The 57,091-nt window shown below is 72.3% G+C and carries 51 protein-coding genes and 1 tRNA gene (1 of these 52 cut by a window edge); 27 read left to right on the plus strand and 25 right to left on the minus strand.

Annotation, left to right across the window (positions count from 1 at the left end):
- Window positions 1–91 precede the first annotated feature (91 nt).
- The 3 genes from BM236_RS03895 to BM236_RS03905 all read left to right on the plus strand — a co-directional run bounded on the left by BM236_RS03895 (window position 92) and on the right by BM236_RS03905 (window position 3,540).
- The gene (locus tag BM236_RS03895) at window positions 92–1,402 is read left to right on the plus strand and encodes a glycoside hydrolase domain-containing protein (protein ID WP_139230020.1); all 1,311 of its coding nucleotides are present in this window, start codon (window positions 92–94) and stop codon (window positions 1,400–1,402) included.
- 152 nt (window positions 1,403–1,554) lie between these two features.
- Window positions 1,555–2,637 carry an HpcH/HpaI aldolase/citrate lyase family protein gene (locus BM236_RS03900; RefSeq protein WP_091120442.1) on the plus strand — a complete coding sequence of 361 codons (1,083 nt, stop codon included), beginning with the start codon at window positions 1,555–1,557 and terminating at the stop codon, window positions 2,635–2,637.
- A complete protein-coding gene (locus BM236_RS03905) occupies window positions 2,638–3,540 on the plus strand; it encodes an HpcH/HpaI aldolase/citrate lyase family protein (protein ID WP_091120445.1) in 903 nt (300 codons plus the stop codon).
- A 10-nt stretch (window positions 3,541–3,550) separates the two neighbouring features.
- On the opposite strand, the gene BM236_RS03910 is transcribed toward BM236_RS03905, so the two are convergent.
- Window positions 3,551–4,564 carry a M48 family metallopeptidase gene (locus BM236_RS03910; RefSeq protein ID WP_091120448.1) on the minus strand — a complete coding sequence of 338 codons (1,014 nt, stop codon included), beginning with the start codon at window positions 4,562–4,564 and terminating at the stop codon, window positions 3,551–3,553.
- A 192-nt stretch (window positions 4,565–4,756) separates the two neighbouring features.
- Here BM236_RS03910 and BM236_RS03915 point away from each other — a divergent pair, with 192 nt between their 5' ends.
- The 3 genes from BM236_RS03915 (at window position 4,757) to BM236_RS03925 (ending at window position 7,360) form a co-directional block, all read left to right on the plus strand.
- Entirely contained in the window at window positions 4,757–5,350 is a 594-nt protein-coding gene (locus BM236_RS03915; RefSeq protein ID WP_091120451.1) for an Ig-like domain repeat protein, read from the plus strand.
- A gap of 65 nt (window positions 5,351–5,415) precedes the next feature.
- Window positions 5,416–6,618 (plus strand): MFS transporter, encoded by a 1,203-nt coding sequence (locus BM236_RS03920; protein ID WP_245750115.1) that lies wholly within the window; start codon window positions 5,416–5,418, stop codon window positions 6,616–6,618.
- 271 nt (window positions 6,619–6,889) lie between these two features.
- Window positions 6,890–7,360 carry a hypothetical protein gene (locus BM236_RS03925; protein ID WP_091120453.1) on the plus strand — a complete coding sequence of 157 codons (471 nt, stop codon included), beginning with the start codon at window positions 6,890–6,892 and terminating at the stop codon, window positions 7,358–7,360.
- Window positions 7,361–7,489: 129 nt separating this feature from the next.
- Here the strand turns inward: BM236_RS03925 and BM236_RS03930 are convergent, their stop codons facing one another.
- Both BM236_RS03930 and BM236_RS03935 read right to left on the minus strand, forming a co-directional pair.
- Window positions 7,490–8,836, minus strand: coding sequence for an NAD-dependent succinate-semialdehyde dehydrogenase (locus BM236_RS03930; protein WP_091120455.1), 1,347 nt, complete (start codon window positions 8,834–8,836; stop codon window positions 7,490–7,492).
- Window positions 8,837–8,882: 46 nt separating this feature from the next.
- Entirely contained in the window at window positions 8,883–10,124 is a 1,242-nt protein-coding gene (locus tag BM236_RS03935) for a Glu/Leu/Phe/Val family dehydrogenase (protein WP_091120457.1), read from the minus strand.
- A 287-nt stretch (window positions 10,125–10,411) separates the two neighbouring features.
- Between BM236_RS03935 and BM236_RS03940 the strand changes: the two genes are divergently transcribed.
- Both BM236_RS03940 and BM236_RS19205 read left to right on the plus strand, forming a co-directional pair.
- Window positions 10,412–13,726 carry a (Fe-S)-binding protein gene (locus BM236_RS03940; protein WP_091120460.1) on the plus strand — a complete coding sequence of 1,105 codons (3,315 nt, stop codon included), beginning with the start codon at window positions 10,412–10,414 and terminating at the stop codon, window positions 13,724–13,726.
- Between the two features lie 645 nt (window positions 13,727–14,371).
- A complete protein-coding gene (locus tag BM236_RS19205; protein ID WP_217645222.1) occupies window positions 14,372–14,641 on the plus strand; it encodes a hypothetical protein in 270 nt (89 codons plus the stop codon).
- Window positions 14,642–14,722: 81 nt separating this feature from the next.
- On the opposite strand, the gene BM236_RS03950 is transcribed toward BM236_RS19205, so the two are convergent.
- Genes BM236_RS03950 through BM236_RS03960 form a run of 3 tightly spaced genes read right to left on the minus strand, consistent with a single transcriptional unit; the run spans window position 14,723 to window position 16,959 of the window.
- Window positions 14,723–14,926: a hypothetical protein gene (locus tag BM236_RS03950; protein ID WP_091120461.1), complete on the minus strand. Its 204-nt coding sequence runs from the start codon at window positions 14,924–14,926 to the stop codon at window positions 14,723–14,725.
- On the minus strand, window positions 14,923–15,192 hold the full coding sequence (locus tag BM236_RS03955) for a hypothetical protein (protein WP_091120464.1): 270 nt from the start codon (window positions 15,190–15,192) through the stop codon (window positions 14,923–14,925). The genes BM236_RS03950 and BM236_RS03955 overlap by 4 nt, the downstream gene beginning before the upstream one ends.
- A gap of 12 nt (window positions 15,193–15,204) precedes the next feature.
- Window positions 15,205–16,959 carry a sodium:solute symporter family protein gene (locus BM236_RS03960; RefSeq protein WP_091120467.1) on the minus strand — a complete coding sequence of 585 codons (1,755 nt, stop codon included), beginning with the start codon at window positions 16,957–16,959 and terminating at the stop codon, window positions 15,205–15,207.
- Window positions 16,960–17,111: 152 nt separating this feature from the next.
- Between BM236_RS03960 and BM236_RS03965 the strand changes: the two genes are divergently transcribed.
- Window positions 17,112–17,639, plus strand: a complete 528-nt coding sequence (locus BM236_RS03965; RefSeq protein ID WP_091120469.1) for a toxin-antitoxin system HicB family antitoxin — start codon at window positions 17,112–17,114, stop codon at window positions 17,637–17,639.
- A 23-nt stretch (window positions 17,640–17,662) separates the two neighbouring features.
- Window positions 17,663–18,496: a DUF4097 family beta strand repeat-containing protein gene (locus tag BM236_RS03970; protein WP_091120471.1), complete on the plus strand. Its 834-nt coding sequence runs from the start codon at window positions 17,663–17,665 to the stop codon at window positions 18,494–18,496.
- 122 nt (window positions 18,497–18,618) lie between these two features.
- Here BM236_RS03970 and BM236_RS03975 read toward each other — a convergent pair whose 3' ends face one another.
- The 5 genes from BM236_RS03975 to BM236_RS03995 are packed head-to-tail and all read right to left on the minus strand — an operon-like array spanning window position 18,619 to window position 23,456.
- The gene (locus BM236_RS03975) at window positions 18,619–19,509 is read right to left on the minus strand and encodes a siderophore-interacting protein (RefSeq protein ID WP_091120473.1); all 891 of its coding nucleotides are present in this window, start codon (window positions 19,507–19,509) and stop codon (window positions 18,619–18,621) included.
- Window positions 19,506–20,324, minus strand: coding sequence for an ABC transporter ATP-binding protein (locus tag BM236_RS03980; protein WP_091120805.1), 819 nt, complete (start codon window positions 20,322–20,324; stop codon window positions 19,506–19,508). The genes BM236_RS03975 and BM236_RS03980 overlap by 4 nt, the downstream gene beginning before the upstream one ends.
- 29 nt (window positions 20,325–20,353) lie before the next feature.
- The gene (locus BM236_RS03985) at window positions 20,354–21,385 is read right to left on the minus strand and encodes a FecCD family ABC transporter permease (RefSeq protein ID WP_091120476.1); all 1,032 of its coding nucleotides are present in this window, start codon (window positions 21,383–21,385) and stop codon (window positions 20,354–20,356) included.
- Window positions 21,382–22,425, minus strand: a complete 1,044-nt coding sequence (locus BM236_RS03990; RefSeq protein ID WP_091120478.1) for a FecCD family ABC transporter permease — start codon at window positions 22,423–22,425, stop codon at window positions 21,382–21,384. Before BM236_RS03990 ends, BM236_RS03985 begins: the two co-directional genes overlap by 4 nt.
- Window positions 22,422–23,456 carry an iron-siderophore ABC transporter substrate-binding protein gene (locus BM236_RS03995; protein ID WP_091120481.1) on the minus strand — a complete coding sequence of 345 codons (1,035 nt, stop codon included), beginning with the start codon at window positions 23,454–23,456 and terminating at the stop codon, window positions 22,422–22,424. Before BM236_RS03995 ends, BM236_RS03990 begins: the two co-directional genes overlap by 4 nt.
- Window positions 23,457–23,586: 130 nt before the next feature.
- Between BM236_RS03995 and BM236_RS04000 the strand changes: the two genes are divergently transcribed.
- Entirely contained in the window at window positions 23,587–24,429 is an 843-nt protein-coding gene (locus BM236_RS04000) for a phosphatase PAP2 family protein (RefSeq protein ID WP_245750116.1), read from the plus strand.
- Window positions 24,430–24,439: 10 nt separating this feature from the next.
- On the opposite strand, the gene dcd is transcribed toward BM236_RS04000, so the two are convergent.
- Entirely contained in the window at window positions 24,440–25,015 is a 576-nt protein-coding gene (gene dcd, locus BM236_RS04005) for a dCTP deaminase (RefSeq protein ID WP_091120485.1), read from the minus strand.
- A 50-nt stretch (window positions 25,016–25,065) separates the two neighbouring features.
- Here dcd and BM236_RS04010 point away from each other — a divergent pair, with 50 nt between their 5' ends.
- The 11 genes from BM236_RS04010 (at window position 25,066) to BM236_RS04060 (ending at window position 36,442) form a co-directional block, all read left to right on the plus strand.
- Window positions 25,066–25,839, plus strand: a complete 774-nt coding sequence (locus tag BM236_RS04010; protein WP_245750117.1) for an SGNH/GDSL hydrolase family protein — start codon at window positions 25,066–25,068, stop codon at window positions 25,837–25,839.
- A gap of 319 nt (window positions 25,840–26,158) precedes the next feature.
- Entirely contained in the window at window positions 26,159–28,099 is a 1,941-nt protein-coding gene (locus BM236_RS04015) for a sialidase family protein (RefSeq protein ID WP_139230021.1), read from the plus strand.
- Between the two features lie 106 nt (window positions 28,100–28,205).
- A tRNA-Gly gene (locus tag BM236_RS04020) sits at window positions 28,206–28,281 on the plus strand.
- A gap of 121 nt (window positions 28,282–28,402) precedes the next feature.
- Window positions 28,403–29,131 carry a hypothetical protein gene (locus BM236_RS04025; protein WP_091120491.1) on the plus strand — a complete coding sequence of 243 codons (729 nt, stop codon included), beginning with the start codon at window positions 28,403–28,405 and terminating at the stop codon, window positions 29,129–29,131.
- Entirely contained in the window at window positions 29,128–29,568 is a 441-nt protein-coding gene (locus BM236_RS04030) for a phage holin family protein (protein ID WP_217645223.1), read from the plus strand. Before BM236_RS04025 ends, BM236_RS04030 begins: the two co-directional genes overlap by 4 nt.
- The gene (locus BM236_RS04035) at window positions 29,544–30,158 is read left to right on the plus strand and encodes a DUF3618 domain-containing protein (protein WP_091120495.1); all 615 of its coding nucleotides are present in this window, start codon (window positions 29,544–29,546) and stop codon (window positions 30,156–30,158) included. Before BM236_RS04030 ends, BM236_RS04035 begins: the two co-directional genes overlap by 25 nt.
- Before the next feature lie 76 nt (window positions 30,159–30,234).
- On the plus strand, window positions 30,235–30,885 hold the full coding sequence (locus tag BM236_RS04040) for a DUF2461 domain-containing protein (RefSeq protein WP_091120497.1): 651 nt from the start codon (window positions 30,235–30,237) through the stop codon (window positions 30,883–30,885).
- A gap of 128 nt (window positions 30,886–31,013) precedes the next feature.
- On the plus strand, window positions 31,014–32,882 hold the full coding sequence (locus BM236_RS04045) for an acyl-CoA dehydrogenase (RefSeq protein WP_091120499.1): 1,869 nt from the start codon (window positions 31,014–31,016) through the stop codon (window positions 32,880–32,882).
- A 191-nt stretch (window positions 32,883–33,073) separates the two neighbouring features.
- The gene (locus BM236_RS04050) at window positions 33,074–34,282 is read left to right on the plus strand and encodes a family 43 glycosylhydrolase (protein ID WP_175507541.1); all 1,209 of its coding nucleotides are present in this window, start codon (window positions 33,074–33,076) and stop codon (window positions 34,280–34,282) included.
- A gap of 80 nt (window positions 34,283–34,362) precedes the next feature.
- Entirely contained in the window at window positions 34,363–35,478 is a 1,116-nt protein-coding gene (locus tag BM236_RS04055; RefSeq protein WP_175507542.1) for a family 43 glycosylhydrolase, read from the plus strand.
- Window positions 35,479–35,512: 34 nt separating this feature from the next.
- A complete protein-coding gene (locus BM236_RS04060; protein ID WP_245750118.1) occupies window positions 35,513–36,442 on the plus strand; it encodes an oxidoreductase in 930 nt (309 codons plus the stop codon).
- A 93-nt stretch (window positions 36,443–36,535) separates the two neighbouring features.
- Here BM236_RS04060 and BM236_RS04065 read toward each other — a convergent pair whose 3' ends face one another.
- Together BM236_RS04065 and BM236_RS04070 are read right to left on the minus strand one after the other, a co-directional pair.
- Window positions 36,536–37,000 carry an MSMEG_6728 family protein gene (locus BM236_RS04065; RefSeq protein ID WP_091120504.1) on the minus strand — a complete coding sequence of 155 codons (465 nt, stop codon included), beginning with the start codon at window positions 36,998–37,000 and terminating at the stop codon, window positions 36,536–36,538.
- A 10-nt stretch (window positions 37,001–37,010) separates the two neighbouring features.
- On the minus strand, window positions 37,011–37,805 hold the full coding sequence (locus BM236_RS04070) for a crotonase/enoyl-CoA hydratase family protein (RefSeq protein WP_091120506.1): 795 nt from the start codon (window positions 37,803–37,805) through the stop codon (window positions 37,011–37,013).
- 95 nt (window positions 37,806–37,900) lie between these two features.
- Between BM236_RS04070 and pgm the strand changes: the two genes are divergently transcribed.
- Entirely contained in the window at window positions 37,901–39,550 is a 1,650-nt protein-coding gene (pgm, locus tag BM236_RS04075) for a phosphoglucomutase (alpha-D-glucose-1,6-bisphosphate-dependent) (protein WP_091120509.1), read from the plus strand.
- A 34-nt stretch (window positions 39,551–39,584) separates the two neighbouring features.
- Here the strand turns inward: pgm and BM236_RS04080 are convergent, their stop codons facing one another.
- Window positions 39,585–40,148: a TetR/AcrR family transcriptional regulator gene (locus BM236_RS04080; protein ID WP_091120511.1), complete on the minus strand. Its 564-nt coding sequence runs from the start codon at window positions 40,146–40,148 to the stop codon at window positions 39,585–39,587.
- 81 nt (window positions 40,149–40,229) lie between these two features.
- Between BM236_RS04080 and BM236_RS04085 the strand changes: the two genes are divergently transcribed.
- A complete protein-coding gene (locus BM236_RS04085; RefSeq protein WP_091120512.1) occupies window positions 40,230–41,126 on the plus strand; it encodes an SDR family oxidoreductase in 897 nt (298 codons plus the stop codon).
- Window positions 41,127–41,234: 108 nt separating this feature from the next.
- On the opposite strand, the gene BM236_RS04090 is transcribed toward BM236_RS04085, so the two are convergent.
- Window positions 41,235–42,467 (minus strand): fatty acid desaturase family protein, encoded by a 1,233-nt coding sequence (locus BM236_RS04090; protein ID WP_091120515.1) that lies wholly within the window; start codon window positions 42,465–42,467, stop codon window positions 41,235–41,237.
- Window positions 42,468–42,478: 11 nt separating this feature from the next.
- Complete coding sequence (locus BM236_RS04095; protein ID WP_091120517.1) at window positions 42,479–43,630, minus strand: ferredoxin reductase; 1,152 nt, start codon at window positions 43,628–43,630, stop codon at window positions 42,479–42,481.
- Window positions 43,631–43,716: 86 nt separating this feature from the next.
- Here BM236_RS04095 and BM236_RS04100 point away from each other — a divergent pair, with 86 nt between their 5' ends.
- Window positions 43,717–44,883: a PucR family transcriptional regulator gene (locus BM236_RS04100; protein WP_091120519.1), complete on the plus strand. Its 1,167-nt coding sequence runs from the start codon at window positions 43,717–43,719 to the stop codon at window positions 44,881–44,883.
- Between the two features lie 21 nt (window positions 44,884–44,904).
- Here BM236_RS04100 and BM236_RS04105 read toward each other — a convergent pair whose 3' ends face one another.
- The 6 genes from BM236_RS04105 to BM236_RS04130 form a co-directional block, all read right to left on the minus strand.
- Complete coding sequence (locus BM236_RS04105; protein WP_091120522.1) at window positions 44,905–46,320, minus strand: DHA2 family efflux MFS transporter permease subunit; 1,416 nt, start codon at window positions 46,318–46,320, stop codon at window positions 44,905–44,907.
- 93 nt (window positions 46,321–46,413) lie between these two features.
- Window positions 46,414–47,199: a glucosamine-6-phosphate deaminase gene (locus BM236_RS04110; RefSeq protein WP_091120525.1), complete on the minus strand. Its 786-nt coding sequence runs from the start codon at window positions 47,197–47,199 to the stop codon at window positions 46,414–46,416.
- Window positions 47,199–48,344 carry an N-acetylglucosamine-6-phosphate deacetylase gene (gene nagA / locus BM236_RS04115; protein WP_091120527.1) on the minus strand — a complete coding sequence of 382 codons (1,146 nt, stop codon included), beginning with the start codon at window positions 48,342–48,344 and terminating at the stop codon, window positions 47,199–47,201. Before nagA ends, BM236_RS04110 begins: the two co-directional genes overlap by 1 nt.
- Window positions 48,341–49,255 (minus strand): ROK family protein, encoded by a 915-nt coding sequence (locus tag BM236_RS04120; RefSeq protein ID WP_091120529.1) that lies wholly within the window; start codon window positions 49,253–49,255, stop codon window positions 48,341–48,343. The genes nagA and BM236_RS04120 overlap by 4 nt, the downstream gene beginning before the upstream one ends.
- The gene (locus BM236_RS04125; protein WP_091120531.1) at window positions 49,243–50,697 is read right to left on the minus strand and encodes a glycoside hydrolase family 3 protein; all 1,455 of its coding nucleotides are present in this window, start codon (window positions 50,695–50,697) and stop codon (window positions 49,243–49,245) included. The genes BM236_RS04120 and BM236_RS04125 overlap by 13 nt, the downstream gene beginning before the upstream one ends.
- A 95-nt stretch (window positions 50,698–50,792) precedes the next feature.
- Window positions 50,793–51,743, minus strand: a complete 951-nt coding sequence (locus BM236_RS04130; protein WP_245750119.1) for a cation diffusion facilitator family transporter — start codon at window positions 51,741–51,743, stop codon at window positions 50,793–50,795.
- A 57-nt stretch (window positions 51,744–51,800) separates the two neighbouring features.
- On the opposite strand from BM236_RS04130, the gene BM236_RS04135 reads away from it, so the two are divergent.
- The gene (locus BM236_RS04135) at window positions 51,801–52,796 is read left to right on the plus strand and encodes an SGNH/GDSL hydrolase family protein (RefSeq protein WP_091120533.1); all 996 of its coding nucleotides are present in this window, start codon (window positions 51,801–51,803) and stop codon (window positions 52,794–52,796) included.
- On the opposite strand, the gene BM236_RS04140 is transcribed toward BM236_RS04135, so the two are convergent.
- Both BM236_RS04140 and BM236_RS04145 read right to left on the minus strand, forming a co-directional pair.
- On the minus strand, window positions 52,789–54,243 hold the full coding sequence (locus tag BM236_RS04140) for an amidohydrolase (RefSeq protein WP_091120536.1): 1,455 nt from the start codon (window positions 54,241–54,243) through the stop codon (window positions 52,789–52,791). The genes BM236_RS04135 and BM236_RS04140 overlap by 8 nt on opposite strands.
- A 56-nt stretch (window positions 54,244–54,299) precedes the next feature.
- Window positions 54,300–55,946, minus strand: a complete 1,647-nt coding sequence (locus BM236_RS04145; protein WP_091120814.1) for an ABC-F family ATP-binding cassette domain-containing protein — start codon at window positions 55,944–55,946, stop codon at window positions 54,300–54,302.
- 55 nt (window positions 55,947–56,001) lie between these two features.
- Between BM236_RS04145 and BM236_RS04150 the strand changes: the two genes are divergently transcribed.
- Window positions 56,002–57,091, plus strand: partial view of a M1 family metallopeptidase gene (locus BM236_RS04150; RefSeq protein WP_175507543.1) — the 5' portion only. 350 nt of this gene lie beyond the right edge of the window; the window shows 1,090 of its 1,440 coding nt (coding positions 1–1,090); its start codon is at window positions 56,002–56,004; its stop codon lies beyond the right edge, outside the window.

The raw sequence follows: 57,091 nt of genomic DNA on the forward strand, positions 1-57,091 counted from the left end.
ATCGGACGGGATCCACCCGTTCGATGGGAGTCGGGCGGCGAGTCGTGCCTACGATGCGCGGGCTCTTGACGTCCCACCGATTGACTCTTTCGTGAAACATCGCCGCTCCCGCCGCCTCACCCCACGCCTGCTCGTCACGCCCGTGCTGGCCGGCGCCGTCCTGCTCGCCCTCGTGCTGACCGGCGCCGGACGCGTCCACCGGGACGCCGACGCTCCGGCTCCGCAGGCGAACCGCACCCACCCGGCGGTGACCGGCGTGACCGCGCCGGCCGCACGGATCCCCGGCTCCGCGCAGCAGACGGCGGTCCGGACGGTGGCGGCGACGACCGACGCCGACTGGACGGGCTACGCCTTCGACGCCTGCCGGGCGCCCTCGCAGCGGGTGATGGATCGCTGGCTCACCCGCTCCCCGTTCACCGGCGCGGGCATCTACCTCGGCGGCGTGCAGCGCGCCTGCGACCAGCCCCACCTCACCGCCTCGTGGGTACGCCGCCAGACGACCGCGGGCTGGAAGCTGCTCCCCCTGTGGGTCGGCCCGCAGGCGTCGTGCACCGGCTTCGACCACCGCATCTCCGGCCGGCCGGGGCCGGGCCGGACCTTCCGGCCCGCCCGCGCCGACGGCGCGAGGGAGGCGGACCGCGCCGCCGCCACCGCTCGCCGGCTGGGGATCGGCCGCGGCCGGCTGATCTTCTACGACCTCGAGGGCTTCGACGCCTCCCGCCGTGACTGCGTGTCCTCGTCGCTGGCCTTCCTCGAGTCCTGGACGACCGAGCTGCACCGGCTGGGCTACGGGTCGGGCGTCTACTCCCACGTGAACGCCGGCATCCGGCTGCTGTCGGCGACGCCGCGTTCCTACCGCCGGCCCGACGCCGTCTGGTACGCGTGGGTCGACCGCGCCAACGCCCGGCCGGCGAAGTACGTCGCCGACCCGGCCTTCATGCGGAGCCCCCGGGTCCACCAGTTCGCGCTCGACCGTCGGGTCCGCTTCGGCGGCATCAAGCTCGACATCGACTGGAACTACGTCAGCTTCGGCCCCACCACGGACCCGACGCCGCTGCTCAAGCTCGGCGCTCGCGGCGCCTCGGTTCGGCACCTGCAGCAGCGCCTCAACGCTGCCCTCGCCAGCGACGTCCGGGTCGACGGCTCGTTCGGGCCGTCCACGGCGCAGGCGGTGCGGCGGTTCCAGGCCCGGATCGGCCACGCTCGGACGAGCGTGGTGACGGCGCGGCTGTGGCGGTCGCTCGCGCAGCCCGCACCGGTCCGTGCGACGGCGGTCCGCCCGGTGGCGGTCCGCCCGGTGGCGACGCGACCCGGGCATCACACCGGGAGGCCACACCACCGGGCGAAGCCGCAGCACCCCCACCACGCCGCCCGCCGGCATCCGGCGGCGCGGCGGCGCTGACCGCTACTTCGTCGAGCCCGGTAGCACGAGGTTCGAGCCGGCGCCGGGCCAGCACGAGAAGCCCGCGGGCACGGGCTGGCCGGCCTTCACCATCTCCGTCGTGTCAGATCCGTCATACCGGCGGGTAATGATTCGCTGCTAACTTCCGCGCCATGAGCCACAAGTCACCGAAGGACTTCTTCGCGCCCCTCGCCGTGGGGGCGCCGGCACCGTTGCGGGAGATCCCGGCGCGACCGAGCCGGGCGATCCACTTCTTCGACCCGAGCAACCCGAAGATGGTGGACAAGATCCCGCAGATGGTCGGCACGGTCGACGTACTGCTGGGCAACCTCGAGGACGCCGTCAAGGCCGACAACAAGCTCGCGGCGCGCGAGGGCCTGGTGAGGATCGCGCAGGAGACCGCCGGCTTGGGTGGGCACAGCGGGCCGACGCAGCTCTGGACGCGGATCAACAGCCTCGACAGCCCGTGGGTCCTCGACGACCTCACGACGCTGGTCCCGGCGATCGGAGACAAGCTCGACGTGGTGATGGTGCCGAAGGTGCAGGGGCCTGCGGACATCCACTACGTCGACCGCCTCCTGGCCCAGCTCGAGGCGAAGGCCGGCCTGACCCGGCCGATCCTGATCCACGCGATCCTCGAGACGGCCCGCGGCATGGCCAACGTCGAGGAGATCTGCGGCGCCTCGCCGCGCATGCAAGGCCTGAGCCTCGGCCCGGCCGACCTCGCCGCGGACCGCAAGATGAAGACCACCCGCGTCGGCGGCGGGCACCCCGGCTACCTCGTCCGCGAGGACCCGGTCGGCGGCGACATCGCCGGCGAGCGCCGGACCTTCCAGCAGGACCTGTGGCACTACACGATCGCGAAGATGGTCGACGCCTGCGCGACGCACGGCATCTACCCCTACTACGGCCCCTTCGGCGACATCGCCGACGTGGTGGCCTGCGAGGACCAGTTCCGCAACGCGTTCCTGCTCGGCTGCGTCGGCGCGTGGAGCCTCCACCCCAAGCAGATCGAGATCGCCAACCGCGTCTTCTCCCCCTCTGCCGACGACATCAGGCACGCCCGGCGGGTGGTCGCGGCCATGGGCGACGGCACCGGCGCGGTCATGCTGGACGGCAAGATGGAGGACGACGCCTCGCTCAAGCAGTGCCTCGTCCTGGTCGAGCTCGCCGACGAGCTGAGCCGGATCGATCCGACGCTCAAGGAGCTCTACGACAGCATCGAGGTGGACTGAATGGTCTCGACAGGATCGACCGGCGAGCGACGCTCGACCAATGGAGAGTTCCACCCCCGGCGCTCGGTGCTCTACATGCCCGGCGCCAACGAGCGCGCCCTGGAGAAGGCCAAGACGCTGCCCGTGGACGGCCTCATCCTCGACCTCGAGGACTCGGTCGCCCCGGACGCCAAGAGCACCGCGCGCGAGAACGTCGTCGCCGCCGTCGCGTCCGGCGAGTACGGCGCCCGCGAGCTGACCATCCGCATCAACGGCGCCGACACCGAGTGGCACGCCGACGACCTGCGCGCCGCGGCCGCCGCCGGCCCGGACGCCATCGTGGTGCCCAAGGTCAACAGCCCGCAGGCCGTGCACAGCCTGGTCGACGCGATCGAGGCCGCCGGCGCGCCGGACAAGACGAGGCTGTGGGCGATGATCGAGTCGCCGTACGCGATCCTGCACGCCGAGGAGATCGCCGCCGCGTCCGACCGTCTCACCGTCCTCGTGCTCGGCACCAACGACCTGGTCAAGGAGCTCTTCATCGACCACGTGCCGGGCCGAGGCCCGCTCGTGACCAGCCTCCAGCTCGCCGTCCTGGCCGCGCGGGCGACCGGCAAGGTCGTCCTCGACGGGGTCTACAACGACGTCAAGGACATCGACGGCTTCCTCGCCGAGTGCGAGCAGGCGCGTCGGTTCGGCTTCGACGGCAAGACGCTGATCCACCCCGGCCAGGTCGACGGCGCCAACGCCGCTTTCGCGCCCAGCGACGAGGCCATCGCGGAGGCCCGCAGCCTGATCGCCTCGTGGGAGCAGGGCGCGGGCAAGGGCGTCGTCACCCACAACGGGAAGATGGTCGAGAGCCTGCACGTCGAGTCGGCCCGGCGGACGCTCAGCATCGCCGAGGCGATCGCCGCCCTGGGCTGAGCGGTCCGGCTCAGTCCCCCGAGCGGCCGAACCGCTCGTCCCACCACGTCTTCGCGGTGCCCATCCACCCGGCGGCGTCGTGGACGAGGCGGCCGAGGGTGTCCTGCGTCTGCTGGAACGCCTCGGCATAGCTGCGGGCGGCCTCCTTGGCGGCCTCGCTGACGGTCGCGTCCCCGTCGTCGGTACGACGGGGATAGCTGCCGCCGAGGACAGCGGTGTAGTCGCCGGCGTCGACCCATGCGCGCAGCTCGGCGGCCCGGACGACCGCGAACGGGTGGGTCCGGTTCTCGATCAGCAGCAGCTTGAGCACGGAGTCGCGCAGGTCGCCGGCGCCGACGTACTCCTGGCCCTGGGCGAGGAACGAGGTCGGGTCGAGGTCGCCGACGTGGCCGCCGCTGGCCAGCTGCATGTGCACCCGCAGCGCGACGGACGGGTCCTGGACGCCGAGCAGCCCGGCCCGGTCGGCCGACAGCTCGGCCTTGCGCGACCACTCGAAGAGCGCCGCGATGATGATCCGGATCCCCAGACCGCCCAGCGGGATCGACGCGAGGCCGAGGCTCAGCGCGAGCAGTCGTTGGAGCAGGGTCTGGTAGACCGCGTGGCCCGACATGACGTGGCCGAGCTCGTGGGCCAGCACGAACGCGAGCTCCTCGTCGTCGAGCAGGTCGACGAGCCCGGAGTTGATCACGATGAACGGCCGGTCTATGCCGATCGTCATCGCGTTGGTGAGCGGGTTGTTGGCGACGTAGACCTCGGGCAGCTCAGGGACGTCGAGCACCGTCGCGACGTCGACCAGCAGCCGGTGGACGCGGGCGAACTGCCGCTCGTCCACCCGCACCGCGGAGCCGAGGACCGACAGCCGCACCGCGCGCTCGCTGACCAGCCCCGACATCGCCTTGAGCACGGTGTCGAAGCCCTTGAGCTTGCGCAGCGCCACCAGCGCGCCGCGGTCCGCGGGGTGCTCCCAGGTGCGCGAGCTGATCCCGGTGAGGGTGACCCGTGCACGGGCCGGAGGGTTCGGCATGCGTGGAGTCTGCCTGCTGGCGGCGCGGCCGACCACCGGTTCGGACACATCGCCGCGGCCGGCTCGCCCGCCAAGTCGACCCGAAGCCGGGTCCAAGTGGCTGAGCCCAGACTGGCGGCATCTCAGACAACAGGCCACGGTGTTCCTCCCCACGCGGGCGTCACACGGCCTACCGTCGGTCCAGGAGGAGCCATGCCAGTCCCCGCCGTCGTCGACCTGGTGGTCGACGCCCCCGCCGCCGCGGTGCACCGCGGGTGCGCCCGCGCGACGGTCACCGTGCGGCCGGAGCAGAGCATCGGACCGGTCGACGGCGCCCTGCGCGTCTACGAGGGGTGCCGGGTGGTGCCCGGCCTCGCCGCCCAGCTCCACGACTTCGGCGACGTCTCGCTCGAGCTCGGGGTGCTGCCGCCCGGCTGGCACACGCTGACGGCCGCCTACACGGGCGGTTCCCGCTACGGCTGCGCGTCGACCAGGCCGTTCACGGTGCTGGTCCTCCCGGCCGGCACGATCACCGAGCTGCGGGTGCCGGCGAACGGCGTCGCACCCGGCGACAGCCTGGTCGTGACGGTACGGACGACCGACGCGTCCTCCCGCGCCTGCGGGACCGTCGGGCTCTACGAGCAGTCCCGGCTGATCGCGACCGGCGAGGTCGTCGACGGGATCGGCACCGTGGGCGTCCCGACGTGGCTGCGGTCGGGCCTGCACCGGGTCTTCGCGGCCTACAGCGGCAGCGACACGCACTGCCCGTCCGAGACGCAGGTCGTCGCCGTGGCCGTGCGCGACTGATTTCTCACAGCCCACCAGCCGAGAAACGCCCCGGGCCCGGCCGCCCGACGTCGAACAATCGGATCGTGAGCACCGTCGCCAGCCCGCCCGCCATCGCCCCGGCCCGCCGCTGGGCGATGCTCGCGGCGAGCACGCTGGCCCAGGCCTGCGCCGCGATCATGATGCACGGGCCGGCGTTCCTCATCCCGACCCTGCACGCGCGCGAGGGGCTGACCCTCGGCCAGGCCGGGCTGGTGGCCGCTGCTCCGACGGTCGGCGTGATGGCGGCGCTGGTCCTGTGGGGTGCCGTCACCGACGCGTACGGCGAGCGGATCGTGCTCGTCACCGGGCTGCTCGGCACCGCCGTCCTCGGCCTCGCCGCCGTCCTGGCCGACGACCTGGTGCTCTTCTCGATCCTCATCGGGCTCGCGGGCGCGTCGGCGGCCAGTGCGAACTCCGCGAGCGGCCGTGTCGTCGTCGGCTGGTTCCCGCCCGAGCGGCGCGGCCTGGCGATGGGGATCCGGCAGATGGCCCAGCCGGCCGGCGTCGGCATCGCGGCGATCGCGATCGCCACCGTCGCCCAGCACCACGGCATCCATGCCGCGATCGTCGTGCCGACCGTGGCGGCGGCGCTCGCCGCGCTGGTCGTCGCCCTCGTCGTCCAGGACCCGCCACGACCGCCACGACCTGTGGACGCCGCGCGCGGCCACGGCAACCCCTACCGCGGCAGCAGCTACCTGGTCCGGATCCACGCGGTCAGCGTGCTGCTCGTCGTGCCGCAGTTCGTCGTCTGGACCTTCGCGCTGGTCTGGCTCGTCCAGGACCGTGACTGGTCGGCCGCCGCGGCCGGCGCCGTCGTCGCCGTCGCCCAGATCTTCGGGGCGCTGGGCCGGATCGCCGTCGGGCAGCTCTCCGACGTCGTCGCCAGCCGGATGCGGCCGCTGCGCTGGGTGGCGGTGGCGGCCGCCGCCGTCATGCTGCTGCTCGGCATCACCGCGGGGGCCGACTTGGGGGTCGCCGTACCCCTGATGGTGGTGGCCACCGTCCTCACCGTCGCCGACAACGGCCTCGCCTTCACCGCCGTCGCGGAGCGGGCCGGGCCGTTCTGGAGCGGGCGCGCCCTCGGCATCCAGAACACCGCGCAGTTCCTCACCAGCTCGCTCGTCCCGCCGCTCGGCGGACTGGCCGTCACGGCGGCCGGCTTCCCCTGGGCCTTCGCCCTCGCCGCGGTCTTCCCCGTGCTCGCCGCACCGCTGGTCCCGGTCCGCCGCGAGCAGGACCTGACGTAGCGGTCCGCGCGTCCGCCGTCGTGTGGATCCGTGGCAGCGGTGCGCCGCTCCTGGGGTCGAGGTGCGTGAGGAGCCCGCGCTGGGTACCGCCTCACGCAAGGAAAGGGAGCACCGTGGACACGACCGTCTGGATCAACGCCGCCGTTGCGGTGGTCGCCCTCGCCATCACGGCTATGGGGCCTGTGCAGCCCGCGGCCGCCCTCACCGCCGGCGGTACTCACCGCCGTTCCGCGTGACCGGCCATTCCACCCGTAACGAGGAGAGCTGAGACATGGACACCAGCACCATCATCTGGATCATCGTCGCGATCGTCGTCGTGGCGCTGATCGTGGGCATCGCCATGGCGATGCGGAAGCGGAACATGGCGAAGCGCCACGTGCAGGCGACCGAGCTGCGCACCCACGCCGCCGAGCGCGACACGGAGGTGTCCGAGGAGCGCCGACGCGCCCAGGAGGCCGAGGCCAAGGCCCAGCTCGCCCGGACCCAGGCCGAGCGCGCCGAGGAGCACGCCCGCACCGCCCGCCAGTCGGCGTCCTTCGAGGAGGCCCACCAGGAGGACAAGCTCCGCGAGGCCGACCGCATCGACCCCCACGTCGACGGCACGGGCAGCGGCCGTTACGAGACCGGCACCGAGCGGACCGGTGAGCAGACGTCCGACCGGACCTACGGCGAGACGACCGAGCACACCTACAGCGAGACCACCGAGGAGCCCGACGCGGGCCACCACCGCCGCGACATCTGACCCTGGTCAGCAGCCGAGTCGGCAGAAGTTCTCTTCCAGGCGAGCCCGAGTCGGCAGAAGTTCGCATGATCTGCGCGAACCTCTGCCGACTCGCGCTTGTAGGAACGCGAGCCTCTGCCGACTCGCGCGTCAGGACAGGGTGCGGATGAGCTTCTTGTTGACGAACTCGTCCATGCCGTAGCGGCCGAGCTCACGACCGAAGCCCGAGCGCTTGATGCCGCCGAAGGGCAGCTCGACACCGTCGAGCAGGACGCCGTTGACGAACACCATGCCGGCCTCGATCTGGTCGGCGACCCGCTCGGCCTGCTCGGGGTCGGTGGTGAACACGTAGGAGCCGAGGCCGAAGGGCGTGTCGTTCGCGATCCGCACCGCCTCCTCCTCCGAGGACGCCTTGAAGACCATGGCGATCGGGCCGAAGAGCTCCTGGTGGTAGACGTCGTTCTCGGGCGTCACGTCGGTGAGGACACCGGTCGGGAAGAAGGCGCCGTTGCGCTCACCGGCCGACTCGAGCCGGGCTCCCTGCTCGACCGCAGCGTCGACCTGCGTCTGCAGGCGGTCGGCCGCCGCGACGGACGAGAGCGGCGTGATGCCCTCCGCGCCGGCCTTGATGGCGGCGGTGAACTTCTCGACGAACGGCTCGTAGAGGTCCTCGGCGACCACGAACCGCTTGGCCGCGTTGCACGACTGCCCGGTGTTGTCGAGACGGGCGTTGACGGCCGCCTCGACGGTGGCGTCCAGGTCATCGGTCGAGAGCAGGACGAATGGGTCGGAGCCACCCAGCTCGAGGACGACCTTCTTCAGGTTGCGACCGGCGATCTCGGCGACGGCCGCTCCGGCACGCTCCGAGCCGGTCAGCGAGACGCCGGCGACGCGCGGGTCGGCGATGATCGTGGCGACCTGGTCGTTGGACGCGTAGACGTTGACGTAGGCGCCCTGGGGGAAGCCGGCGTCGTCGAAGATCTGCTGGATAGCGGCCGCGGACTCGGGGCACTGCGGCGCGTGCTTGAGCAGGATGGTGTTGCCGATGCAGAGGTTGGGCCCCGCGAACCGGGCGACCTGGTAGTAGGGGAAGTTCCAGGGCATGATCCCGAGCAGGACGCCGTACGGCGAGCGGCGGATGACCGCCGAGCCGTCGCCGTCGAGCAGCTCGACCGGCTCGTCGGCGAGGATCTTCTCGGCGTTGTCGGCGTAGTAGGCGTAGATCGCGCCCGCGAACTCGACCTCGCCGACGGCATCCTCGAGCGGCTTGCCCATCTCCCGCACGATGATCTCGGCGAGCTCGTCCTTGCGCTCCTCGTGGAGCTCGGCGACCCGCTTCACGAGGGCGGCACGCTCGGCCACGGTCGTGGTGCGGGCCCAGCCCTTGCTGGCGGTTGCCGTGGCGGCGAGGGCCGCCTCGATCTCGGCGTCGGTGGCGGTGGGGAACTCCTGGACGACCTTGCCGGTGGCGGGGTCGGTGACAGCGTAGAGACTCATGCCGCCATCCTGCCCGCGCCACCGGCGCGTCGAAAGGGCGGAGGGCCTACGGATAGAGACCGCGCATCTCGTGAGCACTTGCCACGCGCTCCACGGCGAGGCAGGTCGCCGCCGTCCGGAGGGTGAGTCCGTGCCGCTGGGAGTAGGCCAGGACGTCGCGCCAGGCGCCGTTCATCCGCTCGGCGAGCCGTGCCTCGACCTCCTCGACGCTCCACCAGTAGGCCTGGTTGGCCTGCACCCACTCGAAGTAGGACACGATGACGCCACCCGCGTTGGCGAGGATGTCCGGCGCCACCACGACGCCGCGGCCCTCGAGGATCGCGTCGGCGTCCGCGGTGGTCGGGCCGTTCGCACCCTCGACGATGAGCCGGGCCCGGATCCGATCCGCGTTGTCGCGGTGGATCACGCCCTCGACGGCCGCCGGGACGAGCACGTCGACCTCGAGCTCCAACAGCGCGTCGTTGTCGATCGGGTCGGCGCCCGCGAAGCCGACCACCGATCCCGTCTCGTCCACGTGGCTCTCGAGCGCGGGGACGTCGAGCCCGGCGGGGTCGTGGATGCCGCCGTACTGGTCGCTCACCGCGACGACGCGCACGCCCGCGTCGGCGAGGAAGCGCGCCGATCCCCGGCCGACCTTGCCGAAGCCCTGGACGGCGGCGGTGGACTCCGCCGGCGACAGGTGCAGGTGCGACATCGCCTGGAGCGCGATGTGCACGACGCCGCGCGAGGTGGCGGACGCCCGGCCCTGCGACCCGCCGAGGCTGATCGGCTTGCCGGTGACGACGCCCAGGACGGTGTGGCCGCTGTTCACCGAGTAGGTGTCCATCATCCAGGCCATCGTCTGCTCGTCCGTGCCGATGTCGGGCGCCGGGATGTCCTGCATCGGGCCGATCAGCGGAAGGATCTCGGAGGTGTAGCGGCGGGTGACGCGCTCCAGCTCGGCGGTCGAGTACTTGCGCGGGTCGATGGTGACGCCGCCCTTGGCGCCGCCGTACGGGACGCCGAGGAGCGCGCACTTCCAGGTCATCCACATCGCCAGGGCGCGGACCTCGTCGAGGTCGACGTTCGGCGCGTAGCGGAGACCGCCCTTGGCGGGACCTCGCGAGTAGTTGTGCTGGACGCGGTAGCCCTTCAGCACCTCGGTGGTGCCGTCGTCGCGTCGGAGCGGGATGCTCACGGCCAGCTCCCGCCGCGGTGCGGCGAGAGTCGCGTAGACGCCGTCGTCGTAGCCGAGGATCTTCACGGCATCGGCGAGCTGGCGGTGGGCATCGACGAGCGGTTCGCTCATCCAATCCTCCCTGTGGGGTTGATCGATGTCGGTTGTCGGAGGATGCGGACCACCTTGTGAGCGGGCTCACATCCGGGCGTCATCATGCCGTGCCACCCGTCATTGACCAGCATCCGCAGGCCGTCTGTTCACCCGCCTCGGGCGAAGCCGTCGGAGCACCCATAGTTACCGACGGGTAGGATCCATCTCACCCTCGGTCGGCCCGTCACTCCAGGCGGCCCGGCCCTAGGGTGGACCGGTCGCCGGACGCGGCGAGCCCTAAGTCTGACGAGGAGCGAAGTTCCCGCATGCAAGCCTTTGCCATCGTTGTCTCGCTCGTGCTGACGCTCGTGGCGGTCGTGCTGCTCGTGGGCGCCGTGCGCAGCATGCTCGGCGTCATCCGCACCGGTCAGCCCGCGCCGGGGCGAGCAGGTCACCCGGGCCGGCGTACCGCCACCATGCTCAAGGAGACGGTGCTCCACACGCGCATGCTGCAGTGGACCGTCGTCGGGGTCATGCACTGGTTCGTCTTCGCGGCCTTCATCTTCTTGTCGTTCGCGGTGCTCTCGGCCTACTTCCAGCTCTTCACGCCCGAGTTCGCGTGGCCGGTCGTCGGCCACTGGTATCCCTACGAGTGGTTCAGCGAGCTGATCGGCGCCCTGAGCACGATCGGCATCGTCTACCTCATCGTCTACCGGCAGCGGAACCACCCGCGCTCGCTGGGCCGCGACTCCCGCTTCTTCGGCTCGACGTTCTGGCAGGCCTACTTCGTCGAGATCATGGCCCTCCTCGAGGGTGCGGCGATCCTCTTCATCCGAGGCGCCGAGTACAACCTCGCGAAGGTCACCGGCCACGCGGACGAGGCGACGCGGGGGCACTTCCCGCTGGCCTCCTGGTTCGGCGACGCGCTCTTCCCGAGCTCGCAGGGCTCCGAGGCCACGCTGCAGAACATCGTCTACGGCATCGCGGTGTTCAAGATCGCGCTCGCGATGGTGTGGCTGATGGTCATCGCCCGCAACCTGACCATGGGCGTCGCGTGGCACCGCTTCACCGCCTGGTTCAACATCTGGTTCAAGCGCGAGGACTCGGGTCGCACGGCGCTGGGCGCGATGAAGCCGCTCGTCTCCGACGGCAAGGTCGTCACCCTCGACGACGTCGACGACCTCGACGAGGACGCCAAGCTCGGCGTCGGGTCGATCGAGGACTTCTCGTGGAAGGGCATCCTCGACTTCACGACCTGCACCGAGTGCGGCCGCTGCCAGTCCCAGTGCCCGGCCTGGAACACCGAGAAGCCGCTCTCCCCCAAGCACCTGGTGCTGAGTCTGCGCGACCACGCCTACGCCAGCGCGCCGTACCGCCAGGACCCGGCCGCCGCCGAGGGCGACGAAGCCGCGACCGCGCTGCTGGAGAAGCCGCTCATCGGCCACACCGACCAGGACCGCTCGCTGGGCGGCACCGACGAGGTGCTCGACTGGTTCTACAACCCGGCGGACGGCGGCTTCGTCATCGACGAGGACGTGCTGTGGTCGTGCACGTCCTGCGGCGCGTGCGTCCAGCAGTGCCCCGTCGACATCGAGCACGTCGACCACATCATGGACATGCGCCGCTACCAGGTGCTCGTCGAGTCGAACTTCCCGACCGAGCTCAACGGCCTCTTCAAGGGCCTGGAGAACAAGGGCAACCCGTGGAACATGCCGTCCTCGGCGCGCCTGGACTGGGCCAAGGATCTGCCGTTCGAGGTCAAGGTCGTCGGTGACGACATCGAGACCCTCGACGAGGTCGACTGGCTCTTCTGGGTCGGCTGCGCCGGCGCCTACGAGGACCGCGCCAAGAAGACCACCCGCGCCGTGGCCGAGCTGCTCGACATGGCCGGCGTCTCCTTCGGCGTCCTCGGCAACGGCGAGACCTGCAACGGCGACCCCGCTCGCCGCGCCGGCAACGAGTTCGTCTTCCAGGGGCTCGCGCAGCAGAACATCGAGACGTTCAAGGAGTACAAGGTCAAGAAGGTCGTCTCGACCTGCGCCCACTGCTTCAACACGCTGAAGAACGAGTACAAGGACTTCGGCATCGAGCTCGAGGTCGTCCACCACACCCAGCTGCTCAACCGGCTGGTCCGCGAAGGCCGCCTCACTCCGGTGTCGTCCGGTGCGGGCACCCACCAGCGGTCGATCACCTACCACGACCCCTGCTACATCGGCCGCCACAACGGCGTCTACAGCCCGCCGCGCGAGCTGCTCCAGGTGCTGCCGGGCGCTGAGTACAAGGAGATGCCGCGCAACTCCGAGCGCTCCTTCTGCTGCGGCGCCGGTGGTGCCCGCATGTGGATGGAGGAGAACCTCGGCTCGCGGATCAACCGCAACCGCACCGACGAGGCGGTCGCGACCGGCGCCGACCAGATCGCCGTCGGCTGCCCGTTCTGCCGCGTCATGCTCTCCGACGGGCTGACCGCCGCGCAAGCGGACGGGTCCGCCCGCGAGGAGGTCGAGGTGCTCGACGTCGCGCAGATGCTGCTCGCGTCGGTCAAGGGCGAGATGGCCACCAAGATGGCCCCGGGCGCTGGTACGACGACCGCCTCGTCGGCAGCCGTCGCGGCCGAGCCGTCGGCCGGCGACGTGACGGTCACCCCCGACACGGTCACCGAGACCGCCGACGCCGGGCCGGCCGCGAAGGCGTCGGGCGGCTCGTCGCTCTTCGACACCCCGACCGAGTCGGCGCCCGACGACGCGTCGTCGCTCTTCGACACGCCGGCTCCGGCCGAGCCGGAGGCGGAGTCGGCCGAGCCCGAGGCGACGGCCGCCGAGCCCGAGGCGACGGCCGCCGAGCCCGAGGCGAAGTCCGGTGGATCCCTCTTCGACGAGGGCGGGTCGCTCTTCGACACCCCTGCCGCGCCTGCGGATCGGGCCGAGCAGGCGCCGACCGACCAGCCTGTAGCCCAGGACGCTGCGCCGGAGGCGAAGGCCGAGCCCGACCTCGGGTCCGGCGGCTCGCTGTTCGACGTGGCCCCGACCGAGTCGGCGGCCGCGCCGGAGGCGAAGGCGAAGCCCGAGCCTGCACAGCCCGCCGTCGACCTGGGTGGGTCGCTCTTCGACATCCCGGCGCAGACCGAGCCGCCTGCGGAGGCTCCGGCTGCTGAGGCCGAGCCGGTTGCCGCGCCCGAGGCGAAGTCGGAGCCGGCTGCCCCGGCCGCTGAGCCCGAGCCGGCGGTCGACCTCCACGCCGGCGGGTCGCTCTTCGACATCCCGGCGCCCGTCACCGACGCCCCGGCCAGCGGTGAGCAGGCAACCGAACCAGCCGCCGAGACGGTTGCCGAGGCACCGTCGGCGGAGGGCTCCGGCGCTGCCCCGGCCCCACGGACCGACGTCGACATCGACGCCGCGTCGTCGCTCTTCGACATCGAGGCTCCTGAGGGCGCGGTCGCTGCGGCTCCGGCAGGTCCGGCGCCGGAGGATGTCGCTGCGGAGGCCACGGCCGAGGACGACGAGGACGACGCGGACGACGCGGACCTGACCGACGCGCCCACCGAAGCCACGACCGAACCGTCGGCACCCGAGCCGTCGGGTGAGGCTCACGACCCGCGCACCGATGTCGACATCACCGAGGCGAAGTCGCTCTTCGACCTCTGAGTCGAGGCCGCCGTACGACTGTGCCGCGGTTCGGAGTCACCCAGCGACTCGGAGCCGCGGCACAGTTCGTCTCAGGTCCGCTGGGCGACGTACGAGCGCGGCGTCGGCGGTCGTCCACAGATCGTCGCCACGGCCTACTCAGCGGCGGTGAACTCGACCACGCTGAGTCGCATGACCCTCGCACCGAAGGGTCCCCGTCCACCGGACGAGGAGCGTCTCGACGAGATCCTCGCCCTGCAGGACGGCGTCATCGCCCGCGCCAGGTGCTCGAGTGCGGGTTCTCGGCCAACGACATCCGGCGACGGCTGCGCCCGAGTGGGCCTCGACGGATCACCCCGCCGTCTACGTCGACCACACCGGCGCGTTGTCCTGGCGCCAGCGCGCGTGGGCGGCGGTCCTCGACGCCTGGCCCGCCGCACTGGCGGGCGAGTCGGCGCTCCGCGCGGCGGAGGGGCCTGGCCGCCGGGAGCGGGACGACAGCGGCCCCATCGAGGTCGCCGTCGATCGCAAGCGGACCGTCGACCTGCGGGACGGAAGCTGCTCCGTCCTCGAGCACGGCTACCTGACGGGTGTCGAGCGCGCGCACGGTCTCCCCACACCCAGGCGGCAAGCACCCACGGTGGTCGGCCGGCCCGGTTCCGCGACGTGGACTACCCGGAGCTGGGCCTCGCGTTCGAGCTCGACGGCCGTCTCGGCCATGACGGGTCGGCCGCCCGGGACCGCGACCTCGAGCGGGACCTCGACGCGGCCGTCGACGCCGGGCGTACCACCATCCGGATCGGCTGGGGTCAGGTCTTCGACCGGCCCTGCAGCACGGCGGCCGAGCTCGGACGCCTGCTCCAGCAGCGCGGGTGGCCGGAGCGGTCCGCCGGTGCTCGCGTTGCCCCTGACCGCGGACACGACCCTCAGACGTAGGAGTGCCGTGACTCCGAGTCACCAGGTGACTCGAACCACGGCACACCCGCCAAGAGGGATTCCCGGGCGGTCACGAGGCGGTCAGTCGTCGCTACGCGTCCGCTCGCCGACGTACGCCGACAGGGCCGGCGACTCCGACACGAGCCGGTCGACCTCCTCGCCGCCCGTGCAGGTGCAGAGGCGCACGGTGAGGCCGCCGGCGGACCGGGAGAGGACCTCCCAGGTGCCGCCGGCGTCCTCCCAGCGTCGGAGCACCTCGACCGGGTCGCGCGAGGACGGGGTCACAGGTTGTGCTCGTCCTCGCGGCGCACCTCGGCGACGGCCTCCTCGTCGACGACGACGGGGCGCATGCGCGCCCATGCGAGGAACACGATGCCGACGACGAGCAGGACCAGGCCGGCCCACAGGTTGGCGTTGACGTCGCCGGTCTTGTCGCCCTCCTCGTCACCGAAGGCGCCCATGAGGGTGAGGACCACGCCGTAGACGGCCATCAGGCCGCCGATGACGTTGCGGATGTCGAAGAGACCAGCAGTCTTCTCGTTCTGTGCCATGACGGTCTCCGATCAGAAGAGCAGGTTGAGGATGATGACGAGGACGAGCGAGACGGCGGCGAGCGGGACGGTGCGGCGGTACCAAGGGTAGGTCGCCTCCTTCTCGTCGATCAGGTTCGCGCGCGGGGTCTCGGAGTAGACGAGCCCGACGAGCTCCTCGCTGGGCTTGGGCCTGGTCACGAGCGACACGATCACCGACAGCAGGATGTCGACCACGAACGCCGTCGACGCCGCCACGAAGGACGCGCCCTGGCCGGAGAGGTTGAGCGCACCGGTCGACCAGGACCCGAAGGCGTCCTCCGACAGGAACGCGACGATCACGGCGGACAGGGTGCCGGCCACCAGGCCGACCCACCCGGCGGCGGCGGTCATCCGCTTCCAGAACATCCCGAGGATGAACGTCGCGAACAGCGGTGCGTTGAAGAACCCGAAGAGCGTCTGCAGGTAGTTCATGATGTTCGAGAAGTTCGACGCCAGCCCGGCCGTGAAGATCGCGATGACCGTCGCGGCGACGGTGGCCCAGCGGCCGATACCGAGGTACCAGCGGTCCTCACGGTCCTTGACGATGTAGGTCTGGATGAGGTCGTAGGACAGCACCGTGTTGAAGGCCGAGATGTTGGCCGCCATGCCCGCCATGAACGCGGCGAGCAGGCCGGTGATCGCGAGGCCCAGCAGGCCGTTGGGCAGCACGTCGCGCATCAGGTAGAGCAACGCGTCGTTGAACTGGACGCCGTCGCCGGACGCACCGCCAGGCACCGACTCGCCGGCCTTCACCTTGCCGATCTCGCTCACCAGCACCGCGGCGATCATGCCGGGGACGATCGTGATGAACGGGATGAACATCTTCGGGAAGGAGCCGATGATCGGCGTCTTGCGGGCGGAGGCCATCGAGTCCGAGGCCATCGCGCGCTGGACCTCGACGAAGTTCGTGGTCCAGTAGCCGAAGGAGAGCACGAAGCCGAGGCCGAAGACGATGCCGATGACCGACAGGAACGACGAGTCGAACCCGGTCAGGGCGTCGCCGGGCCACGAGTTGAGCTGGTCGGCGGCCGGAGCGACGGTCTTGGGGTTCGCGTCCGCCGCAGCCTTGACCTTGTCGGTCAGTCCGTCCCAGCCGCCGAGCCGGTGCAGGCCGAGCAGCGTCAGCGGCGCGAGCGACGCGACGATGACGAAGAACTGCAGCACCTCGTTGTAGATGGCGGCGCGCAGACCGCCGAGCGTGATGTAGGACAGCACGATCGCGGCCGCCACGATGAGCGCGATCCACAGCGGCCAGCCGAGCAGCGCGTGCACGATCGAGCCGAGCAGGTAGAGGTTGATGCCCGCGATCAACAGCTGGGCGACCGCGAACGAGATCGCGTTGACCAGGTGCGCGCCCGGACCGAACCGGCGGCGCATGAACTCGGGCACCGAGCGGACCTTGGAGCCGTAGTAGAACGGCATCATCACGACGCCGAGGAACAGCATCGCGGGGATCGCGCCGATCCAGAAGTAATGGACCGACGGCAGCCCGAACTGGGCGCCGTTCGCCGACATGCCCATGATCTCGACCGCACCGAGGTTGGCGGAGATGAAGGCCAGGCCGGTGACCCACGCGGGGAGCGACCGGCCGGAGAGGAAGAAGTCGACCGAGTCGGAGACGCGGCGACTGGCCAGCACCCCGATCCCGATGACGAACGCGAAATAGATCGCGATCAGCAGATAGTCAACGGCATGCGCATCGATCAGCGTGTCACTGGCGAGCGTCACCACGTGAGCCGCGGCCATGGGTCCACGACCTTTCTTCTCGTTTCAGATGTCCCGGACACCGTCGAGTGTCCGCTCTCTAGATGCCCCGCGACGTTGCGACGCACACCTGGCGTCGTACTGATGTCGGGATGACATTGCAATGACGTCACAGTGATGTCATAGTGGTGCGTATGGACATCACGCCCTTCGTCGACGGTCTCCGCCGCGACCTGCTGGCCGCCGCCGAGGCCGCCGGCCCCGATGCGCGCGCGACGGCCGAGCGGCTCTCCTACGCCCTCGACCCGGCCGCCCGCCTCGCGTTGATGGAGGCGGTCAGCCAGGCCGCCGCGGAGATCACCGCTGAGCTGGCGAGCGGCACGGTCGAGGTGCGGCTGCACGGCCGCGACCTCGACTTCCGCGTCGACACGCCCCCGGCCGCGACCGCGCCGACCGTCGAGGCCGACCCGGGCGAGCCCGACGACGAGGGGGCGCTCGCGCGGATCACGCTGCGCATCCCCGAGTCGGTGAAGGCCCGCGCCGAGGAGTACGCCGCCCGTAGCGGCGCCTCGCTCAACACCTGGCTCGTCAACCTGGTCCGCCATGCGACCCGGGAGGGCGCCATCAACGTCGACATCGACCTCTCCAGCATCCCGTTCCTGGGCGGGCCCGGCGCCGCGCCGCACGGACGCGGCTCACGCCGGATGACCGGCTGGGTCTAGACCCTCAGACAAGGAGCATCCCCATGACCTCCATCAGGGACCACGAGTTCCCCACCTCCGAGCCTGTGCGGCTCTTCGTCGAGCTCGGCGTCGGCAAGGTCGCCGTCCACGCGGCCGAGACGACCACGTCGACGGTCCACGTCGAGGGCCCCGGCGCCGACGAGGTCCGCGTCGAGCAGTCGGGCCGCCAGCTGAGCGTGATCGGCCCCAAGCAACGCGGCCTGACCTTCGGCGGCGGCGCGAAGCTGAGCGTCACGATCACCGTCCCGACCAGCAGCCAGGTGTCGACCAAGACGGGCTCGGCCGACGTCGACCTGGACGGCGAGCTCGCAGCCGTCCAGCTGCGGTCCGGCTCGGGCGACATGTCGGTCGAGCTGGCCACCGGCCCGGCCGTGCTGGAGACCGGGTCGGGCAACATCCGCGTCGGTGAGGCCGGCGCCGACCTGCGCCTGAAGTCCGGCTCGGGCGACGTCAGCGTCGGCCAGGCGGGCAGGTCGCTGGTCGCCTCCACCGGGTCCGGCGACGTGGAGGTCGGCACGACGCGCGGCCCCGTCAGCGTGAAGACCGGGTCCGGCGACCTGCGGGTCAACAGCGCGGCCGACGACGTCACGCTCACCACCGGCAGCGGCGACCTCGAGGTCCGGTCGGTGGGAAGCGGCCGGATCACCGGCAAAGGGGCCTCGGGTGACATCAAGATCGCCGTCCCGGCCGGCGTACCTGTCTGGACCGACGTCACCACGGCCCACGGCCGCATCCAGTCCTCCCTCCGCGGCGCCGGCCAGCCGGTCGACGGCCAGGACCACATCGAGATCCGGGCACGCACCGCGAGCGGCGACATCACCCTGGTGGAGCTGTGAGCGCCTACTCCTTCCTCGGTGGGGCCGCTGCCCCGAGCCGAGACCCTCGCCGCGTCCCGCGGCAGCACCACGACCGAACGGAGACAGTCGATGATCACGAGACTCGTGTGGCCGCGCGGCGGTCAGCTCCTCATGGCGACGCCCTCGCGCCAGTACCCCATGAAGGCGACCTGTGACCGCTTCAGCCCGAGGTCGGCGACCAGCGCCCGCCTGAGCCCGGTGACGACCTTGGACTCACCCGCCACCCAGGCGTAGAGGCCGTCCCGGTCGCCCCTGGCGAGCGGCTCGCCCGACGAGGAGTAGGACGGGGTCTCCCAAAGGTCCGGGTCGACCTCGTCGTCGGCCACCGTCGGCATCGCCGCACCGCCCAGATGGGCCAGCACCGCCGCCGTCAGACGGCAGCCGAGCGGAGCGCCGGCCCGGGGCAGCCAGTTGATGGCCACATCCGGCGGCGCGAGGAGCGGCTGTACGTCGCCCCCGAGCGGCACCTCCAGGAACGCCGCGCCCCGGGCGTCGGCCGGCAGCAGCGACAGGATCGCCGCGATCGCCGGGACCGCCGTCTCGTCGCCGGCCAGGAGCAGCCGCTCGGCGTCACAGGGAGCGAACTCGATCCCGCCGAAGGGCGTTCCGCGGCGCGGGCAGAGCACGAGAGCGCGATCGCCGACCGACGCCCGCGCCGCCCAGGACGAGCCCGGGCCGTGAGCGCCCGGATGGAGCACGACGTCGACGACCAGCCGGGTGTCCGGGCCGCAGCCGCGGACCTCGCGGACCGTGTAGGTCCGAACGTGACCGCGGGTCGCCTCCGGCAGCGCGCACCAGTCGGCCCACCAGGTGTCGGCGCCGAGCTCGGGCAGGCCGGCCGGTCCCGGGATGAGCAGCTTGATCCGCTGGTCGTAGAGCGGCCCGTCGACACCGAAGTGGGCCAGGTCGGCTCCGCCGAGCTCGAGCCGGACGAACGACGGCGAGAGGCGCTCGATCGTGCGGACCTCGACGGAGGCGAGCAGCGGGCTCACCGGACCGCCACCTCGGCCAGCCCGGCGGAGCGGTGGTGACGGCCGATCGGCACCACGAGCGGCGTGCCCGAGACCGGGTCCTCGATGACCCGGGCCTCCATGCCGAAGACGTCGCGGACGAGGTCGCCGGTGACCACGTCGGACGGCGCGCCCTCGGCGACGATGCGGCCCTCCCGGAGGGCGATCAGGTGGTCGGCGTACCTCGCCGCGAGGTTCAGGTCGTGCAGGACCATCGCGATCGTCGTCCCCCGGCTGCGATTGAGGTCGGCGAGCAGGTCGAGCACGTCGACCTGGTGGCTGACGTCGAGGAAGGTGGTGGGCTCGTCCAGCAGCAGGAGGTCGGTCTCCTGGGCCAGCGCCATCGCGATCCAGACCCGCTGGCGCTGGCCGCCGGAGAGCTCATCGACGGAGCGGTCGGCGAGGCCCGCGGTGTCCGTGGCGTCCAGAGCGGCAGCGACGGCGGCCTCGTCGGCGGCGCTCCAGCGGCTCAACATCCGCTGGTAGGGGTGACGGCCACGGGCGACCAGGTCGCCGACGGCGATCCCCTCCGGGGCCAGCGGCGACTGGGGCAGCAGGCCGAGGCGGCGGGCGAGCTGCCTGGTCGGGACCGCGTGGATGTCCCGGCCGTCCAGGAGCACCTGGCCGTCGGTCGGCCGGAGGAGCCGGGCGAGCGCCCGCAGGAGCGTCGACTTGCCGCAGGCGTTGGCGCCCACGATGGCTGTGACCCGGCCCTCGGGCAGGGAGACGGTCAGGCCGGAGGCGACCGTGCGGTCGCCGTACCCGAGGGTGAGCGAGTCGGCGCGGAGCGCCGCCATCGGGCTGACGGTGCGGTTCAGAGAGGGGGTCACAGGGCGCCTCCGGTGCGGTGGGAGCGGATGAGGAGGTAGACGAGGTAGGGCGCGCCGAGCGCCCCGGTGACGACGCCGACCGGGTAACGGTTGTCGAAGGCCCACTGGCCGACCTGGTCGCCGACGAGCACGAGCAGCGCGCCGACGAGTGCTGCAGGGACGAGCAGCGGTGTGCCCGGGCCGACGAGACGGGCCGCGATCGGGCCGGCGAGGAAGGCCACGAAGGCGACCGGCCCCGCCGCCGCGGTGGCGCACGCCATCAGCACCACGGCGGTCACGATGCAGAGCAGGCGGGTCCGTTCGACGGGTACGCCGAGCGCCGCAGCCGTGTCGTCGCCGAGGTGGAGGAGGTCGAGCCGGCCGCCCTGAGCCAGGAGGACCGGCGCCACCACCGCCATCACGACGAGGAGCGGGACGACCAGGTCCCAGCCGGCGTTGTTGAGGTTGCCGGAGAACCAGCGCATGGCGGCCTGCAGGTCCCACTCCGAGGCCTGCACCAGCACCCACGAGATGACCGCGTGGAGCATGGCGGCCATCCCGATGCCGATGAGCACCAGCCGGGACCCGACGACACCGTCCTTCCAGGCCAGGACGTAGATCAGCAGGGCGACAGCGATCGCCGCGACGACGGCCACGGCCGAGACGGCGAGCCCGCTCAGCCCCAGGATCACGATCGCGAAGAGGCCTGCCGCCGAGGCACCGGTGCTGATGCCGATGACGTCCGGCGAGGCGAGCGGATTGCGGAGCATGGTCTGGAAGGTGACGCCGCCCATGCCGAACGCGAGCCCGGTGAGCACCGCGAGGCTGGCCCGCGGGAGGCGCAGGTCGCCGACCGTGAAGGACGCGCCGGGAACGGTCTCCCCGCGGACCACCTGCACGACGTCGGAGGGTCCGTAGAACGTGTGGCCCACCATGAGGCTCGCGAACCAGGCCGCGACGACCAGCGCGGCCAGGACCCCGACGATCACGGTCCGGCGGCGGGCGCGACGTCGGCGCCCGACCGCGACGGTGATCGCGGTCGCGCTCACAGCGCTCTCACCCGGGTCCGGCGCACGATCCAGACGAAGACCGGGGCGCCGATGAGCGCGGTCACGATGCCGACCTCGACCTCCTCCGGCCGCGCGACGACCCGCCCGACGACGTCGGCCAGGGTCAGCAGGCCGCCGCCGACGACGAACGAGGCGGGCAGCAGCCACCGGTGGTCGACGCCGACCAGCAGCCGGCAGGCGTGCGGCACCATCAGCCCGACGAACGCGATCGGTCCGGCGGTCGCCGTCGCAGCCCCGCACAGCACCACCGCGGCCACGCCCGCGACCAGACGCGTGCGGGCGACGTGCTCGCCCAGACCGGCGGCGACGTCGTCGCCCAGGGCGAGTGAGTTGAGGCCGCGCGCGGACGCGAGGCAGACGACGGTGCCGACGCCGAGGAAGGGAAGCATCATCCCGATCCGGTCCCAGCCGGCGCCGCCGACGCCACCGACCTGCCAGAAGCGGAACTGCGTCATCACGTCGAGGCGCGGCAGCAGCACCGCGCTGACCAGCGAGGACGACGCGGCCGCCGTCGCAGCGCCCGCGAGCGCCAGCTTGAGGGGCGTCGCGCCGCCGCGGCCCATCGAGCCGACGGCGTACACGAACACGGCGGTCGCGGCGGCGCCACCGATCGCCACCCAGACGTAGGAGGTGGGCGAGGCCAGCCCGAAGAAGGCGATGCCGGAGACGACGGCGAGGGAGGCGCCGTTGGTGATCCCCAGGATCGCGGGGTCGGCGAGGGGGTTGCGCGTGACGCCCTGCATCACGGCGCCCGACAGTCCCAGCGCACCGCCGACGAGAAGGGCGAGCACCGTGCGCGGGACCCGCTTGGCAACCGCTGCGGCCCCCAGCGTGGCGTCGTCGCCGGAGAGCCCGCGCACGACATCGTCCCAGCCGACGACCGCGACGCCCACGGCGACCGATGCCAGCGCGGCGAGCGCCACCACGAGGAGCGCGAGCAGGAGCCAGGCGGAGCGGTACGCCGCCCGGTGCCGTGTGGCGGCGGCAGCGGGCGGCGTACCGAGGACGGTGGCGCTCACGCCTCGTCGGCCGCCGCGGCGAGGACGTCGAAGTACTCGTCGATGCCCCAGCCGATCGAGAGCGGCGTCGGGTTCGCGGAGGCGGCGAGCGGCGTCGCGTCGGCGAGGACCGCGACGGCGCCCTTCCGGACGGCCGGGATCTTGCCGATCAGCGGATCCTGCTGGAGCGCGGCGAGGGTCGACCCGTCGGTGTCGCCGTAGCCGACGAACACGTCGACGTCGTCGAACTTCGCGGCCTCCTCGGAGCTGACCGTCTCGTAGAACGACTTCGAGGTGGCCGACGTCGTCCGCACGATCTCCGGCAGCGGCAGGCCGAGGTCGGCGAGGAACCCCGGCCGGGTGTCGTGGCTGGTGTAGAAGCCGACCTGGCTCATGTCGGTCGGGTCGACGTAGCTGAACAGGAACCTCTTGCCCGCGATCGACGGGTGCGCGTCGAGGGAGGCCTTGACCTTCGCGTCGAGGTCGTCGACCAGCTGGTCGCCCTCCGCCTCCAGCCCGAGCGCCTGGCTGTCGAGGCGGATCATGTCCTGCATCGAGGTCGCCCACGGCAGCCCGGGCTCGGCGACCACGGGAGCGATCTTCGAGAGCGTGTCGTACTCCTCCCGGGTCAGGCCGGAGTACGCCGCCAGGATGACGTCCGGCCGAGTGTCGGCCACGGCCTCGAAGTCGATGCCGTCGGTCTCGTCGAAGAGGACCGGCGTCTTGGCGTCCAGCTCGCCGAGCCGGTCCTCGACCCAGGGCAGGACACCGTCGTTGTCGTCGTCGCCCCAGGTCGCCTTGCTCATGCCGACCGGCACGATGCCGAGCGCGAGCGGCACCTCGTGGTTGGCCCAGGCCACGGTGGCGACCCGCTCGGGCTTCTTCTCGATCACCGTCTCGCCGAACGCATGCTTGATCGTGACCGGGAAGGCGCCGTCGGTGGTGGCGGCGGCTGCCCGGGCATCTTCGGCCGGGGAGTCGGTGCCGCAACCGGCGAGCGTGAGGGCGGAGAGTGCGGCGGCGAGTGCGACGCGCAGGGAGGTCGGGGGCACGGTGACCCTCTCTAGTTAGGTGAGGCTTAGTTAGGTGACCCTAACCAGATTCTCAGCCGTCTCGCAAGGGCGGGGTGCCCAGGCGGCCCTCTCGCCGCGCGCGATGTCGAGGAGGTGCAGACTGGGCTCCGTGCCGTGGCCGACCTGGGATGAAGCAGCCGCCGCGTGCCTCATCGCGCTGGTCCTCGCCCGCCTGACGATGGTCCTGCCGGCGGGCCGGCTGCGCGCGGCCGTCGCTCCGGCCCTCCGCGAGTTCTCGCTGGTGAGCGGGCTCTACACCCTCTGGCGGCTGGCCCGCCAGCTCCCGTTCACCCACGAGACCGGCGCGATCGATCGCGGCCGGGCGATCCACCGGCTCCAGCAGCACCTGCACCTGCCCAGCGAGATCGGCGTCCAGCACCTCGTCATCCACCACGGCTGGCTGGCCCGGCTCGTGAACGCCTACTACGCGACGGTGCACGTGCCGGCGCTGATCGTCTTCCTGGTCTGGTTGTGGGCGCGACACCGCGCCGCCTACCCGCACTGGCGCAACGGCCTGGTCTACGTGACGCTCGGCTGCCTGGTCATCCGCTTCCTGCGCGTGGCGCCGCCCCGCTTCATCCCGGAGCTGGGGTTCGTCGACCTGTCCCGCAGCCTGGGGTTCGACGTGTACGGCGACCCGGGCACCGGCGTCAGCGACCAGTACGCCGCCATGCCCTCGATCCACGTGGCCTGGGCGGCCGTCGTCGCGCTCGGTGTCTTCTGCGTCGCACGCAGCCGGTGGCGATGGCTCGTGCTCCTGCACCTGCCCGCGACGGTGTTCGTGGTCGCGGCGACGGGCCATCACTGGTGGCTCGACGGCATCGTCGCCCTGCTCCTGCTCGCGCTCGGCCTTTACGGCGACTCCCGCTGGCGCCGCGCCCGGGCCCGTACCGACGAACCGGCCCTCACGGCGGGAGCCCGCGGGTCGGAATCGGCGCCCGCCCCGCGCTAGCCCTCCGGGGTCAGATGGCGGTGCGGTGGAAGCTCTGGAAGCTGCGCGACGGCGTCGGCCCGCGCTGGCCCTGGTACCGGCTGCCGTACTTCTCCGAGCCGTAGGGGTGGTCGCTGGCCGAGGTGAGCCGGAAGAAGCAGAACTGCCCGATCTTCATGCCGGGGTAGAGCTTGATCGGCAGGGTCGCGACGTTGGCCAGCTCGAGCGTGACGTGGCCGGAGAAGCCGGGGTCGACGAACCCGGCGGTCGCGTGGGTCAGGAGGCCGAGTCGCCCGAGCGACGACTTGCCCTCGACGCGGGCGGCGACGTCCGCAGGGAGCGAGACCGCCTCGTAGGTGGACCCGAGCACGAACTCGCCGGGGTGCAGGATGAACGGCTCCTCGCCCTCGGTCTCCACCTGCCGGGTCAGCTCCGACTGGTCCACCGCCGGGTCGATGGTGGCGTACTTGTGGTTGTCGAAGACGCGGAAGAAGCGGTCCAGCCGCACGTCGATGCTCGACGGCTGGAGCATGCCCTCGTCCCACGGGTCCATGACGATCCGGCCGGCCTCGATCTCGGCGAGGATGTCCCTGTCGCTCAGCAGCACGGGGTCACCCTACCGACCGGACCGCCGGGGGCCGGGCGCAGAATGCTCGTGTGCGAGACAGCTTCAAGAGGTACGTCGCGATGGGGGACTCCTTCACGGAAGGCGTGGGCGACCCCGACCCGACCAGGCCCAACGGCCTGCGCGGCTGGGCGGACCGGGTCGCCGAGGTCCTCGCCGCCTCCGACCCGGACTTCGGCTACGCGAACCTCGCCATTCGGGGACGCAAGCTGGCCGCGATCCTCGACGAGCAGCTCGAGCCTGCGCTCGCCCTGCAGCCGGACCTGGTCACGATCTATGCAGGGGCGAACGACATGCTGCGGCCCTCCGCCGACGTCGACGGGCTGCTGGAGCGCTACGACGAGGCGATCGGCCGGCTCACCGGCACCGGTGCGACGGTGCTCGTCTGGACCGCGTTCGGGGCCCGCAAGAGCCGGTTCTACGCGATGCTGCGAGGCCGGTTCGCCTACTACAACGAGCTCGTCCGCGAGATCGCGGACCGGCACGGTGCGCAGATCGTCGACTACTGGCGGATGAGCGAGTACGACGACTGGGGGATGTGGGACGTCGACCGGCTGCACATGGCGACGCCCGGCCACGAGCTGATGGCGATCAAGGTCCTCGACCTGCTCGGCGTGCCGCACTCACTGTCGCAGCCCACGCCGATCGTCCACCCCGTCCTCTCCTCGCGCGAGCAGCGCGCCGCCGACCTGCAGTGGACCCGCGAGCACCTCGGCCCCTGGGTCAAGCGTCGGGTCACCGGCCGATCCTCGGGCGACGGCATCTCGGCGAAGTACCCCGTCCTCACGGCCGTCCGGCAGGGCTGAGGCGGACACCCGGCGCGTCGCGCGAACCACGTTCCTTTCCCCTGATTGGGGTCTGGCGGCAACGCCGAGCCGGTGTGATGATCGCGAGATCGACCGAACGGTTCGGCCGTGCCGAAACGGCTTTCATCATCGCGTTCATGCCTGGGGAACTCTCGGACAGCCATGGCAGCGCAGCTCCGGTTCGATGCCTCGTCGTGGCTCTCTCCCGGCGGCCCCCGTGCGTCTCGCCGATCGGGGATGGTCATCCATGTGGAATCAACGTCGTGTCCTTGTTGCAGCGTTCTCGACGGGGGTGCTCGCGGTCGGTCTCGGACCGACGGTGACCCCGTCCCCCGCCGGGGCGGCGCCGTTCAACGTGAAGCATCTGAACAAGATCCAGAGCCGGCTGATCTCCGGTGAGCTCCTCGCCGAGCTGGGTGACGCGGGGGTCCGGGGCAACCTGGTCCCCGGCGGCGGGGACGAGGACCAGGACCACGGTGCCGACGGCGCGGCGAACACACCGCCCGACAGCATCGGGCCGACGGTCGGGCGGGGCGGCCTCCCGGACACCTATGCGCCGGCCGGTAGCGGCGCATGCAGCGAGCGGCTCGGCAGCAACGTCAAGGTCAACCAGAACTGCCTCAACGTCAGCGACCCGGACCTGCAGGGCCGCGGCCAGGCCAACAACGAGAGCTTCATCTCCCAGGATCCGTTCAACCGCAACCACATCATCGCCTCCGACAACGACTACGTGCGCGGAGACGGGACCTGCGGCGCGGCGTACTCCCTCGACCGCGGACGGACGTGGAACGACTCGACAGTCCCCAACAGCTTCACCCGCGGGCAGGGCGCCAACGCGCGCCAGTACTGGCAGGCGGGCGGCGACACGTCGGTCGCCTGGGACACCCGCGGCAACGCGTACCTGTCCTGCCAGCTGTTCAACCGTGGCACGGTCGCGTCCAGCGACCCGGACCAGTCCAGCTCGTTCGTCGTGTTCCGCTCGACGGGCAACAACGGCGCATCGTGGAACTTTCCGGGCCGCTACACGGCCGCCTCCTTCGACCCGGCGGGCGCCGCAGGAGTCCTGGAGGACAAGGAGCTGATGACCGTCGACGCCTCGCTGTCCAGCCCGTTCCGCGACCGCGTCTACATCACGTGGACCGAGTTCGCCGCCGACGGCACCGCCTACATCTACGAGACCCACTCCAGCGACTACGGCGAGACGTTCAGCCCACGCGTGCTGGTCAGCAGCGACAGCGCGATGTGCCCCACGACGTTCGGCGTTCCGACCCCGCAGGGCAGGTGCAACGAGAACCAGTACTCCGACCCGTTCACCGGACCGGACGGTGCGCTGTACGTCGCCTGGTCGAACTTCAACAACGCGGTGACGGGCACCGACAACCGCAACCAGGTGCTCCTCGCGAAGTCGACCGACGGTGGCACCACGTTCAGCGCCCCGGTGAAGGTCAGCGACTACTACGACCTCCCCGACTGCGACACCTACCAGGGCGACGGTGCCGACCCGGGCCGCGCCTGCGTGCCGGAGAAGGGCACGTCCACCAAGTCGGTCTTCCGCGCGACGAACTACCCCTCGGGCGCGGTCAACCCGACGCGGCCGAACCAGGTCGTGGTCACCTTCGGGTCCTACATCAACCGGCACTCCAACGAGTCACGCGGGTGCACCCCGGCAGGATTCGCCGACTCCGGCCAGGACGCCTACACCGGCGTCAAGACCGGCGGTTGCAACAACGACATCCTGGCCAGCGTCTCCGACAACGGCGGCGCATCGTTCACGGGCACCACGACCGACCCACGGGCGCAGACCTCGGTGACCCAGGAGCGTCGCCAGGGGGACACCGACCAGTTCTGGCAGTGGGTGGCCTTCAGCTCCAGCGGAACGCTGGCCGTCGACTACTACGACCGGCAGTACGGATCTGACGAGACGACCGGCTACTCGGACATCAGCCTCTCCGGGAGCCGGGACCTGGCCCGGTTCGGCGCGGACCGCGTCACCACGAGCTCGATGCCGCCGCCGACGCAGTTCCCCGGCCCGAACGGCGGCCAGTTCTACGGCGACTACACCGGCCTCACCGTGACGAACGAAGAGGCACATCCGGTGTGGAGCGACACCCGCGCCGTGGACGTGTTCCTCTGTCCCGACAGCGCGACGGGAGCAGGCGATCCGCCGAGGCTGTGCACGGCGACCGAGACGAACGGGCTGCACGCCAACGACCAGGAGATGTTCACCGACTCGGTGCGCATCCCGAAAGCCCATCGCTGACGCAGTCCGCGTACGGGGCCCGGGCTCCACGAGTCCGGGCTCCGTTCCGCTGCGGCGGTCCCGGTTGGTCGACGGGCGTCGCTGACCTGTATGTTTTGCACATCCTGCGGATGTAGCTCAGTTGGTAGAGCGTCAGCTTCCCAAGCTGAATGTCGCGAGTTCGAGCCTCGTCATCCGCTCCAGAAGCCCCCGCGGGCGCTGTAGACGTCCGCGTCCGAGCGTCGATCGAGACCGTTCGAGATTCGCCGAATCGCTTGTCGACAAGCGGGTTACCGGGTGCCCCCATTCACGAGGGAGGCAACCATGACCGACAGTCCCACCGCCAAGGAGCGGGCAGAGAACGCGGCCGGAACGGCGAGCGACGAGAGTCGACATCTCGCCGGTGTCGCCCAGAACGAGGCTGGCAAGGTCGCGTCGGAGGCCGCGAACCAGGCCCGACGGGTGCTCGACGACGCCATGACCCAGGCCGGCGAGCAGTCCAAGGAGCAGAAGGACCGCCTGGCCGGCACGCTGAGGTCCTTCGGCGACGACCTCGAGTCGATGACGTCGCAGGCGAGCCCCGGGCTGGCCGCCGACATGACGCGCCAGGTGTCCGGCTACGCCCGGTCGATCAGCGACCACCTGCAGAACCGGGAGCCCGGCGAGCTGCTCGACGACGTACGGCAGTTCGCGCGTCGTCGGCCCGGTGTGTTCCTGCTCGGTGCCCTCGTCGCCGGGGTCGCCGTGGGCCGGATGGCTCGCGGCGCGGCCGACGGCATCGCCGGGGCGAAGTACGCCCAGGACAGGCAGCCCGTCGGCGGAGGCAGCGCAAGCACGACCGGCGCCGTCAGCGGAGCGTCCATGACCCCGCCGGTCACGCCCGCCACCACGTCGGAGCCCACGTATCCGGGCGCACCGGCGGCGTCGCCGTACGTGCCGGACCCGCACCAGACGCCTGACACCCACGGGCACGAGACCGGCGCGAGCGCACCCTCCACGTCCGGCGGGCTCGGGACGCCCGACCCGCTCGGCGGGACCGAGGGCCTGCGATGACGACACCCACACCCGACCCCATGGGCACGGGGGAACACCTGGCCGCGCCGCCCGTCGAGGACGAGCGGTCGCTCGGTGAGATCTTCAGCGACGTCGCGAACGACCTCTCGATGCTCATCAAGCAGGAGATGGAGCTCGCCAAGACCGAGATGAAGGCCGAGGCGAAGAAGGCAGGGAAGGGAGCAGGGCTGCTCGGCGGTGCCGGGCTGGCCGGCTACATGGTGCTGCTCTTCCTCTCGCTGACGGCCGTCTTCGCACTGGACGAGGGCATGCCGCTCTGGCTGGCAGCGCTCATCGTGACCGCCGTCTGGGCGGTCATCGCCGCCGTCCTGGCCGTCACCGGCCGGTCGGCGATCCGCCAGAGCAACCCGCAGCTGCCCAAGACGCAGCAGACACTCAAGGAGGACGCAGCATGGGCTCGAGCACAGAAGAACTGAGCAGCGACATCGCCTCGACCCGCGGCCGGATGGCCTCGGACATCGACGCGCTGCAGGACAGGGTCAGCCCCAGTGCGATCGTGCAGCGTCGCAAGGACGCCGCACGGAGCCGGGTCCTCGGCATCCGCGACAAGATCATGGGCACCGCCCACGACGTCGGTTCCGGTGCGTCGTCGAAGACGTCGAGCGCGACCAGCGGCGTCTCCGACGCCGCCCACGGTGTCGCCGGCCGCGCCCAGGGTGCCGCCCAGGGTGCCGTCGGGACCGCGCAGGACCAGATCCAGGGCAGCCCCCTGGCCGCAGGCCTGGTCGCCTTCGGCGCCGGCGTCGTGATCGCCGGGCTGATCCCGGCCAGCCAGAAGGAGGCCCAGCTCGCCTCGACCGTCATGGAGACGGCCAAGGAGCAGGGCGCTCCCCTGCTGGAGGAGGCCAAGTCGGTCGGCCAGCAGATGGGCCAGGACCTGAAGGAGACCGCGACCGAGGCGGCCGGCCAGGTCAAGGAGACCGCCGCAGACTCGGCCAGCCACCTCAAGGACGAGGGCCGGTCCTCCGCGGAGAGCATCCGTTCCGAGGCGCAGCCGGACAGCTGACGCCGAGGCACGACGCCGATACGGCGGCCGGGACCCACGCGGGTCCCGGCCGTCGTACGTCTGGGACGATGCCGTCATGGCCTCACCATCCGCGGCGTTCGAAGGGTTCCCCGTCGCGGCACTCGACTTCTACGACGACCTCGAGGTCGACAACACGAAGAGCTTCTGGGAGGCGCACAAGCACGTCTACCAGGAGTCGGTGCTCGCGCCGATGAAGGCGCTGACGGCCGCCCTCGAGCCGGAGTTCGGCACCGCGAAGATCTTCCGCCCCTACCGCGACGTCCGGTTCGCGAAGGACAAGACGGCGTTGTACAAGGCGCACCAGGGTGCGTTCGTCGCGGTCGCCCCGGAGACGGGCTACTACGTCGAGGTCTCGCCGCGCGGGGTGCGGACGGGCGGCGGCTGCTACTGGTTCGCGCCCGACCGGCTCGCCGCCTTCCGCGAGGCGATCGTCCACGAGCACTACGGCGCCGACCTCGAGCGCCGGCTCGCGACCGCGACGAGGAAGGGCTACGAGATCGGCGGCGAGAAGCTCAAGACCAAGCCGCGCGGGTACGACGCCGACCACCCGCGGATCGACCTGCTCCGGCACAAGTCCCTCACGCTCGGCCGATCGCTCGGCTTCGAGCCGGTGATCCACACCGCCGCCCTGGTCGACGAGGTCCGCCGGGACTGGCGCGCGATCAGGCCGGTCTCGGAGTGGATCGCCGAGCACGCGCAGGCCTGAGGGGTCTCTCGGACGACCCCCGCTTGCACGGGCGAACACCACCGCCGTACCCTTCAAGTTACCGGCCGGTAGAACACACCAGTAACTACGCGCGGCCACATCGTTCCCGACACGGAAAAGGTGGAGCAGTGAGCCACTACAAGAGCAACCTGCGCGACGTCGAGTTCAACCTCTTCGAGGTCTTCGGCCGCGACAAGATCCTCGGCACCGGCGCCTACGCCGACCTCGACGTCGACACCGCGAAGGAGATCCTCGCGGAGATCGAGCGCATCTCCCGCGAGGACCTGGCCCCGTCCATGGTCGAGTCCGACCGCACGCCGCCGGTCTTCGACCCCGTGACCAACACGGCACCGGTCCCGGCCGCCTTCAAGAAGTCCTACGACGCCTGGATGGAGTCCGGCTTCTGGAGCCTGCAGGCCCCGGCCGAGGTCGGCGGCACCGCGGCGCCGCAGTCGCTGATCTGGTCCTCGGCCGAGTTCATCCTGGGCGCGAACGCGCCGGTGTGGATGTACGGCTGCGGCCCGTTCTTCTCCCGGGTCGTCTTCGAGAACGGCACCGACCGCGACAAGCGCATCGCCGAGATCATGGTCGAGCGGCTGTGGGGCGCCACGATGGTGCTCACCGAGCCCGACGCAGGCTCCGACGTGGGCGCTGGCAAGACCTTCGCCACCGCCAACGAGGACGGCTCCTGGAACATCTCCGGCGTCAAGCGCTTCATCACCAGCGCCGAGTCGGACCTGCAGGAGAACATCATGCACCTGGTCCTCGCGCGCCCCCGCGGCGTCGAGGGGGTCGGCGGCCCGGGCACCAAGGGCCTCTCGCTGTTCCTCGTGCCGAAGTACCACTTCGACCACCGGACCGGTGAGCTCACCGGCGAGCGCAACGGCGTCTACGTCACCAACGTCGAGCACAAGATGGGCATCAAGGTGTCCAACACCTGCGAGCTCACCTTCGGCGACCCGCAGGTCGGTGGCGGCGAGCCCGCGCAGGGCTGGCTGCTCGGCGAGGTGCACGACGGCATCCGCCAGATGTTCGACGTCATCGAGAACGCCCGCATGATGGTCGGCACCAAGGCCATCGCCACGCTGTCGACCGGGTACCTCAATGCGCTGGAGTACGCCAAGACCCGCGTCCAGGGCGCCGACCTGACCAACAACGCCAAGGACGCCCCGCGCGTCACGATCACCCACCACCCCGACGTGCGCCGCTCCTTGCTGGTGCAGAAGTCGTTCGCCGAGGCCATGCGCGCGCTGGTCATCTACACCGCCACGTGGCAGGACGACGTGTCGATCGCCAAGCACAACGGCGAGACCAACCAGCTCGCGGTGGACGTCAACGACCTGCTCCTGCCGATCGTGAAGGGCTACGGCTCGGAGCGCTCCTGGACGATCCTCGGCACCGAGTCGCTGCAGACCCTCGGCGGCTCCGGCTTCCTGCAGGAGTACCCGATCGAGCAGTACGTCCGCGACGCCAAGATCGACACCCTCTACGAGGGCACCACCGCGATCCAGGGCCAGGACTTCTTCTTCCGCAAGATCGTCAAGAACCAGGGCGTCGCCCTGGGCCACCTCGCCGGCGAGATCAAGTCGTTCCTGGCCGAGGAGGGCCACGGCGAGCTCAAGGAGAGCCGCGCGCTGCTCACCACCGCCCTCGCGGACGCCGAGGCGATCGTCAGCCACATGTTCACCGACCTGCTGTCCTCGGACCCGAGCTCTGCGTCCGGCGACATCGGCAACATCTACAAGGTCGCCCAGAACACCTCGCGGCTGCTCATGGTCCTCGGCGACGTGATCTGCGCCTGGCTGCTGCTGCGCCAGGCCGAGGTCGCGCTGGAGAGGCTCGGCGGCGACGCCGGCAAGGACAAGTCGTTCTACGAGGGCAAGGTCGCCGCGGCGAAGTTCTTCGCGTCCTACAACCTGCCCAAGCTGAGCGCCGAGCGCGCGATCGCCGAGGCGATCGACAACTCGATCATGGAGCTCGACGAGGCGGCCTTCTAGGTCTCGACACGCCCCCCGGCGCCCGCTGGTCGACCAGCGAAGCCGTCAGACGCGGCCCGTCCGGCACCAGCCGGGCGGGCCGCGTCGTCGTTCGGCCATTTCTGCGGCCGCTTCGGAGGTTCTCGCCGAACCGAGCAGCGCCGCGGGTTAACCTCTCCCGTCCTTCGCCCCACCGAACCACGGGACCACTGTTGAATCGCGCCACCTGGCGGCTCCTCGTCGCCGCCCTGCTCCTGCTCGCTCTGACGGTCCCCGAGGCCGGCGCTCTGGCGGGCCCGCTCGAGCACCGGACGTCGGCGGCCGACCCCAGCGTCGTCAAGGCCGGTCCCAAGCGGTACGTCGCCGTCGCGACCGGGCCGCGGGTCAGGCGACTGGTCTCGCGCAACGGCGTGCAGTGGCGCCCGATCGGACCGGCGCTGTCGGTCAGACCCGCCTGGGCCCGGCCGGGCAGCACCATCTGGGCGGCCGACCTCGTCCACCTGCGCGGCCGCTGGCTGCTCTACTTCGCCGCGCCGGTGGCCGGCATGGGGGCGACCAGCAGATGCATCGGCGTGGCGGCCTCGTCGTCGAGCACCGGCCGGTTCCGGCCGGTCAGCCGGCGTCCGCTGGTCTGCCCGCCCGCCGCGCACGCGCCGCGGGCCGAGGACCGGATCGTCGACCGGCGGCGGTCGCGGCCGACGTACCCGACCATCGGCGCCATCGACCCGTCGGTCTTCGTCGACCACGGACGGGTCTCCCTGCTCTACAAGACCGACGGGAAGCCGTCGTCGATCCGCCTGCTGCGCCTGCGCGGGAACGGGCTGCACGCCAGGGGCCGCAGCCGAGCGCTGCTCTCGACCGGCGGCGTGCTCGAGAACCCGGTGATGGTCCGACGCGGCCGCTGGATCTACCTCTTCATGTCGGCCGGGGACTACTCCCGCTGCAGCTATTCGACGGTCTGGCGGCGCAGCCGGCGCATCACCCGGTGGCGCAAGCGGTCGCAGCACACCCTGCTGGCGCGCCGGAGCACCGGCCTGTGCGGCCCGGGCGGCGCCGACGTGGTCGTCGACCGGCGGGCGGTCCGGCTCTACTTCCACGGCTGGACCTGCGCGGGGACACGGCCGTGCGGCGAGACGTTCCACAACGACACCCGACGGCCGGGCGCTGTCCGCGCGCTCTACGCCGCCCGGCTCCGGTTCGGCGGTCGCGGGGTGCACGTCGGGTCGTTCGTGCGGCCGCACGGCGAGCACACGCGGAAGCACCGGGCCGGCAAGCGGCACCACCGCAAGCACCACGCCCGGCACCACCGCAAGCACCACGCCCGGCACCACGCCCGGCACCACGCCCGCCATCACGCCCAGCGCAAGCACCACCACAAGAGGCGTCACCACCACCGGCACCACCGGCACCACCGGCGCTGATGAGGCGCCGGTCCCGCGGAGAGGCAACGCCGCGGGTTAGCCTCAGGGCCGCCGCCGACCCGGGACCGACCAGGAGCACCATGCCGAACCGCACCGCCGAGACCCACCCGGACGACGCCGCCGACCGCGGCAGGCGGGCCGGTCGTCGTACGGCCCTGCTCGCGGTCCTCGTGGCCGCCGTCCTGGCCGTGAGCGGCGGCGCTGCCGTCGCCCGGGTGCGCCCGCTGGTCAACGGCAACGTCGGCGACCCCAGCATCGCCCAGACGAAGGCGAAGCACTACGTCCTGGTCGGCACCGGTGCGCAGGTCCTGCGGATGTCCTCCCGCAACGGGAGGCGCTGGCACCTGGCCAGCCCGGCGCTGCTGACCCGGCCAGCCTGGGCGCGTCCGCAGGGCGACATCTGGGCGTCCGACATCGTGCGCCTGCGGGGCCGGTGGGTGCTCTACTACGCCGCGCCGGTGCGCGGCCTCTCGCCCAGCAGCCGCTGCATCGGCGTGGCGACCGCGGCAGGGCCGACCGGCCACTTCCAGCCGTTCGGCGCCGCTCCGCTCGTCTGTCCGCCGGGCGCCGACACGCCTGCCGCCGCGGACCAGATCGTCGACCCCGGCCAGGCCGCCCCCACCCTGCCGACCACCGGCGCCATCGACCCGTCGGTCTTCCAGGGGCAGGGCGGCGTGTGGCTGCTCTACAAGACCGACGGACGACCGTCGTCGATCCGGATCGTCCCGCTGGCGCTCAACGGGCTGACGATCAGCAGCGGCAGCCGCCCGCTGCTGGCCAGCAGCGGCGTCATCGAGAACCCCGTCCTGGTCAAGCGCGGACGGTTCTTCTACCTCTTCACCTCCGAGGGCGACTACACGACCTGCGGCTACGGGACGGTGTTCCGCCGCTCGGCCCACCTGCTCTCGTGGAGCGGGGTGCCGACCCGACGCATCCTCACCAAGGCCAAGACCAGGCTGTGCGGGCCGGGCGGCGCCGACGTGCTGGTCACCGGGCACGGCCGCAGGGCGGAGTTCTCGCTCTACTTCCACGCCTGGACCTGCCGGAGGACGGGCAAGCCGTGCCGGGACCCGTTCCAGGCGTGGGCCGGCCGGGAGGACTACCGGCTCCCCGTGCGGTCCCTCTACGGCGTGCACCTGAGGTTCACGAAGCGCAAGTTCCCCATCCTCGGCAGCTGGCTCCGGCGCGGGCACTGACGGGCGGGTCCGGCCGCCACCCTAAGGTGACGGCGTGCCCTGGACCCCCGAGCAGATGCCCGACCAGACCGGCCGGACGGCGGTCGTCACCGGTCCGACCGTCGGGGGGCTCGGCTACCACACGGCGCTCGAGCTACTGCGTCGCGGCGCCCGCGTCGTGCTCGCCGGCCGCTCCGCCGACAAGCTCGCGGAGGCCCGCTCCGCCCTGTTGCGGGAGGTGCCGGCCGGTGCCGTCGAGCAGCTCGTCCTCGACCTGACGTCGCTGGCCGCCGTACGCGCGGCGGCGGCGGAGGCCGCCGGGCTCGGCGCGATCGACCTGCTCGTCAACAACGCCGGCGTGATGGCCCCGTCGTACTCGCGGACCGTGGACGGGCTCGAGGTCCAGCTGGCCACCAACCACTTCGGACCCTTCCTGCTGACCGGGCTGCTGCTCCCGCAGCTCGTGAAGAGCGGGGACGGGCGGGTCGTCACCGTCGCGTCGCTCGCCCACCGGCTGGCGCGGTCGGCGCCGCTCGGCGAGCCACGCGCGGAGCCACGGCGCTACGGCCCGGTCGGCACCTGGCAGGTCTATGCGCAGAGCAAGCTCGCCAACCTGCTCTTCACCTACGAGCTCGACCGGAGGCTCCGCGCCGCCGGTCTGCCCGTCAAGGCGTTGGCCGCCCACCCGGGCATCGCCACCACCCGGCTGGTCCGGAACGGGCCGCTGGGCTCGATCCCGCTCGGCCGGCCCGTGGTCGAGACCGCGATGCGGGCGCTCTTCCAGACGCCCGCTCCGGCCGCGTGGCCGACCCTGATGGCCGCGACCGCCGACCTCCCCGGCGCGACCTTCACCGGTCCCGGCCGGCCCGGCGAGCTGGCCGGCCCGGCCGTGATCGTCGGCAGCACCCACCGCTCGCACTCCCCCGCCGACCAGCAGGCGCTCTGGGACCTCTCCGAACGGACCGTCGGGCTGACGTGGCCGTGACGTCGGTTCGTCGAGGTATGCAGCCGAACCCGCACATCCCACGCGGAGTTCCGCACGGGAAGCGACGCTTGGCCTGCATACCTCGATGAACCGTCACCCCGTGGCGCGACCCGGCGGCCACACGTAGGGCAGATCGTCGGGGACACCGGGGAACAGCGGGCCGTAGTGGTCGGGGTCCTTGCGCAGCAGCGAGGACTGGTGGCTGCGGTGGAAGTCGGGGTCGCCGAGCCAGTCGGGCAGCTCGCCGGCCTCCGCGAGCTCGGCCTGTCCGCGGACGTGCACCACACCGGCCGTGGCCAGGTCCGCCCGGATGGTGCCGGCGCAGGTGTCGGCGAAGCCCGCCTCGACCCACGCCCGGGTCGCGGCGAGCCCGTAGGCGCCCAGCGCCTCCAGGCAGCCCGACCACATCTTGACCGCGGGGTGGTGCCGCCAGCCGTAGCCCGGCCGGACGAGTCCGCGCACGACCTGGATCGCCTCGACGCGCTGCTTGCCGAGTCGCTTGCGGTCGAGCACCGCCATGGAGCGGTCGAAGTCGGCGTACGGCAGGAAGGTCTGCACGAACCGCCGGTTACCGCTGGCGCGGCTTGTACGCCGGGGCGACCTTGGTGAACGCGGCCTTCCGGGCGATCTTGGTGTTGGCGGCGAAGAGGAGGAAGGCCTGCTCGACCCGCTCACGGGCGAAGGTACGCCGGGCCGAGCGGTGCCAGGTGTCGTTGAAGATCCGCTTGGTGGCCGCCAGCGCGTCGGGTGACTTCTCGGCCAGCCGCTGGGCGAAGGCCGTCGCCGCGGCGACCGGGTCGGCGTCGAGCTCGGTCACCAGCCCGAGGTCGTGGGCCTGCTTGCCGCTGAACATCTCGGCGGTCATCGTCAGTCGCTTCGCGGTGTCGATCCCGACCAGCTCGGAGAGCGCCTGGACGCCCGACATGTCGGGGATGATCCCCCACCTGCCCTCCAGCACCGACCAGGTGGAGTCCGGCGTCGCGAACCGGAAGTCCGCACCGAGCGCGATCTGGACGCCGCCGCCGAGGCAGTGGCCGTGCACCGCGACGATGACGGGGGCAGGCACCCGCCGCCAGGCCCATGCCGCCTCCTGGAAGACGTTGGTCCCCCGCCACGGTCGCGGCGTGAACGCCTTTGCGACGTCGGCCGGCCGCTTCAGTGTGCTGGAGAAGTCGAGGCCGGCACAGAAGGAGTCGCCCTCGCCGGCGAGCACGACCGCACGCAGCGTCTTGTCCCTGCCCAGCCCCCGGGCCGTCGCGACCAGCTCGTCGAGCAGCGGCAGGGTCAGCGCGTTGAGCTTGTCGGGGCGGGCGAGCCGCACCTGGGCGATGCCGTCGGAGGTCGTGGCGGTGACGAGTGACATGGGAGGAGCGTATGCCGACGCGCGCGGTGCTTGCTACTCGCAAGTAACGTCTGCACGCCGTGTCGCTCCGCCGAGCACCCTGGCACGATGGCGCCATGGTTGACCCGCGCGCAGGCACGCCCGCCACCGACGCAGACCTCGTCGACGTCCCGCAGCTCGTGACGGCGTACTTCACCCGGACGCCCGACCCGGACGACCCCGACCAGCAGGTCGTCTTCGGCACCTCGGGGCACCGCGGCTCGTCCCTGCGCACCGCGTTCAACGAGGCCCACATCGTGGCGACGACGCAGGCGATCTGCGACTACCGCATGGGTCAGGGGTACGACGGCCCGCTCTTCCTCGGTCGCGACACGCACGCGCTCTCCGAGCCGGCGTACGTCTCCGCCGTGGAGGTGCTGATCGCCAACGACGTCACCGTGATGCTCCAGGGCGGCTACCAGCCGACCCCGGCCGTCTCGCTGGCCATCCTCACGGCCAACGAGGGGCGGACGAGCGGGTCCGGGCTGGCCGACGGCATCGTCGTCACGCCCTCGCACAACCCGCCCGCCGACGGCGGCTTCAAGTACAACCCGCCGCACGGCGGCCCCGCCGACTCCGCGGCGACGAGCTGGATCGCCGACCGCGCCAACGAGCTGATCCGCAGCGGCCTGAGCGCCGTCAAGCGGGTGCCGTGGACCCGGGCGCGGGGCCAGGCGCACGACTACGACTTCCTGGGCGGGTACGTCGACGCCCTGCCGTCCGTCGTCGACCTCGACGCCATCCGCGGTGCCGGGGTGCGCATCGGCGCGGACCCGCTGGGCGGGGCGTCGGTGCACTACTGGGCGCGGATCGCCGAACAGCACCGGCTGGACCTGACGGTCGTGAACCCGGCCGTGGACCCCACGTGGCGCTTCATGACGCTGGACTGGGACGCCAAGATCCGGATGGACTGCTCCTCGCCCTACGCGATGTCGTCGCTCATCGCGCGCCGCGACGAGTTCGACCTCTGCACGGGCAACGACGCCGACGCCGACCGGCACGGCATCGTCACGCCCGACGCGGGCCTGATGAACCCCAACCACTTCCTCGCCGTCGCGATCGGCTACCTCTTCGGCGGGGCCCGGCCGGAGTGGCCGGCGACCGCTCAGATCGGCAAGACCCTGGTCTCCAGCTCGATGATCGACCGGGTGGCGGCATCGCTGGACGGCGGCGCGGGCAAGCCGCTGGTGGAGGTGCCCGTCGGGTTCAAGTGGTTCGTCCCGGGCCTCATCGACGGGTCGTTCGGGTTCGGCGGTGAGGAGTCGGCCGGCGCGTCGTTCCTGCGCCGGGACGGCTCGGTGTGGACGACCGACAAGGACGGGCTGCTCCTGGCCCTGCTCGCCTCGGAGATCCTCGGAGCGACCGGCGAGACGCCGTCCCAGCACTACGCCGACCTGGTCGCCCGGCACGGACGGCCGGCGTACGAGCGGGTCGACGCGCCTGCCTCCCGCGAGGAGAAGGCCGCCCTGGCGAAGCTGTCGGCGGACGCCGTCACCGCCACGTCGCTGGCCGGCGAGGAGATCACCGCCAAGCTCACCGAGGCGCCCGGCAACGGCGCAGCGATCGGCGGGCTCAAGGTCACCACCGAGTCGGCATGGTTCGCCGCGCGTCCGAGCGGCACGGAGGACGTCTACAAGATCTACGCCGAGTCGTTCCGCGGCCCCGAGCACCTCGCGCAGGTGCAGGAGGAGGCGCGCAGCGTGGTGGCAGCGGCCCTCGGGAGCTGACCGCCCGCCTCTGTTCAGGCCGGCCGCCCGCTCGTCAGGTCAGCTCGCGCAGAGCGCTCGCCGCCTCGTCGACGCACTGCTCGAAGGGCCGGTCCTCCTCGCCGGAGGCCCAGCGCGCGAAGGCCGCGGAGAAGACCGCGACCGCGCTGTGAGCGGCGAGGTTCGCCAGCGGCTCCGCCACTCCGCGCCCGACCAGGGCCGCGGCGATGGCACTCGTCATCGAGGCCATCTTGAGCAGCTCCCGCTCCTGGAGGGCGGGCGTCTGCGCGACGATCCGGGCCCGCTGTGCCGCCTGCGCGGGAGTGCGCGCCGCACCGAGCCGGGCAGCGGCCTCGCGCACGGCGGCGATGGCCACGGGCCACGGGGCCGCCTCGGGGTCGACCGCCCCGACGGTCTCGACGACGACCTCGTCGAGGAGGACCGGTCCGGCGAAGAGCACCTCCCGCTTGTCGGCGAAGTGCCGGAAGAAGGTGCGCTCGGTGACGCCGGCCCGGGTCGCGATGTCGCCGGCCGTGGTCCTGTCGTAGCCCTGCTCGGCGAAGAGCTCGAGGGCCGCGTCGAGCATGCGACCGCGCGCATCGGGCTGCCATCGGCTCATGCCGGCCATCCTAGGTGATGACAGTCCCTGACATGCAGTGCTACGGTCGATGTCAGACACTGACATCAAAGGAGCAGCTACATGCGCATCTTCATCTCCGGAGCCACCGGCTGGATCGGCTCGGCCGTGACCGACGAGCTGCTGGCCCACGACTACGAGGTCGTCGGGCTGGCCCGGTCGGAGGCGGGCGCGGCCGCGTTGGAGGCCAAGGGCGCGCGGGCGCACCTCGGCGACCTGGACGACCCGCAGTCGCTCGTCTCGGGAGCCAAGGATGCCGACGGGGTCATCCACCTCGCGATGAACCACGGCCTCCGCGACCCGGCCGCGGCCGGGCGGCTCGAGCACGCGGCGGTCTCCGCCCTCCTCGAGGAGCTCGCCGGCACGGACCGGACCTTCCTCCTCGCCTCCGGCCTCGCCGGACTGGCCCAGGGCAGGGCCGCCACCGAGGAGGACCCCTCGCCGTTCCGCGGCCCCGACGCCCTCCGGGGCGGCAGCGAGAACCTCGCCCTCGACTCCGCGGACCAGGGGCTGCGACCGGTGGCCCTGCGCTTCGCGGCCACCACGCACGGCATGCGGGACCACGGCTTCACCGCCACGCTCGCGCAGGTCGCGCGGGAGAAGGGCTACGTCGGCTTCGTCGGCGACGGCGCCAACCGCTGGCCGGCCGTGCACGTCTCCGACGCGGCCCGACTGGTGCGGCTCGCGCTCGAGCAGGCCCCGGCGGGGTTCCGCGCGCACGCGGTCGCCGAGGAGGGCGTGCCGATGCGCGACATCGCGGCAGCGCTCGGCGAGCGGTTCGGGCTGCCGACCCGGTCGATCACGCCCGAGGCCACGGCGGACCACTTCGGCTGGATCGGGCGGTTCGTCGGCATGGACGCGCCCGCCAGCGCCACGCTCACGCGGAGCGTCCTCGGCTGGAGCCCGACCGGGCCGTCGCTGCTGGAGGACATCAGGAGCGGTGCGTACGACGAGGCCTGAGCCGGTCCGTCCGGCCCCGGGCGCGGTCCCGGTCCTGACCACGGCAGAACGAAGCGCCCCCGCCGATGAGGCGGGGGCGCTTGTGTGTCCGGCGCTTCGAGGAGTCCGTCAGCGGGCGGCGCCGCGCGCCTCGAGCTCCTTGAGCATCCGCAGCCGGTCCTTGCCCTTGGCCTTCACGATCTTCGTGAGCAGGCGGACCTGCTTGGGGAGGTTGCGGCGGTTGGTGGTCTCCCACCAGCCGTTGGGGAAGGCCAGCCGGACGGTCTTGTGCCAGGCGCTGTAGACCTGCTGCGGGAGCGGCGCGGTGTGGTACCGCAGGCCGTACTTGTCGAAGAGCGCGCGGACCTTCGGCGCCACCTCGGCGTAGCGGTTGGACGGCAGGTCCGGCCAGATGTGGTGCTCGATCTGGTGGGACAGGTTGCCGCTCATGATGTGGACGGCCTTCGAGCCGGAGATGTTGGCCGAGCCGAGCATCTGGCGCAGGTACCAGTGGCCGCGCGCCTCGTTCTTCGGCAGCTCGTCGAGCTCGAAGGTCGAGACACCCTCGGGGAAGTGGCCGCACATGATGATCGAGTGCGACCAGATGTTGCGGGTCACGTTGGCGATGACGTTGGCGGCCAGGGTGGTGAGGAACGACGGCCCGGAGAGCAGCGGGTGGACGAGGTAGTCCTTCGTCGCCTGCTGACGGATCTTCTTCAGCGTGCCCTTGACGTCGCGGAGCTGCTCCTCGGAGCGCTCCTCCTTCGGCGTCCGCAGGAAGTCGCCGAGCTTGAGGTCGTAGGCGGCGATGCCGTACTCGAAGAACAGCATGTTGAGCATGTTGTACGCCGGCTGGTAGAGGCACCGCGGGCTCCACTCCTGTTGCTCGTCGACGCGCACGAGCCCCCAGCCCAGGTCGTTGTCCATGCCCAGGATGTTGGTGTAGGTGTGGTGCTCCTCGTTGTGCGCCTTCTTCCACCCCTCCGGGGTGGCGGCGTTGTCCCAGTCCCACGTGGTGGAGTGGATCTTCGGGTCGCGCATCCAGTCCCACTGACCGTGGAGGACGTTGTGGCCGATCTCCATGTTGTCGAGGATCTTCGCGACGCTCAGGCCGATCGTGCCCGCGACGAAGGCGGGCGGGAAGAAGCTGCCGAGCAGGACGGCGCGGGAGCCGAGCTCGAGGTAGCGCTGGGTCTTGATGACCCGGCGGATGTAGGCCGCGTCGCGCTCGCCGCGGCTCTCCATCACCTCACGTCGGATCGCGTCCAGCTCGGCACCGAGCTGGGCGATGTCCTCCTCGGAGAGGTGGGCGAACGGGGTTCGCTCGAGGCCGGTGGTGGTCGGCTCATTGACGATGGTCATCTGGCTACCCTTCAGTGGTCGATGACGCACGCGCCGGCGGCGGCGCTGATGCAGGTCTGGATCTGGATGCCGTCGCTCTCGCCGGCGTTGGCGACGATCAGGTCGCCGCTGCGCAGGTCGCGCACGGCGCCTTCCTTGAGCGGCAGGACGCAGCCGAAGCAGATGCCCATCCGGCACCCGCTCGGCATGAGGACGCCCGCCTCCTCGGCGGCGTCGAGGATCGGGGTCGCGGCGTCGGCCTCGATCGTGGTTCCTGAGTTGAACGACACCGTGCCGCCGTCACCGACGACGACGGTGGTGGCGCGGAACTGCTCGGTGAACAGCTCCAGCCCGTTGGCCTCGTGGTGGGCGGCGAGCGCGTCGAGAAGGCCGGCCGGCCCACACGCGTACGTCGTCCGCTCGGCCAGGTCGGGGACCAGGTCGGCCAGCCGGTCGACGTCGAGGACGCCGTGCTGGTCGTCGTACCTCGCCACGAGCCGGACTGCGCCGAACGCGTCCAGCTCCTCGAGGTTGCGCAGGAAGATCGAGTCCGGCCGGCTCGGTGCGACGTGGACGCACACGATGTCCAGCGCCCGGTCGAGGTGGACGACACCCTCGTCGGTGACCGGGAAGAGGTTGCGCAGCATGCCGATGACGGGCGTGACGCCCGAGCCGGCGGTGATGAAGAGCAGCTTGCGGCCGGCCAGGTCGTCCGGGAGGACGAACTCGCCCTGCGCCTGCTCCAGGAAGACCAGCGTGCCGGGCCTCACCTGGTGCACGAGGTGGTTGCTGACCACACCGTCGGGCACGGCCTTGACGGTGATCGAGATGTGTCCGTCGGGGCGCGGGCCATGGGTCAGCGAGTAGGCCCGCCACTGCCGGACGCCGTCCACGTCGATCCCGATGCGGACGTACTGCCCGGGCAGGTGGCCCGCCCAGTCGCGGCCGGGCTTGAGCACGATCGTGGCGGCGTCGCGGGTCTCGGGGTGGACCGAGACGATGCGCGCACGCAGGTCGGTCCCCGAGCGCAGCGGGTGGAAGAGGTCGAGGTAGTCCGGCGACACCAGCGGGGAGACCGCGGCGTTGGCGACCCGCTCGATGCGAGCGGCGATCCGGTCGCCGAGGCGGACCTGCACCCGACGGTCGGGCGCCAGTTCGCGCGGAGGAATCACTGCAGCAGTCATACACTCCATGGTGACTGATCGATGCGATTAAACTCCTATCCGCTGGACGTGAATATCCACCCAACGTTTGTTCACGGAGGACAAGAATGACGCGGCCACTCTCGTTGCGCACCGCTCCCACCGCCGTCCGGCTGCCCGGCGACGTGGCCGAGCGGATGAGGCTTGTCCTGCCGGCGATCGGCGAGAAGGTCGTCGCCACCATCATCGCCGAGGTCCCTTCCTACCAGGACGCCCTCTCCGGGGCGATGGGCGAGACGATCCGCACCGCGGTGGGGATCGCGCTGGACGCCTTCATCGCCGTCGCCTCCAACGAGGCCGAGGACGTCCCGATGCTGACCGCCCAGGCCCGGCAGGGCGCCTTCGACCTGGGCCGTGGCGAGGCGCGCAGCGGCCGCACGACCGAGGCGCTGCTCGCCGCCTACCGGATCGGTGCGCGCATCTCGTGGCGGGAGCTCTCCTCCACGGCGGTGGAGGCCGGCCTGTCCCCCGAGGGGCTCGCCGAGTTCGCGGGCCTCGTCTTCAGCTACATCGACGAGCTCTCCGACGTCTCGGCCGCCGGCCACGCCGACGAGCTGGCGACCACGGGGCGCGCCCGCCAGCGGATGCTCGAGCTGCTGGCCCGTCGGCTGCTGCACGGCGACGCCGTCGAGGCCGTCGACGAGGCGGTCCAGAGCGCCGGCTGGACACCGCCGGCCACGCTGACGGCCGCGTTGATGCCGTCGGCCGAGGTCGGCGGCGCGCTGGCCGGCGTACCGTCCGGGACGCTGGTGCTCACCGAGCTGGCCGAGGCCGACGACCTGACCCTGCTGCTGGTGCCCGACGTGCACGGGAGCGCCCGCACGGCGCTTCTGCGCACGTTGTCGTCGCACCGGGCCACCGTCGGCCCGCCGCGACCGTGGCGCGACGTGCGGGTGTCCTTCGACCGAGCCCTGCGCGCCCGCGCCGTCGGTCTCGGCCCCGACACCGAGGAGCACCTCGTGACGCTGGTTCTCGGGGCCGACGCGGAGGCGCTGGCCGACCTGCGGGCCACGGTGCTCGCCCCCCTGTCGTCGGTGCGGCCGGCGGTCGCGGAGAAGCTCACCGAGACGCTGCGCTGCTGGCTGCTGCACCACGGCCGGCGCGACGAGGTGGCCGCCGCGCTGTTCGTGCACCCGCAGACCGTGCGCTACCGCATGGGGCAGCTGCGCGACCTGTTCGGCGACTCGCTGGAGGACCCGGCGACGGTGCTCGCGCTGACGGTGGCGCTGGGGTAGGCCGCCCGACCGCGATGTGACTCAGACGGCGGCCGCCTCCGGCGCGATCTCGGGCTCGGCGCCGACGGCCGGTGCCGTCCTGAGGAGTACGCCGCCGAGGACCGCGGCGGCCACGGCGAAGACTGCGCCGATGCCGAAGGCGATCTGGAAGCCACCCGTGAGCGCGGCCGCGTGGTCGGCGCCGGTGACCGAGAGTGCGTCGGTGCGCCAGGTCGCCACGCTCGCCAGCACGGCCAGGCCGAGCGCGCCGCCCATCGAGAAGGACGTGTTGACCAGCCCCGACGCCAGCCCGGCCTCGGAGGGCTCGACGTCGCTCATCGCGACGATCAGGACCGGGTTGAGGGCGACACCCGCGCCGACGCCGGTGAGCAGCATCGCGGGAAGCACGTCGACGACGTAGCCACCGTCGACGGGGACCCCGGCCAGCAGCGCCAGGCCGACCGCGACCAACGCGAGACCGGCGACGAGCGGCGGCTTGGGCCCGAAGCGGATCACCAGCTTGTCCGACCAGCGCAGGGAGAACACCGCCATCACCACGGAGGAGGGGAGGAAGCAGAGGCCGACCGCGAGGGCGTCGTACTCGAGGACCTGCTGGAGGTAGAGCGAGGTGAGGAAGAACGTCGCGAACATCGCGCCGGCCCACAGGCTGCCGACGGCCTGCGCGACGACCAGGTTGCGGATCCGGAACATGCGCAGCGGGACGAGCGGGTGGTCGCTGCGGGCCTCCCAGAAGACGAAGACCGCGAGCACGGCGAGCCCGCCGGCGGCGTACACCAGGGTGGTGCTGACCACGCCGTAGACGACCAGGACCAGCGCGGTGGTGACGAGCACCGCACCCACGACGTCGAGCCTCGTCGCGGTGGCGGTGGCGGGACGGTGCGGCAGGATCCGCGACCCGAGCAGCCAGACGGTCACGCCGATCGGGACGTTGACGAGGAAGACCCAGTGCCAGGTGAGGAAGCCGGTGAGCACGCCGCCGAGGATCACGCCGATCGCGCCGCCGCCCGACATCACGAACCCGTAGACCGCCATCGCCTTGGCCCGCTCGGCGGCGTCGTCGAACAGGCCCATGATGAGCGCGAGCGCGACCGCGGAGACCGCCGCGCCACCGAGGCCCTGGACGGCCCGGCCGGCGACGAGGAGCCCGGCGCTCGGCGCCAGCCCGCAGGCGACGCTGGCCAGCGTGAAGGCGACCACGGCACCCTGGAAGACGCGGCGGTTTCCCAGCAGGTCGCCCAGCCGGCCGCCCAGCAGCAGGAAGCCGCCGTAGGTCAGCATGTAGGCGTTGACCACCCAGGCCAGCGCCGTCGGGGTGAAGCCGAGGTCGCCCTGGATCGCTGGCAGCGCGACGTTCACGATGTTGGTGTCGAGGACGATCATCAGGTTGCCCAGGCAGAGCGTGTAGAGCGCCAGCCAGCGGGCCTGCTTGTCCTTCATCGGGTTGCTCCTCGTTCGCGGGGTGCTGTCACTCCTTCTACGAACGGGGTCGGGCCGATTCGACACGTCGGCGCGGGCCGGTTCTTCGCCGGGTCAGAGCCCCTGCCAGGACGGCTTCGCGGCGTAGACCTCGCGGTAGTAGTCCGCCCGCTGCAGGCTTCCGGCGGCGTCGCCGTCGAGCAGGACCGTCGCGTGGGGGTGCAGCTGGAGGACGCTCGCCGGGCAGCTCGCCGAGACCGGGCCCTCGACGGCCGCGGCGACGGCGTCGGCCTTGCCCGCTCCGGTCGCGATCAGGACCAGGTGCCGCGCGTCCAGGATCGTCGCGAGGCCCTGGGTGAGGACGTGGATCGGGACCTCGTCGACCGACCCGAAGAACCGCGCGTTGTCGCTCCGCGTCTGCGCGGTCAGGGTCTTGATGCGGGTCCGGCTGGCGAGCGAGGAGCCGGGCTCGTTGAAGGCCAGGTGGCCGTCCGCGCCGATCCCGAGCACCTGCAGGTCGACGCCTCCGGACTCCACGATGAGCGACTCGTAGCGCGCGCCGGCGGTCGGCAGGCCGTCCTCCGCCGGGTCGGGTCCGTGCACGTGGCCGTCGGGCAGGCCGAGGGCGTCGGTCAGCTCCCGCTGGATGGTGGCGCGGTAGGTCTGCTCGTGGCCGGCGGGGAGGCCGACGTACTCGTCGAGGTTGAACGTCCGCACCCCGGCGTACGACGGCCCGGTGCCGGCCTGGTGGCGGCGGACGAGCTCCGCGTAGATCGGCAGCGGGCTCGAGCCGGTCGCGGTGCCGAGCACCGCCTCGGGCTTGGCACGGACGAGCGCCTCGATCGCGTCGGCGGCCAGCGCCCCGGCGTCGGCCTTCGAGGTGGTGATGACGACCTCCATCAGTCCGCCTTCCGGTGCACGACCACGCCGCCGATCACGGTGGCGTGCACGGTCAGGTCGTCGTCGACGAGCACCGCGTCGCCGCGCCGACCCGGGGTCAGCGCTCCGCGGGCAGCGTCGCCGACGAGCCCCGCTGCGGTCGTGGTCGCCGTGGCGACGGCCTGGGCGAGCGTCGCGCCGGTGGCCTCGCGCAGGACACGGAGGCACTGCGGGAGGCTCGCCGCGGAGCCGGCCAGCGTCCCGTCCTGGAGCCGGACCGTGCCGGCCTCGACGATCACGTCCTGGTCACCGAGCCGGTTCGGGCCGTCGGGGACGCCGAGGGCCGCGGTCGTGTCGGTGACCGCGAGGAACCGCTCCGGACCCAAGGCGGTCCAGGCGAGCCGGAGGAAGTCGGGGGCGGAGTGGTAGCCGTCGGCGATCACGCCGGCGACCAGGTCGGTGCCGCCCAGGGCGACGCCGACCGGGCCCGGCTCGCGGGCCAATATCGGCGGCATCGCGTTGCCCAGGTGGGTGACGAGGCGGGCGCCGGCAGCGACGGCGGCGTGGACCTGGTCGGCGGTGGCGGTCGTGTGGCCGACGCTGACGATCACGCCCCGGGCGGTCAGCGCGGCGATGAGCTCGAGTGCGCCAGGCAGCTCGGGCGCGATGGTGGCCATCAGGAGACCCTCGTCGCGGCTCCAGCCGTCGATCGTGCCGAGCGCGGGATCACGCAGCCACCGCTCCGGGTGGGCGCCCTTGCGCTCCGGCGCCAGGAACGGCCCCTCGAAGTGCAGCCCCAGTGGCAGCGCGCCGCGCCAGTCGGACGGCGGGCCCTGCGCGAGCACCTCCAGGGCGCGCTCGCGGGCCTCCGGGGCCGAGGTGATCACCGTCGGGATGAACGCGGTGACGCCGTACGCCGGCAGCACGGCCGCGACGTCCCAGAGCCGGTCCGGCTCCGCCGTGATGTCGTGCCCGCCGGCGCCGTTGACCTGCAGGTCGAGGAGGCCGGGGAGGACGGTCAGCCCGGTCGCGTCCAGCACGTCGGACTCGGTGGGCGCGAACCCGGGCGTCGGCGGTCCGGACGTCGAGACGCGGCCGCTCAGGATGTGGATGTCGACGGCGTCGCCGTGCGCGTCACGGCCACCCGTGATGGCGAGGTCGCTCATCGGCCCGTCCCCACGAGTGCGGCGCCGACGGCGGCGACCGGCACGTCCGGTGGCAGGACCCTGAGCCTCCCGGGGAGGTCGAGGGCGGCCAGGAACGGCGCCTCGGCGGCCTGGTCGCCGAGGGCGGTCGCGACGGCGATCCTCAGCGGCTCACCGAGCTGGGCGACCCCGCCGCCGAGCACGACGAGTCCGGGGTCGACGGTCAGGCACAGGATGCGGATCGCGGTGGCGGCGCCGGCCGCGAACCGGTCCCGCACCGCGATCGCCTTCGGGTCGCCCGCCGCCGCGGCAGCGAAGAGCGCGTCGGCCGGGTGGCCCTGGGCCACCGGCCAGGACGCGGCCAGCGCCGACCCCGAGGTGATCGTCTCGATGCAGCCGGTCTGGCCGCAGCCGCACACCACGCCGTCGGGGTCGACCGGGATGTGGCCGACCTCCCCCGCCGCGCCGTGCTCGCCGCGCCGCAGCCGGCCGTCGAAGGCGAGGCCGGCGGCGAGACCGGTCCCGATCGAGAGGTAGACGAGGTCGTCGTGGCCGGTCTGCGCGACAGCGCCCAGGGTCGCGGCGTTGGCGTCGTTCTCGACCGTCACGGACACCCCGAGACGCTCGGAGAGCAGCCGGCCGAGCGGGAAAGGTTCGCCCGTGATGCCGACGTTGACCGCGTGCCGCACGATCCCGAGCCCACCGTCGACGAGCCCCGGGATGCCTACCCCGACCGGCACGGCGAGCCGGTCGCCGGTCGCGTCACGCAGGCCGTCGACGACCTCGACCGCGGTGCGGACCACTCCGGCGGGGCCGCGGTCGGTCGGTCGGCGTACCTGCGCCACGACCCGGCCGGTCTCGTCGAGAGCCACGCCGAGCGTCTTCGTGCCGCCGACGTCGAGCCCCACACTCATCACGGTCACCGGTTCCATCCCGCCTTCCTGAGCAGGTCAGTCACGGCCTCGGCCCCCGGGCGGGAGCAGCCGCGTGTGCAGATCCTTGCGAACGAGCCGTGGCGCGGGCCAGGCCAGCCCCATTCGACCACCACGGCGGTGCGTCCCGCCTCAGCCAGCCGGTCGAGCAGGTCGCCGACCTCCGGGCGGCGGTGCGCGTCGCGCACCTGCACGATCACCGGGCCGCTGCCGAGGTCGGCCGTCGAGCCGCCGGGCGGGACGGTCAGGTCGGGCGTCAGGCCCCACGGCACGTCGCCGACGGCGATGTTGGCCCGGGTGTCGACGCTCAAGACGGTCGCGCCCGCGAGATCGGGCAGCTCCCCCTCCACGACCAGCGCGCGGGCGGCCGCGTCGACCATCGCCTGGGACAGGACGTCCTGCGAGGTGGTCGGCGGGGCAGCCATGTCGCCGGACGTCCTCAGCTCTGCCACCCGGGCGGCGGCCTCCTCCAGCCGGCCGAGCGGCAGACGGTCGTCCTCGACGGCGCGCACGATCGCGGCCTGCACCTCGCGGACCAGCGCCGCGGGCTTGTCCGGGCCGACGCAGAGCAGGTCGGTGCCGGCGGCGAGGGAGAGGACGGCGGCCTCGGGGATGCTCCGCGACCCGGAGGCGCCGGCCATGTCGAGCGCGTCGGAGACGATCACGCCGTCGAAGCCGAGCTCGTCGCGGAGGAGTCCGAGCACCGGCGCGGACAGGGTGCCGGGCAGCTGCGGGTCGAGGGCGGGTACGACGATGTGGGACGTCATCACCGTCCGCACCCCTGCGTGCACGGCGGCCACGAAGGGCACCAGCTCGCGCTGCCGCAGCGTCTCGAGCGACACGTCGAGCACGGGCAGCGCGAGGTGGCTGTCCTCGCCGGTGTCGCCGTGCCCCGGGAAGTGCTTGGCGCAGGCGGCGACGCCGGCCGACTGCAGGCCGCGCACCCACGCACCGACGTGCGCCGCCGTCGTCGTGGGATCGGAGGCGAAGGAGCGCGACCCGATGACCGGGTTGTCGGGGTTGGAGTTCACGTCGGCGACGGGGGCCAGCGCCAGGTCGACCCCAGCGGCCACGAGGTCGGCGGCGACGAGCCCGCCGACGGCGCTCGTGAGTGCGAGGTCGTCGACCGCGCCGAGCACGGCCGGCCCGATGACCGTCGACCCGCCCCGGACGTGCAGCCGGGTGACGTCGCCACCCTCCTCGTCGGTCGCGATCACGGCGGCCGGGTTGGCGGCGTGGATGGCGTCGGTCAGCGCCCGCAGCCCGTCGCTGACGTTGGAGCCGAACAGGCAGATGCCGCCCAGCCCCTCATGGAGCAGCGCCTCCCACTCCGACGGCAGCGTCGTCCCCTTGAAGGAGGCGAGCAGCACCCGGAGGGCGAGGGTCTCGACAGCCGGCCCGCGAGGCGAAAGCTCCGCGCCGGGCCCGGAGGGCTCCGTCATCCGTTCTCCGACCCGGCAGCAAGCACAGGCGCTAGTTCATCGGATCGACCGGCCGTGCGCCAGGGTCTGGGTCTGTTTTTCTGGTCCGGCACCCGTCACGGGTGCAGGGCGGGCTCGTCCGGCGGCGCCAGCGTGAGGATCGCGTCCTCGATCAGCTCGTCGGTCTCGATGTCGGCCTCGACCTGCCGCAGTCGCACCGCCAGGTGGGACTCGGAGTCGTCGCCGACCAGGTCGACGGCCGCCACGACGAACAGCCGCTGCGGGCCGACGTACTCGACGTGAAGGTAGGTGATCCGGTCGACCTGGGGATGGTCGAGCATCCGGCGGAGCACGTCGGCCCGGAGCGCCGGGCTGAGCGCCTCACCGAGGAGGTACTCCATGTTGCGGCGCATCAGGAAGACCGCGACGACCGCCAGCAGCAGCCCGATGGCGATGGACGCCGCGGCGTCGTACGCCGGCTCGCCGGTCAGCTGGTGCAGCGCGATGCCGGCCAGGGCGAGGCCGATGCCGATCAGGGCGGCGAGGTCCTCCAGGAAGATCGCGCGGACGGTGGGGTTGGAGGTCTTGTCGACGTAGCGCAGCGGATGGGTGTCGAACCGGCGGGCGGCGCCGCGGACCTGCCGGGTGGCCTGCACGAAGGACGTCCCCTCGAGGACCAGGCCGATGCCGAGGACGACGTAGTTGACGACGAAGGTCGACCCGCCCTCGTGCGGCTCGTGGAGCAGGTCGGTGATGCCGTGCCAGACCGAGACCATCGCGCCGGCGGAGAAGAGCCCGAATGCGGCGACCAGTGACCAGATGTAGGTCGACCGGCCGTAGCCGCGGGGGTGCTCCTCGTCGCGCGGCCGGCTGCCGCGGCGCTCGGCCACGACCAGGAAGACCTCGTTGCCGGTGTCGGCCCACGAGTGCGCCGCCTCGGCGACCATCGCGGCCGAGCCGGTGAGAAGGGCGGCGACCGACTTGGCCAGCGCCAGGAGCGCATTGGCGACCAGGGCGACCACGACGGTCAGCATCGACTCGCCGCCGGGCTTCTCCTCGCTGCTCACCTCCGGCCCGTATCCCGTCGGCCGGTCGCCCATCCACCGCTCCGTACGGTTGACGCCATGGCCGCCCGTTCCTTCACGGCCCTCGTCCTCGGGGGTCTGCTCGCCCTGCCGCTGTCTGCGTGCGGCGCCTCGTCGGACGGCGGAGGGGCCGCCGCACCGGCTCCGGCCGCATCGTCGGGGGCCTCGTCCGGGGTGTCGTCGGCGCCCTCGTCGGCTGCCTCGTCCGCTGCCTCGTCCGGGGCGTCGCCCGGGGCGTCGCCCGCGGCGTCGCCCGCGGCGGCGGAGGTGTCGGCGGGCGCGGCCGCCGGCCGGTTCGGGCGCTACGTCGCGCTGGGCGACTCCTACACCGCGGCGCCGGGCATCCCGGGTCGGACCTCCGACGACGGCTGCCTGCGCTCGGACCGCAACTACCCGCACCTCCTGGCGGCCGCGCTGGGTGCGCGGCTCACGGACGTGAGCTGCGGCGGCGCCAGCACGGCCGACGTACGCCGGGCCCAGCTGCGCGGCGTCCGACCTCAGCTCGACGCGGTGACCGCCGACACCGACCTCGTGACGATCGGGCTGGGCGGCAACGACCTGAACCTGTTCGGCTCGCTGATCGGGGCCTGCGTCCGACCTGATGCCGCCAGCGTGCCGGGCACGCCGTGCGCCGATGCGCTCGGGTCGAAGGTCGCGCCGACGCTGGACCGGATGGAGCAGCGGCTGGTCGGGGTCGTGCGGGCCGTGCGACACCGGGCGCCGTCGGCGAAGGTGCTGCTGGTCGGCTACCCCCAGATCATCCCCGCGTCGGGGCGCTGCGCCGACGTGCCGTTCGCGGCGGGCGACTACCGCTTCGCGCGGCGGGTCAACCATGGCCTGACGCAGGCGGTCCGCCACGTCGCCGTCGACTCGCGGGTGACCTACGTCGACCTGTGGGCCGCCTCGGCCGGCCACGACGTCTGCTCGGCCGACCCGTGGATCAACGGGCTCTCCGGGCAGGGCGCAGCGCCCTTCCACCCGTTCGCGGTCGAGCAGGTCGCGGTCGCGCAGGAGGTGGCGACGGCGCTCAGCTGACCGCGTCCCACACGACCCGACCGGCGACGACGGTGAGCGCGGCACTCATCTCGCGCAGCTCGGCCGGGGACGCCGCGAGCGGGTCGGTGTCGAGCAGGATCAGGTCGCCCGGCTCGTCGACAGCCGTACGCCGCCCGTCGACCGAGGCCGCGAGCGCCTCCCGAACCGTCAGCGACTGCTCGGGGTGCCACGGCTCGTCGCCCGGGTCGCCGCGGTGGACCGCGGCCGCGACGGCCAGCCAGGGGTCGAGCGGGGCGACCGGGGCGTCCGACCCGAAGGTGACCCGCACGCCCGCGTCGGTCAGCCAGCGCAGCGCGAACTCGCGACCACCCAAGCCTGGCCAGACCCGTTCGGAGGTCTCCCGGTCGTCGAGCAGGTGGGCCGGCTGCACGCTCGCGGTGAGGCCCAGCCGGGCCAGCTCCGCCACCGCGTCGCGGGTGACCAGCTGGGCGTGCTCGATCGAGCCGGTCGCACCGGTCTCGGCGTAGACGGCCAGCGCCGCCTCGAGCGCCCGGTCGCCGATGGCGTGGGTGGCCACCTCGAAGCCGGCCGCGTGACCGCGGGCGACCAGGTCGCGCAGGTCGGCGGTCGCCAGGTTGGGGGCGCCATGCCCGCCGGTGTCGGCGTAGGGGTGGCAGCACCACGCGGTGCGCGTGCCGAGCGACCCGTCGCTGATGATCTTCAGCGGCCCGACGCTCAGGCCGGGCGCCAGCACCGAGCCGGTGCGCAGACCGGCCTCGACGGCCGCGGCCAGCGTGTCGGCGTACGGCGCCCAGCGGACGCGAAGGAGGTCGCAGCCCTCCTCCCAGCGTTCGGTCCAGTCCGCGAACGGCGCGCCGAACTCGAAGTCGACCACCCCCACGACACCGCGCGAGGCGGCGGCGGTCAGCACGCGCTGGTAGTCCGGCACGGTCGGGCCGCCGACGAGCCCGGTCAGCCGCGGGTAGGCGTCGAACCACTCCTGCTCGCTGACCACCTCGTCGCGACGTGCGAGCCCGAGGGCGTCGAGGGCCGCGGTGTTGAGCCAGCCGTGGTGGAAGTCGCCGTTGACGAGGACGACCGGCACCGCCCCGGTGGCCGCGTCGAGCTCGGCGACCGTGACCGGGCGCGCCCAGGTGCCGCCGCGGTGTCCGATGCCGACGACCGGCCCGCCGTCCCCGGTGGCCAGGGCGCCTGTGACGATGCCCAGCGCCTCCTCGGGCGAGCGGGCCGAGGAGAGGTCGAGCCGCCGCGACGCGAGCGCCCACTGGCTGAGGTGGACGTGGGCGTCCCAGAGGCCGGGCAGCAGCCAGCGGCCGTCGGCGTCGACGGTCGGCACGCCTGCGTCGTCCAGCTCGGCACCGACCGCTGCGACCACGCCGTCGCGGACGAGGACGTCGACGGGGTGCTCGGCGCGGGACCCGGCGAGGGGGACGAGGCGGGCACGCCGCACCAGGAGGTCGGACACGGGCCCCATGATCGTGCCTTGTGAGTGTGGGAGTGACCCCTGGGTCACGCTGGCACTCACAACGCGGTGACCCGGCCGTCCTCGACGCGGAGCTGACGGGTGGTGCGGACGGCGGCCAGCATCCGTCGGTCGTGGGTGACGAGCAGGAGGGTGCCGGGATAGGTGTCGAGCGCCGACTCGAGCTGCTCGATCGCGGGCAGGTCGAGGTGGTTGGTCGGCTCGTCGAGCACCAGCAGGTTGACCCCGCGCGCCTGCAGCAGGGCGAGCGCCGCCCGCGTCCGCTCCCCCGGTGACAGGGTCGCGGCCGGGCGGCCGACGTGGTCGGAGCGCAGGCCGTACTTCGCCAGGAGCGTGCGGACCTCCTCGGGAGCCAGGTCGGGCGCATGCCTGCGGAACGCCTCCACCAGCGGCTCCGCTCCCTCGAACAACGCGCGCGCCTGGTCGACCTCACCGACCACCACGCCCGGACCCAGGGACGCCTCGCCAGAGTCGAGCGGGATCCGGCCGAGCAGCGCGCCGAGGAGCGTCGACTTGCCCGAGCCGTTGGGTCCCGTGATCGCGACCTTGTCGGCCCAGCTGATCTCGAGGCTGACCGGTCCGAGGGTGAAGTCGCCCTTCCGGACGACCGCGTCGCGGAGCACCGCCGTCCGAGCGCCCGAGCGTGGTGCGGCGGCGATCTCCATCCGCAGCTCCCACTCCTTGCGCGGCTCCTCGACGGCGTCCTTCTCGAGCCGCTCGATGGCGCGCTCGGACTGGCGCACCTTGGACGCCTGCTTCTCGCTCGACTCGGTCCGGAAGCGCCTGATCGACTTGTCCGGCTCGTCGTTGATCGACCGGCGGGCGTTGCGCACGCCCTGGGCCGCCCACGCTCGCTGGGTCTGGATCCGACCGCCCAGGTCGGCCAGCTTGCCGGCGTACTGCTCGTAGGCCTCGCGGGCGTGCTGCCGGGAGATCTCGCGCTCGCGCAGGTAGGCGTCGTAGCCGCCGCCGTAGAGGTTGACCCGGTGCTGGTGCAGGTCGAGCTCGAGGACCCGGTTGATGGTGCGGGCGAGGAACTCGCGGTCGTGGCTGACGATCACGGCCGGCGCGCGCAGGTCGCTGACGAACCGTTCGAGCCGGTCGAGGCCGTCGAGGTCGAGGTCGTTGGTCGGCTCGTCGAGGAGGAGGACGTCGTAGCGGCTCAGCAGCAGGCCGGCGAGGTTGGCCCGGGCGGCCTGGCCGCCACTGAGGCTGGTCATCGGCTGGTCGAGGTCGACGCCGAGCCCGAGGTCCGCGGCGACCGCCTCGGCGCGCTCGTCCAGGTCGGCCGCACCGAGCGCGAGCCAGCGCTCGAGCGCCGTCGCGTAGTCGTCGTCGGCGCCCGGCTCGCCCGCGCTGAACCGCTCGGTGGCGGCGTCGAAGGCGGTCTGCGCCTCCGCCACGCCGGTACGCCGGGCGAGGAACCGCCGCACCGTCTCGCCGTCGCGCCGCTCCGGCTCCTGCGGCAGGTAGCCGACGGTCGCCGTCGGCGGGCTGACCGTGACGGTGCCCTCCTCGGGCGCGAGGACGCCGGCGAGGATGCGCAGCAGCGTCGACTTGCCCGCCCCGTTGGGTCCGACGAGGCCGATGACGTCACCCGGTGCGACGACGAGGTCGAGGCCCTCGAAGAGCGCCTTCGCGCCATGACCGGCGGCCAGGCCGGAGGTCTGGATGGTCGCGCTCACTCGGTCGAGGCTATCGGCGCCGTCGAACCATTTGCCGACCGGCATGATGGTCGCTGTGACCTGGAGGAGAGCCACCGTCGCCGCGGCCGCGGCCCTCGCGCTGGCTGCGGGCTGCAGTGGCGGCTCCGGGGGCGATCCGGCGAGCGGCACGCACACGTCTGCCTCGGTCCCGAAGCCGTCGTACGACGACGCGCGGTCGACCCCCGTCGAGGACTCCGTCTACCCCGACGTCGGCGACCCGGGCGTGGACGCCCTCCACTACGACCTCGACCTGTCCTGGGAGCCGACGACCAAGACGCTGACCGGCCACGAGACGCTGCTCCTCCGGTCGACGGCGGCCGCGGACCACCTGCAGCTCGACCTCGCGGCGACCATGCTGCCGACGAAGGTCGCCGTCGACGGCCGCACCGTCGAGGCTTCGCACCCGGGCGACCACCTCGTCGTCCCGGGCGACTTCGCCGCGGACCACACCTACACGCTGAAGCTGGACTACGGGGGCGTCCCGGCACCCGTCCACGCGCCGAGCACCCGCCGCGACACCTCGCGGATCGGCCTCACCGTCGACGCGGCGGGGGGGCTGTGGACGATGCAGGAGCCCTACGGCGCCTTCACGTGGTACGCCGTCAACGACCAGCCCTCCGACAAGGCGTTCTACGACATCGGCGTGGACGTGCCGGCGCCGATGGTCGGCGTCGCGAACGGCCGGCTCGTCGACCGTTCGACCGAGGACGGCCGGACCGAGACCGACTGGCGCCTCGACGAGCCGGCGGCGTCCTACCTCGTCACCCTGGCCGTCGGCCCCTACCAGGAGTCGACCGCCGAGAGCAGCAGCGGCGTGCCGATCTCCTACTGGACGACGCCCGACGACACGTCCCTCCTCGCCGACCTCAAGCAGGCGCCGGCGCTGGTCGACTGGCTCGAGGCGAAGCTCGGTCCCTACCCCTTCGACTCGCTCGGCTTCGTGCTCGTCGACGGCGACAGCGGCATGGAGACCCAGACGATGATCACCCTCGGCCGCGATCCGCTCGACACCGAGCCGGACACGCTGCTCCACGAGATCGCGCACCAGTGGTACGGCGACCTGGTGACCCCGTCGGACTGGCGCGACGTCTGGATGAACGAGGGCATGGCCATGTATCTCCAGG

The sequence above is a fragment of the Nocardioides terrae genome (genome assembly GCF_900112345.1).
Classification (GTDB): domain Bacteria; phylum Actinomycetota; class Actinomycetes; order Propionibacteriales; family Nocardioidaceae; genus Nocardioides; species Nocardioides terrae.

What these genes read in the sequence shown, in the direction of transcription:
- BM236_RS04125 (WP_091120531.1), bottom strand. Translation starts at nt 50,697, where the DNA reads ATGACGGAGCCCTCCGGGCCCGGCGCGGAGCTTTCGCCTCGCGGGCCG.
- BM236_RS04135 (WP_091120533.1), top strand. Translation starts at nt 51,801, where the DNA reads ATGGCCGCCCGTTCCTTCACGGCCCTCGTCCTCGGGGGTCTGCTCGCC.
- BM236_RS03925 (WP_091120453.1), top strand. Translation starts at nt 6,890, where the DNA reads ATGGACACCAGCACCATCATCTGGATCATCGTCGCGATCGTCGTCGTG.
- BM236_RS04090 (WP_091120515.1), bottom strand. Translation starts at nt 42,467, where the DNA reads ATGACCATCGTCAATGAGCCGACCACCACCGGCCTCGAGCGAACCCCG.
- BM236_RS03935 (WP_091120457.1), bottom strand. Translation starts at nt 10,124, where the DNA reads ATGAGCGAACCGCTCGTCGATGCCCACCGCCAGCTCGCCGATGCCGTG.
- BM236_RS03915 (WP_091120451.1), top strand. Translation starts at nt 4,757, where the DNA reads ATGCCAGTCCCCGCCGTCGTCGACCTGGTGGTCGACGCCCCCGCCGCC.
- BM236_RS03910 (WP_091120448.1), bottom strand. Translation starts at nt 4,564, where the DNA reads ATGCCGAACCCTCCGGCCCGTGCACGGGTCACCCTCACCGGGATCAGC.
- BM236_RS04120 (WP_091120529.1), bottom strand. Translation starts at nt 49,255, where the DNA reads ATGGAACCGGTGACCGTGATGAGTGTGGGGCTCGACGTCGGCGGCACG.
- pgm (WP_091120509.1), top strand. Translation starts at nt 37,901, where the DNA reads ATGGTTGACCCGCGCGCAGGCACGCCCGCCACCGACGCAGACCTCGTC.
- BM236_RS04095 (WP_091120517.1), bottom strand. Translation starts at nt 43,630, where the DNA reads ATGACTGCTGCAGTGATTCCTCCGCGCGAACTGGCGCCCGACCGTCGG.
- BM236_RS04025 (WP_091120491.1), top strand. Translation starts at nt 28,403, where the DNA reads ATGACCGACAGTCCCACCGCCAAGGAGCGGGCAGAGAACGCGGCCGGA.
- BM236_RS04085 (WP_091120512.1), top strand. Translation starts at nt 40,230, where the DNA reads ATGCGCATCTTCATCTCCGGAGCCACCGGCTGGATCGGCTCGGCCGTG.
- BM236_RS04070 (WP_091120506.1), bottom strand. Translation starts at nt 37,805, where the DNA reads ATGTCACTCGTCACCGCCACGACCTCCGACGGCATCGCCCAGGTGCGG.
- nagA (WP_091120527.1), bottom strand. Translation starts at nt 48,344, where the DNA reads ATGAGCGACCTCGCCATCACGGGTGGCCGTGACGCGCACGGCGACGCC.
- BM236_RS03900 (WP_091120442.1), top strand. Translation starts at nt 1,555, where the DNA reads ATGAGCCACAAGTCACCGAAGGACTTCTTCGCGCCCCTCGCCGTGGGG.
- BM236_RS04035 (WP_091120495.1), top strand. Translation starts at nt 29,544, where the DNA reads ATGGGCTCGAGCACAGAAGAACTGAGCAGCGACATCGCCTCGACCCGC.
- BM236_RS04030 (WP_217645223.1), top strand. Translation starts at nt 29,128, where the DNA reads ATGACGACACCCACACCCGACCCCATGGGCACGGGGGAACACCTGGCC.
- BM236_RS03960 (WP_091120467.1), bottom strand. Translation starts at nt 16,959, where the DNA reads ATGGCCGCGGCTCACGTGGTGACGCTCGCCAGTGACACGCTGATCGAT.
- BM236_RS03970 (WP_091120471.1), top strand. Translation starts at nt 17,663, where the DNA reads ATGACCTCCATCAGGGACCACGAGTTCCCCACCTCCGAGCCTGTGCGG.
- BM236_RS04055 (WP_175507542.1), top strand. Translation starts at nt 34,363, where the DNA reads ATGCCGAACCGCACCGCCGAGACCCACCCGGACGACGCCGCCGACCGC.
- BM236_RS04040 (WP_091120497.1), top strand. Translation starts at nt 30,235, where the DNA reads ATGGCCTCACCATCCGCGGCGTTCGAAGGGTTCCCCGTCGCGGCACTC.
- BM236_RS03905 (WP_091120445.1), top strand. Translation starts at nt 2,638, where the DNA reads ATGGTCTCGACAGGATCGACCGGCGAGCGACGCTCGACCAATGGAGAG.
- BM236_RS04105 (WP_091120522.1), bottom strand. Translation starts at nt 46,320, where the DNA reads ATGAAGGACAAGCAGGCCCGCTGGCTGGCGCTCTACACGCTCTGCCTG.
- BM236_RS03955 (WP_091120464.1), bottom strand. Translation starts at nt 15,192, where the DNA reads ATGGCACAGAACGAGAAGACTGCTGGTCTCTTCGACATCCGCAACGTC.
- BM236_RS04110 (WP_091120525.1), bottom strand. Translation starts at nt 47,199, where the DNA reads ATGGAGGTCGTCATCACCACCTCGAAGGCCGACGCCGGGGCGCTGGCC.
- BM236_RS03965 (WP_091120469.1), top strand. Translation starts at nt 17,112, where the DNA reads ATGGACATCACGCCCTTCGTCGACGGTCTCCGCCGCGACCTGCTGGCC.
- BM236_RS03930 (WP_091120455.1), bottom strand. Translation starts at nt 8,836, where the DNA reads ATGAGTCTCTACGCTGTCACCGACCCCGCCACCGGCAAGGTCGTCCAG.
- BM236_RS03980 (WP_091120805.1), bottom strand. Translation starts at nt 20,324, where the DNA reads ATGGCGGCGCTCCGCGCCGACTCGCTCACCCTCGGGTACGGCGACCGC.
- BM236_RS03940 (WP_091120460.1), top strand. Translation starts at nt 10,412, where the DNA reads ATGCAAGCCTTTGCCATCGTTGTCTCGCTCGTGCTGACGCTCGTGGCG.
- BM236_RS04100 (WP_091120519.1), top strand. Translation starts at nt 43,717, where the DNA reads ATGACGCGGCCACTCTCGTTGCGCACCGCTCCCACCGCCGTCCGGCTG.
- BM236_RS04080 (WP_091120511.1), bottom strand. Translation starts at nt 40,148, where the DNA reads ATGAGCCGATGGCAGCCCGATGCGCGCGGTCGCATGCTCGACGCGGCC.